Origin of the sequence: Streptomyces glomeratus (assembly GCF_021462825.1) — a bacterium.
Lineage (GTDB): Bacteria > Actinomycetota > Actinomycetes > Streptomycetales > Streptomycetaceae > Streptomyces > Streptomyces glomeratus.
This window is the reverse complement of record NZ_JAKEEB010000001.1, coordinates 227,917-284,413: the sequence shown is the minus strand read 5'-3', so window position 1 is coordinate 284,413 and position 56,497 is coordinate 227,917. Positions and strand designations below refer to the sequence as shown.

Annotated in this window: 51 protein-coding genes, 2 tRNA genes and 3 pseudogenes (2 of these 56 running past the window's edge); 21 read left to right on the top strand and 35 right to left on the bottom strand. The window is 70.3% G+C overall.

Translation table 11 applies throughout. From position 1 onward, the window contains the following. Positions 1–248: the 3' portion of a MerR family transcriptional regulator gene (locus LZ604_RS01295; protein ID WP_234511551.1), read on the top strand. It extends 406 nt beyond the left edge of the window; the window shows 248 of its 654 coding nt (coding positions 407–654); its start codon lies off the left edge, out of view; the stop codon is at positions 246–248. Positions 249–278: 30 nt separating this feature from the next. On the opposite strand, the gene LZ604_RS01290 is transcribed toward LZ604_RS01295, so the two are convergent. Then, positions 279–1,079, bottom strand: a complete 801-nt coding sequence (locus LZ604_RS01290) for an exodeoxyribonuclease III (protein ID WP_234511549.1) — start codon at positions 1,077–1,079, stop codon at positions 279–281. Between the two features lie 67 nt (positions 1,080–1,146). Here LZ604_RS01290 and LZ604_RS01285 point away from each other — a divergent pair, with 67 nt between their 5' ends. Further along, positions 1,147–1,623: a GNAT family N-acetyltransferase gene (locus tag LZ604_RS01285; protein ID WP_234511546.1), complete on the top strand. Its 477-nt coding sequence runs from the start codon at positions 1,147–1,149 to the stop codon at positions 1,621–1,623. Positions 1,624–1,845: 222 nt separating this feature from the next. On the opposite strand, the gene LZ604_RS01280 is transcribed toward LZ604_RS01285, so the two are convergent. The 7 genes from LZ604_RS01280 to galU form a co-directional block, all read right to left on the bottom strand. Continuing rightward, a tRNA-Ala gene (locus LZ604_RS01280) sits at positions 1,846–1,919 on the bottom strand. A gap of 95 nt (positions 1,920–2,014) precedes the next feature. Beyond that, positions 2,015–3,163, bottom strand: a complete 1,149-nt coding sequence (gene sepX / locus LZ604_RS01275; RefSeq protein ID WP_234511544.1) for a divisome protein SepX/GlpR — start codon at positions 3,161–3,163, stop codon at positions 2,015–2,017. A gap of 173 nt (positions 3,164–3,336) precedes the next feature. Then, entirely contained in the window at positions 3,337–3,948 is a 612-nt protein-coding gene (locus tag LZ604_RS01270; RefSeq protein ID WP_234511542.1) for a GNAT family N-acetyltransferase, read from the bottom strand. 17 nt (positions 3,949–3,965) lie between these two features. After that, positions 3,966–4,577 (bottom strand): MogA/MoaB family molybdenum cofactor biosynthesis protein, encoded by a 612-nt coding sequence (locus tag LZ604_RS01265; protein WP_234511539.1) that lies wholly within the window; start codon positions 4,575–4,577, stop codon positions 3,966–3,968. Then, positions 4,574–5,053 carry a cyclic pyranopterin monophosphate synthase MoaC gene (moaC, locus tag LZ604_RS01260; RefSeq protein WP_234511537.1) on the bottom strand — a complete coding sequence of 160 codons (480 nt, stop codon included), beginning with the start codon at positions 5,051–5,053 and terminating at the stop codon, positions 4,574–4,576. The genes LZ604_RS01265 and moaC overlap by 4 nt, the downstream gene beginning before the upstream one ends. Positions 5,054–5,245: 192 nt before the next feature. Next, positions 5,246–6,565, bottom strand: coding sequence for a molybdotransferase-like divisome protein Glp (gene glp / locus LZ604_RS01255; RefSeq protein WP_234511535.1), 1,320 nt, complete (start codon positions 6,563–6,565; stop codon positions 5,246–5,248). Between the two features lie 4 nt (positions 6,566–6,569). Then, the gene (galU, locus tag LZ604_RS01250) at positions 6,570–7,472 is read right to left on the bottom strand and encodes a UTP--glucose-1-phosphate uridylyltransferase GalU (protein ID WP_234511533.1); all 903 of its coding nucleotides are present in this window, start codon (positions 7,470–7,472) and stop codon (positions 6,570–6,572) included. A gap of 134 nt (positions 7,473–7,606) precedes the next feature. Between galU and LZ604_RS01245 the strand changes: the two genes are divergently transcribed. Continuing rightward, positions 7,607–8,182, top strand: coding sequence for a 5-formyltetrahydrofolate cyclo-ligase (locus LZ604_RS01245; protein ID WP_234511531.1), 576 nt, complete (start codon positions 7,607–7,609; stop codon positions 8,180–8,182). Positions 8,183–8,248: 66 nt separating this feature from the next. Here the strand turns inward: LZ604_RS01245 and LZ604_RS01240 are convergent, their stop codons facing one another. Then, positions 8,249–11,068, bottom strand: a complete 2,820-nt coding sequence (locus LZ604_RS01240; RefSeq protein WP_234511529.1) for a penicillin acylase family protein — start codon at positions 11,066–11,068, stop codon at positions 8,249–8,251. Between the two features lie 255 nt (positions 11,069–11,323). Here LZ604_RS01240 and LZ604_RS01235 point away from each other — a divergent pair, with 255 nt between their 5' ends. From LZ604_RS01235 to mscL, 6 genes are all read left to right on the top strand, one after another. After that, positions 11,324–12,850 (top strand): potassium/proton antiporter, encoded by a 1,527-nt coding sequence (locus LZ604_RS01235; RefSeq protein ID WP_234511525.1) that lies wholly within the window; start codon positions 11,324–11,326, stop codon positions 12,848–12,850. Positions 12,851–13,161: 311 nt separating this feature from the next. Beyond that, complete coding sequence (locus LZ604_RS01230) at positions 13,162–14,430, top strand: MFS transporter (RefSeq protein WP_234511523.1); 1,269 nt, start codon at positions 13,162–13,164, stop codon at positions 14,428–14,430. 68 nt (positions 14,431–14,498) lie between these two features. Continuing rightward, the gene (locus LZ604_RS01225) at positions 14,499–14,795 is read left to right on the top strand and encodes an FmdB family zinc ribbon protein (protein WP_234511521.1); all 297 of its coding nucleotides are present in this window, start codon (positions 14,499–14,501) and stop codon (positions 14,793–14,795) included. A 207-nt stretch (positions 14,796–15,002) separates the two neighbouring features. After that, positions 15,003–15,836 (top strand): S-methyl-5'-thioadenosine phosphorylase, encoded by an 834-nt coding sequence (locus LZ604_RS01220; RefSeq protein ID WP_234511519.1) that lies wholly within the window; start codon positions 15,003–15,005, stop codon positions 15,834–15,836. A 354-nt stretch (positions 15,837–16,190) separates the two neighbouring features. Continuing rightward, the gene (locus LZ604_RS01215; RefSeq protein ID WP_372482074.1) at positions 16,191–16,706 is read left to right on the top strand and encodes a hypothetical protein; all 516 of its coding nucleotides are present in this window, start codon (positions 16,191–16,193) and stop codon (positions 16,704–16,706) included. A gap of 135 nt (positions 16,707–16,841) precedes the next feature. Next, positions 16,842–17,312, top strand: a complete 471-nt coding sequence (mscL, locus tag LZ604_RS01210) for a large conductance mechanosensitive channel protein MscL (protein WP_234511517.1) — start codon at positions 16,842–16,844, stop codon at positions 17,310–17,312. Between the two features lie 142 nt (positions 17,313–17,454). On the opposite strand, the gene LZ604_RS01205 is transcribed toward mscL, so the two are convergent. Further along, positions 17,455–17,649, bottom strand: coding sequence for a hypothetical protein (locus LZ604_RS01205; protein WP_234511515.1), 195 nt, complete (start codon positions 17,647–17,649; stop codon positions 17,455–17,457). A gap of 174 nt (positions 17,650–17,823) precedes the next feature. On the opposite strand from LZ604_RS01205, the gene LZ604_RS01200 reads away from it, so the two are divergent. From LZ604_RS01200 to LZ604_RS01190, 3 genes are all read left to right on the top strand, one after another. Further along, the gene (locus LZ604_RS01200; protein ID WP_234511513.1) at positions 17,824–18,852 is read left to right on the top strand and encodes a P1 family peptidase; all 1,029 of its coding nucleotides are present in this window, start codon (positions 17,824–17,826) and stop codon (positions 18,850–18,852) included. Between the two features lie 187 nt (positions 18,853–19,039). Further along, complete coding sequence (locus tag LZ604_RS01195; RefSeq protein ID WP_234511511.1) at positions 19,040–20,257, top strand: L,D-transpeptidase; 1,218 nt, start codon at positions 19,040–19,042, stop codon at positions 20,255–20,257. A 157-nt stretch (positions 20,258–20,414) separates the two neighbouring features. Continuing rightward, entirely contained in the window at positions 20,415–21,173 is a 759-nt protein-coding gene (locus LZ604_RS01190; RefSeq protein ID WP_234511508.1) for a DUF6227 family protein, read from the top strand. Positions 21,174–21,209: 36 nt separating this feature from the next. Here the strand turns inward: LZ604_RS01190 and LZ604_RS01185 are convergent, their stop codons facing one another. The 5 genes from LZ604_RS01185 to LZ604_RS01165 all read right to left on the bottom strand — a co-directional run bounded on the left by LZ604_RS01185 (position 21,210) and on the right by LZ604_RS01165 (position 27,469). Continuing rightward, complete coding sequence (locus tag LZ604_RS01185; RefSeq protein ID WP_234511506.1) at positions 21,210–21,497, bottom strand: hypothetical protein; 288 nt, start codon at positions 21,495–21,497, stop codon at positions 21,210–21,212. 241 nt (positions 21,498–21,738) lie between these two features. Beyond that, positions 21,739–23,820 (bottom strand): PTS fructose transporter subunit IIABC, encoded by a 2,082-nt coding sequence (locus LZ604_RS01180; RefSeq protein WP_234511504.1) that lies wholly within the window; start codon positions 23,818–23,820, stop codon positions 21,739–21,741. Between the two features lie 196 nt (positions 23,821–24,016). Next, a complete protein-coding gene (gene pfkB, locus LZ604_RS01175) occupies positions 24,017–24,970 on the bottom strand; it encodes a 1-phosphofructokinase (protein ID WP_234511497.1) in 954 nt (317 codons plus the stop codon). Continuing rightward, positions 24,967–25,728: a DeoR/GlpR family DNA-binding transcription regulator gene (locus tag LZ604_RS01170; RefSeq protein ID WP_234511495.1), complete on the bottom strand. Its 762-nt coding sequence runs from the start codon at positions 25,726–25,728 to the stop codon at positions 24,967–24,969. Before LZ604_RS01170 ends, pfkB begins: the two co-directional genes overlap by 4 nt. Positions 25,729–25,939: 211 nt before the next feature. Further along, positions 25,940–27,469 carry an MFS transporter gene (locus tag LZ604_RS01165; protein WP_234511492.1) on the bottom strand — a complete coding sequence of 510 codons (1,530 nt, stop codon included), beginning with the start codon at positions 27,467–27,469 and terminating at the stop codon, positions 25,940–25,942. A 61-nt stretch (positions 27,470–27,530) separates the two neighbouring features. Here LZ604_RS01165 and LZ604_RS01160 point away from each other — a divergent pair, with 61 nt between their 5' ends. Beyond that, complete coding sequence (locus LZ604_RS01160; RefSeq protein WP_234511488.1) at positions 27,531–28,505, top strand: helix-turn-helix transcriptional regulator; 975 nt, start codon at positions 27,531–27,533, stop codon at positions 28,503–28,505. Positions 28,506–28,579: 74 nt separating this feature from the next. Here the strand turns inward: LZ604_RS01160 and LZ604_RS01155 are convergent, their stop codons facing one another. Continuing rightward, a complete protein-coding gene (locus tag LZ604_RS01155) occupies positions 28,580–29,170 on the bottom strand; it encodes a TetR family transcriptional regulator (RefSeq protein ID WP_234511898.1) in 591 nt (196 codons plus the stop codon). 468 nt (positions 29,171–29,638) lie between these two features. Then, positions 29,639–30,637 carry a sigma-70 family RNA polymerase sigma factor gene (locus tag LZ604_RS01150; protein WP_234511486.1) on the bottom strand — a complete coding sequence of 333 codons (999 nt, stop codon included), beginning with the start codon at positions 30,635–30,637 and terminating at the stop codon, positions 29,639–29,641. A gap of 170 nt (positions 30,638–30,807) precedes the next feature. Here LZ604_RS01150 and LZ604_RS01145 point away from each other — a divergent pair, with 170 nt between their 5' ends. Continuing rightward, positions 30,808–31,326, top strand: coding sequence for a GNAT family N-acetyltransferase (locus tag LZ604_RS01145; RefSeq protein ID WP_234511484.1), 519 nt, complete (start codon positions 30,808–30,810; stop codon positions 31,324–31,326). Positions 31,327–31,352: 26 nt separating this feature from the next. Here the strand turns inward: LZ604_RS01145 and LZ604_RS01140 are convergent, their stop codons facing one another. Then, the gene (locus LZ604_RS01140; protein ID WP_234511895.1) at positions 31,353–32,120 is read right to left on the bottom strand and encodes a dioxygenase family protein; all 768 of its coding nucleotides are present in this window, start codon (positions 32,118–32,120) and stop codon (positions 31,353–31,355) included. A gap of 141 nt (positions 32,121–32,261) precedes the next feature. Here LZ604_RS01140 and LZ604_RS01135 point away from each other — a divergent pair, with 141 nt between their 5' ends. Further along, a complete protein-coding gene (locus LZ604_RS01135) occupies positions 32,262–32,765 on the top strand; it encodes a MarR family winged helix-turn-helix transcriptional regulator (protein WP_234511482.1) in 504 nt (167 codons plus the stop codon). A 156-nt stretch (positions 32,766–32,921) separates the two neighbouring features. Here LZ604_RS01135 and LZ604_RS01130 read toward each other — a convergent pair whose 3' ends face one another. Next, positions 32,922–34,463, bottom strand: coding sequence for an MFS transporter (locus LZ604_RS01130; protein WP_234511480.1), 1,542 nt, complete (start codon positions 34,461–34,463; stop codon positions 32,922–32,924). 374 nt (positions 34,464–34,837) lie between these two features. Then, a complete protein-coding gene (locus tag LZ604_RS01125) occupies positions 34,838–35,482 on the bottom strand; it encodes a TetR/AcrR family transcriptional regulator (protein WP_234511477.1) in 645 nt (214 codons plus the stop codon). Between the two features lie 486 nt (positions 35,483–35,968). Here LZ604_RS01125 and LZ604_RS01120 point away from each other — a divergent pair, with 486 nt between their 5' ends. Further along, the gene (locus tag LZ604_RS01120) at positions 35,969–37,243 is read left to right on the top strand and encodes a M6 family metalloprotease domain-containing protein (protein ID WP_234511475.1); all 1,275 of its coding nucleotides are present in this window, start codon (positions 35,969–35,971) and stop codon (positions 37,241–37,243) included. Between the two features lie 11 nt (positions 37,244–37,254). Here the strand turns inward: LZ604_RS01120 and LZ604_RS01115 are convergent, their stop codons facing one another. The 3 genes from LZ604_RS01115 to LZ604_RS01105 all read right to left on the bottom strand — a co-directional run bounded on the left by LZ604_RS01115 (position 37,255) and on the right by LZ604_RS01105 (position 40,362). Further along, positions 37,255–37,887, bottom strand: a complete 633-nt coding sequence (locus tag LZ604_RS01115) for a ScbR family autoregulator-binding transcription factor (protein WP_234511470.1) — start codon at positions 37,885–37,887, stop codon at positions 37,255–37,257. 161 nt (positions 37,888–38,048) lie between these two features. Beyond that, positions 38,049–39,281 carry a cytochrome P450 family protein gene (locus tag LZ604_RS01110; RefSeq protein WP_234511467.1) on the bottom strand — a complete coding sequence of 411 codons (1,233 nt, stop codon included), beginning with the start codon at positions 39,279–39,281 and terminating at the stop codon, positions 38,049–38,051. A gap of 394 nt (positions 39,282–39,675) precedes the next feature. Further along, positions 39,676–40,362 carry a ScbR family autoregulator-binding transcription factor gene (locus LZ604_RS01105; RefSeq protein WP_234511465.1) on the bottom strand — a complete coding sequence of 229 codons (687 nt, stop codon included), beginning with the start codon at positions 40,360–40,362 and terminating at the stop codon, positions 39,676–39,678. A 430-nt stretch (positions 40,363–40,792) separates the two neighbouring features. On the opposite strand from LZ604_RS01105, the gene LZ604_RS01100 reads away from it, so the two are divergent. The 3 genes from LZ604_RS01100 (at position 40,793) to LZ604_RS01090 (ending at position 43,668) form a co-directional block, all read left to right on the top strand. Beyond that, a complete protein-coding gene (locus tag LZ604_RS01100) occupies positions 40,793–42,604 on the top strand; it encodes an acyl-CoA dehydrogenase family protein (protein WP_234511893.1) in 1,812 nt (603 codons plus the stop codon). A gap of 207 nt (positions 42,605–42,811) precedes the next feature. After that, complete coding sequence (locus LZ604_RS01095; RefSeq protein ID WP_234511462.1) at positions 42,812–43,399, top strand: TetR/AcrR family transcriptional regulator; 588 nt, start codon at positions 42,812–42,814, stop codon at positions 43,397–43,399. Positions 43,400–43,592: 193 nt separating this feature from the next. Then, positions 43,593–43,668: transfer RNA gene (locus tag LZ604_RS01090), tRNA-Arg, on the top strand. Between the two features lie 66 nt (positions 43,669–43,734). Here the strand turns inward: LZ604_RS01090 and LZ604_RS01085 are convergent. The 7 genes and pseudogenes from LZ604_RS01085 to LZ604_RS01055 form a co-directional block, all read right to left on the bottom strand. Then, positions 43,735–44,052, bottom strand: a pseudogene (locus LZ604_RS01085) (tyrosine-type recombinase/integrase); the annotation flags it as partial. A gap of 510 nt (positions 44,053–44,562) precedes the next feature. Beyond that, a complete protein-coding gene (locus LZ604_RS01080; RefSeq protein WP_234511460.1) occupies positions 44,563–45,135 on the bottom strand; it encodes a GNAT family N-acetyltransferase in 573 nt (190 codons plus the stop codon). 394 nt (positions 45,136–45,529) lie between these two features. Continuing rightward, positions 45,530–46,225: a DUF4190 domain-containing protein gene (locus LZ604_RS01075; RefSeq protein WP_234511458.1), complete on the bottom strand. Its 696-nt coding sequence runs from the start codon at positions 46,223–46,225 to the stop codon at positions 45,530–45,532. A gap of 134 nt (positions 46,226–46,359) precedes the next feature. Continuing rightward, positions 46,360–46,596 carry a hypothetical protein gene (locus LZ604_RS01070; protein ID WP_234511456.1) on the bottom strand — a complete coding sequence of 79 codons (237 nt, stop codon included), beginning with the start codon at positions 46,594–46,596 and terminating at the stop codon, positions 46,360–46,362. 380 nt (positions 46,597–46,976) lie between these two features. After that, entirely contained in the window at positions 46,977–47,477 is a 501-nt protein-coding gene (locus LZ604_RS01065) for a hypothetical protein (RefSeq protein WP_234511454.1), read from the bottom strand. A gap of 364 nt (positions 47,478–47,841) precedes the next feature. After that, positions 47,842–48,285 (bottom strand): hypothetical protein, encoded by a 444-nt coding sequence (locus LZ604_RS01060; RefSeq protein WP_234511452.1) that lies wholly within the window; start codon positions 48,283–48,285, stop codon positions 47,842–47,844. A gap of 583 nt (positions 48,286–48,868) precedes the next feature. Beyond that, positions 48,869–49,636, bottom strand: a complete 768-nt coding sequence (locus tag LZ604_RS01055; protein ID WP_234511450.1) for a class I SAM-dependent methyltransferase — start codon at positions 49,634–49,636, stop codon at positions 48,869–48,871. Between the two features lie 110 nt (positions 49,637–49,746). Between LZ604_RS01055 and LZ604_RS01050 the strand changes: the two are divergent. Then, positions 49,747–50,256: pseudogene (locus LZ604_RS01050) on the top strand (DUF1152 domain-containing protein); the annotation flags it as partial. Positions 50,257–50,690: 434 nt separating this feature from the next. Here LZ604_RS01050 and LZ604_RS01045 read toward each other — a convergent pair. Continuing rightward, entirely contained in the window at positions 50,691–51,035 is a 345-nt protein-coding gene (locus LZ604_RS01045; RefSeq protein WP_234511448.1) for a helix-turn-helix transcriptional regulator, read from the bottom strand. Positions 51,036–51,176: 141 nt separating this feature from the next. Between LZ604_RS01045 and LZ604_RS01040 the strand changes: the two genes are divergently transcribed. Next, positions 51,177–51,545, top strand: coding sequence for an STAS domain-containing protein (locus LZ604_RS01040; protein WP_234511446.1), 369 nt, complete (start codon positions 51,177–51,179; stop codon positions 51,543–51,545). Positions 51,546–51,770: 225 nt separating this feature from the next. Here the strand turns inward: LZ604_RS01040 and LZ604_RS01035 are convergent. From LZ604_RS01035 to LZ604_RS01020, 4 genes and pseudogenes are all read right to left on the bottom strand, one after another. After that, a pseudogene (locus LZ604_RS01035) lies at positions 51,771–51,911 on the bottom strand (site-specific integrase); the annotation flags it as partial. Between the two features lie 68 nt (positions 51,912–51,979). Continuing rightward, positions 51,980–55,048 (bottom strand): FG-GAP repeat domain-containing protein, encoded by a 3,069-nt coding sequence (locus LZ604_RS35970; RefSeq protein ID WP_234511443.1) that lies wholly within the window; start codon positions 55,046–55,048, stop codon positions 51,980–51,982. Between the two features lie 553 nt (positions 55,049–55,601). Continuing rightward, complete coding sequence (locus LZ604_RS01025; RefSeq protein ID WP_234511441.1) at positions 55,602–55,955, bottom strand: hypothetical protein; 354 nt, start codon at positions 55,953–55,955, stop codon at positions 55,602–55,604. A 215-nt stretch (positions 55,956–56,170) separates the two neighbouring features. Continuing rightward, positions 56,171–56,497, bottom strand: the end of a protein-coding gene (locus tag LZ604_RS01020) for a helix-turn-helix domain-containing protein (protein ID WP_267970787.1). Its footprint extends 1,194 nt past the window's final position; 327 of the gene's 1,521 nt are visible here — the last part of the coding sequence; its start codon lies off the right edge, out of view; it ends in the stop codon at positions 56,171–56,173.

Genomic DNA, 56,497 nt, shown 5'->3' with positions numbered 1-56,497 from the left:
TCCACATAAGCCGCCGGCTCCTCGACGTCTCGGCGGCGCTGGTCCGCGAGGGGATCCCGCTCGCGGACGTCCTGGCCGCCGCCCGCCGCGTCCGCGACCACGCGGAGGCCCTGGCGGATGTCTTCGCGGACCTGATGAGCACACACCACCGCTCCCCCGAGGACGCCGAGCGCCTGCGGCCGCTGGCCAAGAGCGTGGTGGACGCGGAACTCTCACTGGCCCTGGACCGCCGTCTGCGCGAGGTGTAGGGCCGCCCGGCCGTCACCCCGTCACCCGGGTCACTCGAAGACCACCGTCACGGGAGCGTGATCGGACCACCGCTCGCCATGGCCGGCCGCCCGCTCGACCACGGCCTTGACGGCCCGGCCCGCGAGCCCGGGGGTCGCCACGGCCAGGTCGATCCGCCATCCCGAGTCGTTGTCGAAGGCACGCCCCCGGTAGGACCACCAGGTGTACGGCCCCTCCGCGTCGGGGTGCAGCGCCCGCACCACGTCGACGTACCCACCGTCCTCGGGATCGAAGACCCGGCTCAGCCAGTCCCGCTCCTGGGGCAGGAAGCCGGAGTTCTTCCGATTGCCGCGCCAGTTCTTGAGGTCGGCCTCGCGGTGGGCGATGTTCCAGTCGCCGCATACGAGGACCTCGCGTCCGTCGGCGGCCGCCCGGCCCCGCAGTTCCTTCAGATAGCCGAGGAACTCGGCCATGAAACGGACCTTCTCGTCCTGCCGTTCGGTCCCGACCTCGCCGGAGGGCAGATAGAGGCTGGCGACGGTGACACCGGGCAGGTCCGCCTCGATGTACCGTCCGCTGCCGTCGAACTCGGCCGACCCGAACCCCACGCGGACGCGGTCCGGCTCGCGGCGCGTGTAGAGCGACACCCCGGCGCGCCCCTTCGCGGCGGCCGACGCGTGCACGGCATGCCACCCCTCGGGCGTCCGAACGTCCACGGGGATCTGCCCGGGCTCGGCCCGGACCTCCTGAAGGCACAGCACATCGGCCGAGGTCCCGGCCAGCCACTCCACGAAGCCTTTCTTCGCGGCGGCCCGGATCCCGTTCACGTTCACGGAGGTCACAGTCAGCACGCCGGAACACTACCGGCACACTGGGAGGGACCCGTCCGCGATGTTGAATAATTGTACGATAGGCAGCATGAATATTCGCCGTGTCCCCTTCGATCACCCCGACGCCGTCAAGCTCAGCGACGAGGTGCAGGCCGAGTACCACCTGCGCTACGGCGACGGCGGCGACGCCACCCTTCTGGACCCGGCGATGTTCCAGCCTCCGGCCGGCCTGTATCTGATCGCCTACGACGAGTGGGAGCGCCCCGTCGCCACGGGCGGCTGGCGCGGCCAGGAGCAGAACGACGAGGGCTATCTCGACGGGGACGCCGAGGTCAAACGGATGTTCGTCATAGCGGAGATGCGGGGCCGCGGTCTGGCGCGCCGCATCCTGGCCGCCCTGGAGGAGGACGCCCGTGCGGCGGGCCGCACCCGCATGGTGCTGGAGACGGGCACCAAGCAGCCGGAGGCCGTGGCCCTCTACACCTCCAGCGGCTACGAGCCGTGCGCCAAGTTCGGCTACTACCGCTTCCACGACCTGAGCCTCTGCTTCGCGAAGCCGCTGTAGGCCACCCGGGATCCGCCCACTGCGGCCTGCGGGATCCCGCACGCGGCCGGCACCCGCGGGCTTCCACCTCGACCGGCGCCTGTGCGCCCCCTCACACCGCTCGCGCGCCGCGCGCCGAACTGCGCGGCGCTCGGGCCGCGTTCGGCACAAGAAAAATCCCGCCCGATCTTTCGATCGGACGGGATCTTCCCAACTGCCCTGGGCTTCAGGGAGTTGTTGCGGTGGACCTGAGGGGATTTGAACCCCTGGCCCCCTCGATGCGAACGAGGTGCGCTACCGGACTGCGCCACAGGCCCTTGCAACGAGTGAAACTCTAGCATCCCCATCGGCCGGTCTGGAAATCCGTTCCGCCCAGGTCAACCGCGGGGGTACGACCAGGCACCGGCGGCCCCTACTCGTTGGCGGCCCGGGGCCGTTCTCCGTCCTCGTACTGATCGAACAGCGGAGTGCGCCCGCGCTCCCGGGACCGTCGCGCCGAGGCCGCCCTGCGGGCGTCGCTCCGGGCGCCGTCACCGGCCCCCGGCCGTTCCTGGGCCCCGGCGGGTTCCTCCGGGTCCGGTTCGTCGCGATCGGCCGCGGACACCCCGGGCACGGGCGCCGCCGCCTCCGCCGCGCTCGACCGGGCGGAGCTCCAGGCGTCCGGCGTGCCGAGGTCCACGCTCGGCGTCGCCCGGGGGGCGACCGGCGCGGTCACATACGTCGGCAGCGGCACCGGCACGGGATCCCAGCTGTCCCCGTGGCCCGGTCTGCGCTGCCGCTCGCGCTGCTGGTCCACCCACTCCGCGTGATCGGTCTGCTCGACCAGGGCCCGCCGGTCCGCGGCGAGCGCCGACAGCCCGGGGTCGCCCTCGGGCTCGGACCCGTCCTCCGGCTGCTCCTCCGCCTCGGACGGGGCCGGGGGCCGCCGCCGGGGCTGCCGTTCACGCAGCCGCTGCGCAGCCGCCTCGGCTCGGCGGCGGTCCATCGTGTAGATGAACCGCTTGCGCTCCTGGGACCGCAGATAGGCGATGTACGCGCTCAGCAGCACGGCGGGCACGCCGGGTGCCCACAGGAAGGCCAGCCCCCCGACCGCGGCGACGATCGCGCCGAGCGTGAAGGCGAGGAAGAGCACCACGGTGGTGCGCCGGCGCCGCGCCAGCACCTTCGAGCGCCGAGCGCGTGCCCTGGCCTCCGCCGAGGGCACCTTCCGGGCCCGGGGGGCGACCCGGCCCGCCGGCTCCCGGCGAGCCGGGCCCTCCGGCTCCACCCGCGTGCGCTCCTGCCGACCGCTCGGAGGCACGGCGAAGGCCCGGACGTCCACCGAGTCGGTGACGCCGTCCGGGTGATCACTGCGCTCCCCCTCCTCGGTGGAGCGCGCCCGCAGGCCCTTGGCGTATCGACGCTCCATGGCCGCCCGTCCGGACAGCAGCCGGATGGCGGTGCTGAAGCGTTCCGTCGGACGAGACTCGTTCAGCTCGTCCTGCCTACGGAGCCACATAGGCACCAAGTAGGCGGCCCAGGCCCCGACAATGACTGCGTAGATGAGGCCGCTGCTGCTCACGCCTCACACGGTAGAGGGGTTTGCATGAGGCCATCTGCCAATTGGGCCGGTGTGTCGCACGATCTGGCTGATATTTCGAACTTTTTTTGGGACCGATGCGATCAACAGGCCGACGGGACCGCTATTGCATTGGCCCAAGGTGATCGCCACCCGATCAATTTCGAACACATTTTTTATTTTCCGGGGTGGGCCTGCTGGGAGCGCGCCCGACGCCAGCGCGTGAGAAGTCCCTCGGGCACCTCTTCGGCGGTGAGCGCGAAGACGAGGTGGTCCCGCCAGGCCCCGTCGATGTGCAGATAACGCGGCCGGAGCCCCTCCTCGCGGAATCCGAGTTTCTCCACCACCCGGCGGCTCGGCCCGTTCTCGGGGCGAATGCAGACTTCGATGCGATGCAGCCCGACGGTCCGGAAGCAGTGGTCGACGACGAGCGCCACGGCCGTCGGCATCACCCCCCGGCCCGCGACCGCCTCGTCCACCCAGTAGCCGACGTGCCCCGAGCACATCGACCCCCAGGTGATCCCGGCCACCGTCAACTGACCCACGAGCCGCCCCTGGTATTCGATGACGAAGGGCAGCATCCGGCCCGCGGCCGCCTCCCTGCGCAGATGCCGGACCATCTGGCGGTAGGTGGGCCGGTGCGCGATCGGGCCGCTCGGCGTGGGCGGCGGAATGGTCGCCTCCCACGGCCGCAACCACTCCCGGTTGCGGCGGTTTACCTCGCGCCAGACCCGCTGGTCGCGCAGCCGTATCGGCCGGAGGACGACATCGCCGTCCGCCAGCTCCACGGGCCAGGATGGGCTGTTCAGCTCGCACCCCCACTCGGTCTGGGGCGGTCCTCGCCGGCCGCCGGTGCGCCCGGGCCGGGCCCCGGCGCCGCCGGTCCGCCCGCGTCGGCTCTCGGGTGGTCGCCGCCGCGGATCTGGTCGACGGCGTGCACCAACAAAGGCTCCAGGACGGTCAGTCCGTCCCTGACCCCGCCGGTGGACCCCGGCAGGTTGACGATCAGCGTTCCCTCGGCGACCCCGGCGGTTCCCCGGGAGAGGGCCGCAGTCGGCACCTTCTCCCTTCCGAACGCCCTGATGGCCTCGGGAATGCCCGGAATCTCGTAGTCGATCACCGCGCGGGTCGCCTCGGGGGTGCGGTCCGTGGGCGAGATCCCGGTGCCACCGGTCGTCACGATCACGTCGTAACCCGCCCGGACGCCGGTCCTCAGCGCCTGCTTCACCGGGTGGCCGTCCGCGACGACCCACGGCCCGTCGGCGGCGAACCCGAACCGGGTGAGCGCCTCCACGATCAAGGGACCGCCCTTGTCCTCGTACACGCCCGCGGCCGCGCGGTTCGACGCGGTCACCACCAGGGCCGCGTACGGCGCGGTCAGGGCGCCGCCGGCCGGCTGCCCGGCCGGCGCCGTCATGCCCGGCTCCAGTCGCCCGACTTCCCGCCCGTCTTCTCCTCCACGCGCACGTCCGTGATCACCGCTCCCTTGTCGACCGCCTTGACCATGTCGATCACCGTCAGCGCCGCGACGCTGACCGCGGTCAGCGCCTCCATCTCGACGCCCGTGCGGTCGGTGGTCTTCACGGTCGCCGTGATCTCGACGGCGTCGTCCGTGACCGACAGATCCAGCTTCACACCCGACACCGACAACGGGTGGCACAGCGGGATGAGGTCCGGGGTGCGCTTGGCGCCCATGATGCCCGCGATGCGCGCGGTGGCGAGCGCGTCGCCCTTGGGGACGCCCTCGCCGCGCAGCAGCTCCACCACGCGTGCGGAGACCAGCACGCGTCCGCTTGCGCGGGCGGTTCGCTCGGTGACGTCCTTCCCGGAGACGTCGACCATGCGGGCCGCCCCGGCGTCGTCGATGTGGCTCAGTCGGTCCTGCGTACTCATCTGCTGCGGTGCTCCCCATCCGGGCCCTGCGGTGCAGCGCACGGGCTTGTTGTGCGCGACACGGTACCGCCAAGTCGGCGGGCCCGGCCGGTCAAGGTCCATGGTCAGGACGCACCGGCGGACATCCCCCACCCGGTGCCCGGGCGAAGCCCCCCGCCCCGGGCACGCCCGGAGGTGCCTCGGGCCGCGGGATCACCCGAGGAGGACCACCTCGACCTCGGTGCCCGGCTCGACGGACGTGTCGTCCTCGGGAACGACGATCAGCGCGTCGGCCTGCGCGAGGGCCGCGATCAGGTGGGAGCCCGCGCCGCCGACCGGGGTCACCGTGCCGTCGGTGTACCTGCCCCGCAGGAACTGCCGTCGGCCCGCGGCCTTGGTCAGCGCCTTGTCCGCCTGCAGGACGGCCCTGGTCCTGGGGCGGTGCACGTCCTTCAGGCCCATCAGGGTGCGGATCACGGGGCGTACGAACAGCTCGAAGGAGACGTACGACGACACCGGATTGCCGGGCAGCGCGAGCAGCGGTGTGTGGTCGGGGCCGATGGAGCCGAAGCCCTGGGGCTTGCCGGGCTGCATGGCGAGCTTGCGGAACTCGACGCCGCCGCCCTCCTCGGTGTCGCCGACGGCGGAGAGGGCCTCCTTGACGACGTCGTACGCCCCCACGCTCACCCCTCCCGTGGTGACCATGAGGTCGGCGCGGACGAGCTGGTCCTCGATGGTGGCGCGGAGCGTGTCCGCGTCGTCGGCCACCGCGCCCACCCGGTAGCCGATCGCCCCGGCGTCCCGGGCCGCGGCGGTGAGGGCGAAGCTGTTGGAGTCGTAGATCTGGCCGTCCGCCAGTTGCTCGTCGGGCTGGACGAGTTCGCTGCCGGTGGACAGGACGACCACGCGCGGGCGCGGACGCACCCGGACCGTGCCGCGGCCGATCGCGGCGAGCAGCGCGATCTGCGGCGGCCCGAGGACCGTACCCGCCGTGAGGGCGAGATCGCCGGCCTGCACATCGCTGCCCTTGGCGCGTACATGTGCGCGTGCCTCGGCCGGGCGGTGCACCCGCACCTGCCCGAAGGCGCCCTCGGGCGAGAGGCTGCGGGCGCGCATCCCGGTGACGGGACCGCCGCCCAGCCCGCCGTCGGTCCACTCCACGGGAACCACGGTCTCGGCACCGGGCGGCAGGGGGGCGCCGGTCATGATGCGCGCGGCCTGGCCGGGCCCCACCCGGAGCAGGTCGGCCGCCCCCGCCGCGACGTCCCCGATGACCGTCAGGGCGGCCGGGAACTCCTCGCTCGCGCCCGCGATGTCCGCGACCCGCACCGCGTAACCGTCCATGGAGCTGTTGTCGAACGGCGGCAGGGAGACGGGCACCGTGACGTCGTCGACCAGGACACAGCCCTGGGCGTCGAGCAGTTGCAGCTCGATGGGTTCCAGCGGGCTGACCGTGGCGAGGATGTCCTCCAGGTGCTCGTCCACCGACCAGAGGCGGTCCTGGCCGGTGGCGGGGGTCGCGGCGGCGCTCAAATCGCTACATCTCCTCGGATACGTAACTGCGAAGCCAGGCCCGGAACTCCGGCCCCAGGTCTTCACGTTCGCACGCGAGTCTGACGATGGCACGCAGATAGTCACCGCGGTCGCCGGTGTCGTAACGGCGGCCCTTGAAGACGACTCCGTGCACGGGGCCGCCGATCTTCTCGTCCTCGGCGAGCTGCTGGAGGGCGTCGGTGAGCTGGATCTCGCCGCCGCGGCCCGGCTCGGTCTTGCGCAGTATGTCGAAGATGTGCGGGTCGAGGACATAGCGCCCGATGACCGCGAAGTTCGACGGGGCGTCCGCCGGATCCGGCTTCTCGACCAGCCCGGTCACCTGGACCACATCGCCGTCCTCGGTGGCCTCGACGGCCGCGCACCCGTAGAGGTGGATCTGCTCCGGCGCGACCTCCATGAGCGCGATGACGCTGCCGCCGCGCTGCTCCTGGACCTCGACCATGCGGGCCAGCAGGGGGTCGCGCGGGTCGATGAGGTCGTCGCCGAGGAGGACGGCGAAGGGCTCGTGGCCGACGTGCGGGGCTGCGCACAGCACGGCGTGGCCGAGGCCCTTGGGGTCGCCCTGGCGGACGTAGTGCATGGTGGCGAGGTCGCTGGACTCCTGGACCTTCGAGAGCCGCTCGGCGTCGCCCTTCTTCTCCAGGGCCGACTCGAGCTCGTAGTTGCGGTCGAAGTGGTCCTCGAGAGGGCGCTTGTTGCGGCCGGTGACCATGAGGACATCGTCGAGCCCCGCGGAGACGGCCTCCTCGACCACGTACTGGATCGCGGGCTTGTCCACGACCGGCAGCATTTCCTTGGGAGTGGCCTTGGTGGCCGGCAGGAACCGGGTGCCGAGGCCTGCCGCGGGGATGACAGCCTTGGTGATCCGGGGGTTCGACTCAGTCATGCCCGCCACCTTATCGGGTGGCTATGTGGCGGTATCTGTGGCTCCGATTAAATCGCTCTCATATGAGCAGGTTAAGGAAGACAGGGCGGTGACCAGTGGTTCCCAGGGAACACGAGGCAGAGCCTGACAAGCAAATGTTGCGGCGAGGGCTCCTCTCGGTGAGGAGCAGGTTGACGGCGGGTGACGTCGACGAGGCGGCGGCCGTGCTCGCCGAGCGGGCCCTGGAGCTGCCCGAACTGGAACATGCGCGCACGGTCGCGGCATATGTCTCCGTGGGACCGGAACCCGGCACGCTCGCGCTCTTGGACGCGCTGCGCGCGCGGGGCGTGCGCGTTCTGCTGCCGGCGCTCCTGCCGGACAACGACCTGGACTGGGGCGCGTACACCGGGCCGGACTGCCTGGTCCGCGTCCGGCACGGCTCCAGGATGGCCCTGCTGGAGCCCGCGGGCGAACGCCTGGGGCCGGAGGCCGTCCAGCAGGCCGACGCGGTGCTGCTGCCCGGCCTGGCCGTGGACGCGCGCGGCATGCGTCTCGGCCGCGGCGGGGGCTCGTACGACCGTGTGCTGGCCCGCCTGGAGCGAGCGGGAGCCGACCCGGCGCTGGTGGTGCTCCTGTACGACGCCGAGGTCGTCGAACGCGTCCCCGAAGAGGCGCATGACCGTCCGGTGCACGCGGTGGTGACGCCCTCCGGCGTGCGCCGCTTCCGCTGAGGCCCTGGTGCGCGGGAACGGCCCTCCACGCGCGCGTGGAGGGCCGTTCTCAGCCGGGGCCGGAGGTCAGGGCTTGAGCTCCAGCGTGTCGGACGTGCTCTCGTCGACCGCGCCCTTCGAGAAGCGCCACGGCAGCAGTTCGCCCTCGGCCCACTTGTCCGTCTGGTCGGTGTAGTGGGCGCTGTAGGCGTGCCCCGAGGCGCCGGACAGGTTGATCCACTTGGACTTGTCGAGGTCGTCGAGGTTGACCACCATGCGCATCGACGGCACCCAGACGGCGCCGTAGCCGCCCGCCGCGTTCCAGCCGGTGGCGTTCACGGTCGCCTCGCCGCCGTCCAGCTTCCAGGGCCCGCGGTTGAGCATGTACTGGAGTATGTCGGGGCCGTCGGTACCGAGGGTCTGGTTCTTCAGGAACAGACGGTGCAGCCGGCCCCAGCTCCAGGTGTCCAGGTCCTTGCCGAGCTTGGCGGTCAGCTCCCAGCGAGCGTCCTTCATGGCCCGCCCGAACAGCTCGTCACGGGTCGTGGCGGCCTTGTCGGTGCGCGTCTTGGGCGTGTGCCACCAGTCGTTCTTCTCGTCGTCGACGAGGGTGCGCACCACCTCGAACCAGCGGTCGCCGCCGTCGGGCTGCGCCTGATCCGCGTCGCGCTGGCCGCACTCGCGCACCTTCCGGTCCGCGTCCGCGGGGCCGGTGGTGTCGGCCGGCTCGACCCACAGGCACTGGCCCTGGACCCGCAGTTCCCTGGGCAGCTTGTTGCCGAAGGCGAGCTTGAGGATGTTGCGCCACACGGCGTTGAAGTACGCGGCCGCCGCCGAGTCGGCGTCCTGGGTGTAGTCCCAGCCCTCGAGCAGCTTCTGCGCCTCACGGACATGCTTGTCCGAGACGTCGATCTTGAGCAGCTTGGGCACCAGAAGCTTGGCGATCTCGCTGCTGTTGTCGAGCTGCATCTGCCGCATGTCGTCGGTCGAGATCTTGCCGCCGCCCTTGATCTTCGACTCGATCAGGTCGGTGATCCGCTGGCTGCGGGTGCCGTAGCCCCAGTCCGTGGTGAGCGTGTAGGGGTACTTGCCCTTGTCGATCACGGCCTGGTTGGCGGTGACGATGTAGCCGCGGTCGGGGTTGTACTCGTACGGCAGCGCATCCTTCGGGATGTAGCCGGTCCACCGGTACTTGGGGTCCCAGCCGGGCGCCGGGAGCGAGCCGTCGTCGCCCGACGCGCGCATGGGGATCCTGCCCGGCAGCTGGTAGCCGATGTTGCCCTTGGTGTCGGCGTAGATCAGGTTCTGCGAGGGCACGTCGAAGGACCGGGCCCCCGCGCGGAACTCGTTCCAGTTCGACGCCTTGTCGATCTCGAAGACGGCGTCCAGGGAGGTGCCCGGGTCCAGGGCGGTCCAGCGCAGCGCGATGGCGTAGCCGTCGCCACGGTCGGGGGCCGCGGCGACGACGCCGGCCTTCTTGCCGACCTTGACGAGCTCGTCGTCGCGGTCGGACAGCAGCGGGCCGTTGTTCGTCTCGCGGACCACGATCTCCTTGGAGTCCCCTCCGGCGACCTTGATCGTCTCGGTGCGGGTGGTGAACGGCTTCACCTTGCCGTCGTAGAGGTATCCGTTGCCGGACAGCTTCTCCAGGTAGAGGTCGGTGACGTCGACACCGGAGTTGGTCATGCCCCAGGCGATGTTCTGGTTGTGGCCGATGACCACCCCGGGCATGCCGGCGAAGGTGTACCCGGTCACGTCGTACTGGCAGGAGCGGGACAGGGTCGTGCAGTGCAGGCCCATCTGGTACCAGACCGACGGCAACGAGGCCGACAGGTGCGGGTCGTTGGCCAGCAGCGGCTTGCCGGTGATGGTGTGGCTGCCGGCGACGACCCAGGAGTTCGAGCCGATGCCGTTGCCGTTGACGCCCACGGCGGTGGGGACGTCGCCCAGGGCCTTGGAGAGACCGGCCAGCTGGCTCTGCAAGCCCGAGGTGCCGGACGTGCCGCTCGTGCCGTTGGCGCCCGTCGTGCCGTTGGCGCCCGTGGTGCCGGTCGTACCGGTCGTACCGGTGGTCGAGGAGCCGGAGGTCCCGGCCGTCGTCCGGGAGCCCGTCGCGCCGCCCGGCTCGAACGCCTTGGCAAGGGCGTTGTACCGGCCGTCCTGGACGATCGGCTTGTTACGGCCGTACGGGTACTCGGGGTACAGGTCGGCGATCTGCTTGGGGCCGAGCCGGCTGGTCATCAGCGAGCGGTCGATCTCCTCCTGCATGTTGCCGCGCAGGTCCCAGGCCATGGCCTTGAGCCAGGAGACCGAGTCCACCGGCGTCCACGCCGCGGGACTGTAGTCGTTGCCGAGGGCCAGCGCCGCGTACTCCAGGGAGATGTCCTTGCCGTCCTTGCCCTGAAGATAGGCATTGACTCCCTTGGCGTACGCCTGGAGGTACTTCTTCGCGGCGGCCGACAGCTTGGTGTCGTACTCCTCGCGCGCCACCCGGTCCCAGCCGAGGGTGCGCAGGAACTCGTCGTTCTTGACCTGGCTCTTGCCGAACATCTCGGACAGGCGTCCGGACGTCATATGACGGCGCACGTCCATCTCGTAGAACCGGTCCTGCGCCTGGACGTATCCCTGCGCCATGAACAGGTCTTCGTCGGAGGAGGCGTAGATCTGCGGGATCCCGTAACCGTCACGCTTGACCTGGACGGGACCCGACAGGCCGTCGAGCGTGATCGAACCCTTGGTCTGCGGCAAGGAGGCACGGACGGTGCTGACGGACCAGTACCCGCCATAGCCGAAACCTCCCACAAGGGCCACAACCAGGACGATTACGAGCAGACGGGCTCTGCGCCCCTTCTTCCTGCCGGACTTGCCGGGCTTCTGGCCGGAAGAGGCGGTGGTGTTGGGGGGCATCGCTGTCCTTGCTGTCCTAACACGAGCGGCAGGGCGGGCTGTGCTTTCTACTGAGCGCTGGAGCAACCATAGGCGCAGGGCCCCCACCGCCTTGACGCGGAGTCGGGAACGCGCCCGGACGGAAGTTCGATCATGCGCCCTGGAGCGTCAAGAAAGCGTCAAGAGTTAGGTAAGGTAACGAAGTACCTGTCCTGAAGATCCCGGCAGCACCGCATTCGCTGCCGGGCCCGGGGCGTCCGCACCGCGGCGCCCGGATTGGCGAGAAGGGAACGGCCGCTGACTGTCCACCACCTCAACCAGCTCCTGCTCGTCTGCTCACTCGTCCTGCTCGTCGCGGTGGCAGCGGTCCGCATCTCCTCACGCAGCGGGCTCCCCAGCCTGCTCGTATACCTGGGCATCGGTATCGCCATGGGGCAGGACGGGGTCGGCGGCGTCCACTTCAACAACGCCGTGCTGACCCAGGTGATCGGTTATGCGGCCCTGGTGGTGATCCTGGCCGAGGGCGGTCTCGGCACCAAGTGGAAGGAGATCAAGCCCGCGCTCCCCGCGGCCGCCTCCATGGCACTCCTCGGCGTCGCCGTGAGCGTCGGGGTCACGGCCGCCGGCGCGCACTACCTGAGCGGCCTGCCCTGGCGGCAGTCGCTCATCATCGGAGCGGTGGTGTCGTCGACCGACGCGGCGGCCGTCTTCTCCGTGCTGCGGAAGATCCCCCTCCCCGCGCGCGTGACGGGCGTTCTGGAGGCCGAGTCCGGCTTCAACGACGCCCCGGTGGTCATCCTGGTCGTGGCCTTCTCCGCCGCCGGCCCGGTGGAACACTGGTACACGCTGCTGCTGGAGATATGCGCGGAGCTGGCCGTCGGCGCCGCCATCGGCCTCGCGGTGGGCTGGCTCGGCTCCTGGGGCCTGCGGCATGTCGCGCTGCCCGCCTCCGGCCTCTACCCGATCGCCGTCATGGCCATCGCGGTCATGGCGTACGCGGGCGGCGCGCTCGCGCACGGCAGCGGCTTCCTGGCCGTGTACCTCGCGTCGATGATGCTCGGCAACGCCAAGCTGCCGCACTGGCCCGCGACCCGCGGTTTCGCGGAGGGGCTCGGCTGGATCGCCCAGATCGGCATGTTCGTCCTGCTCGGTCTGCTGGTCACCCCGCACGAACTGGGCGACGACGTGCTGTCCGCCCTCGTCATCGGGCTGGTGCTGACGATGGTGGCGCGCCCCTTGAGCGTGGTGCTGAGCCTGTTGCCGTTCCGGGTGCCGTGGCAGGAGCAGACGCTGATGTCATGGGCCGGGCTGCGCGGCGCGGTCCCCATCATCCTGGCGACGATCCCCATGGTGAACGGCGTCGCGGGCAGCCGCCGCATCTTCAACATCGTCTTCGTCCTGGTCGTCGTCTACACCCTGCTCCAGGGCCCGACCCTGCCGTGGCTGGCCCGCACCCTGCGCCTGGGCCAGGGCCCCGAGGCCGCCGACCTCGGCATCGAGTCCGCACCCCTGGAGCGGCTGCGCGGGCACCTGCTGTCCGTCGCGATCCCCGAGGGCTCCCGCATGCACGGTGTGGAGGTCGGCGAGCTGCGGCTGCCGCACGGTGCCGCGGTCACCCTCGTCGTCCGGGACGGCAGCTCGTTCGTGCCGCTGCCCACGACGGTGCTGCGGCGCGGGGACGAGCTCCTCGTGGTCGCCACCGACGAGGTCCGCGACGCGGCGGAGAAGCGGCTGAGAGCCGTCGGCCAGGGCGGCAAGCTGGCCGGATGGCTGGGGCTTGGGAACGGACGCCCGGGCTCCTGACCGGCGGAAGCAGGCGTTACGGGCGCGTTTCGTCCGGTTCACACCTCTGGCAATCCCAGGCGGGCGATCCAGTGGTGCCCTTTTTCACAGGCATGCCCACCTGTCACCTCTGTACAATCAAGGCAACCTTGATCGAACCAACTCTGCCTGACGCAGAGCTGGCGCGACCGTATGGCGGCCGGGCACCCCGAGCAGTGGGCACCGGTATCTACCGCAGTCCGCGCAAGAGGACAGCTCTCGGCGCGCCCTCGCACGGCCGATGGGCCCCCGGAAGGGGCCGCGCGCTACCAGGCGGCAGAAAGGCACGGGCCGTGGTGTCCACGGTCACCTCGAAGTCGTCCCGTCCGGGCTACGGACAGCTGCTGCGCACCCGCGGCGCCTGGACGTTCCTGCTCCCCGGCTTCGCCGCACGCCAGCCGTTCGCGATGCTCACCCTGTCCATCGTGCTGCTGGTCCAGCACACCACCGGCTCCTACGGGGCCGCGGGCGCCGTCGCGGCGGCCACCGGCGTCTCCATGGCGCTGTTCGCGCCCTACAGCGGGCGTCTCGCCGACCGTCACGGCCAGCGGACCGTGCTGCTCCCCGGCGTCCTGGCGCACGCCGTCGCGGCCTCCTCCCTCACCGCGCTCGCTCTGGCCCACGCGCCCCTGTGGGCCCTGTTCGCGGCGGCCGTCCCGACCGGCGCCTCGGTGCCCCAGATCGGCCCCATGGTGCGTGCCCGCTGGGGCGTGAAGCTCAAGGACTCGCCCCTGATGCCGACGGCGGCGGCCTTCGAGTCCGTCACCGACGAGCTGACCTTCGTGCTGGGACCGCTGCTGGCGACGGCCCTGTGCACCGCCGTGGCCCCGGCCGCGGGTCTGCTGACCGAGGCGGCCCTGACGCTGGTCGGCGGTGTGCTGTTCGCCGCCCAGAAGGGCACCCAGCCGCCCGCCGCCGAGCCGCACGCGCACCTGAAGCGGGACTCCGCGCTGAGCATCCCCGGAGTTCGGGTGCTGGTCGTGACCTTCCTCGGCATCGGTTCCGTCTTCGGCGGCATGCAGGTCTCGCTCGCCGCGTTCAGCGAGTCGATCGGCTCCCCCGGCCTGAACGGCGTCCTGTACGGCGTCTTCGCCGCCGGCAACATGCTCTCCGGGATCGTCTGCGGAGCCGTCGCCTGGAAGGCCGCCCCGCAGCGCCGTCTCGTCCTCGGCTACGCGGCCCTGGCGCTGGCCGCCTCCGCCCTGTGGACCGCGCACTCCGTGGCCGTCCTGGGCGGCCTCGGCCTCCTGGTGGGCATGTGCATCGCGCCCGCCCTGATCACCGGCTACACGCTCGTGGAGGGCCTGGTCCCGGCGACCGCCCGCACCGAGGCCTTCACCTGGCTGACCGGCGCGGTCGCGTTCGGCCAGGCGGCCGCGGTCACCGTCGCCGGGCAGCTGGAGGACCGCCTGTGGGACGGCGCCGGCTTCCTCGTCCCGATGGGTGGCACGGTGCTGGCCCTGGTGACCCTGGTGGCCCTGCGGTCACGGCTGGCGGCACGGCCCCGCGGGCGCACCGTGGCACGTGGTGTCGGTCACCGCTCCCCGGTCACGGTGGACTGATCCCGAGGAATACGTCACTATGGACCGTCGTTAGCACTCATCGAGTCAGAGTGCCAGGAGGAAGACAAGTGCCGACCTACCAGTACCAGTGCACCGAGTGCGGCGAGGGCCTCGAGGCGGTGCAGAAGTTCACCGACGACGCCCTGAGCGAGTGCCCCAACTGCGGTGGCCGCCTGAAGAAGGTGTTCTCCGCGGTCGGCATCGTCTTCAAGGGCTCCGGCTTCTACCGCAACGACAGCCGCGGCTCGTCGTCGAGCAGCAGCCCCGCGTCCACGAAGTCGTCGAGCTCCTCGTCCTCGTCCTCGTCCTCGTCGTCGTCCGACTCCGGGTCGTCGTCGAGCGCGGCGTCCAGCTCGGCCGCGTAAGGCTCCGCCTCGGCGTAAGGCTCCGCCTCGGCTGAGTTTCCGCCTCACTGCCTCGGACCCCGCCGTCACGCCGACGGTGGGGCCGTCAGGCTTCCCGCCCGTCCCCGGACGGCACTCGGGGGCGGCGGGGTCTGCCATTCCCCTGCTTTCCGCTCCGGCACGAAGGCAGGGGATTCGTGCTGTCCGGGGCCCGCTACTGTGCTCGCCATGGCGAACGCAGAGATCGGTGTCATCGGCGGCTCGGGCTTCTACTCCTTCCTCGACGATGTGACCGAGATACAGGTCGACACCCCGTACGGCGCACCCAGCGACTCCCTCTTCCTCGGCGAGATCGCCGGACGGAAGGTCGCTTTCCTCCCACGCCACGGCCGCGGCCACCACCTCCCGCCGCACCGGATCAACTACCGCGCCAATCTCTGGGCGCTGCGTTCCGTCGGCGTACGGCAGGTGCTCGGGCCGTGCGCCGTGGGCGGACTGCGCCCCGAGTACGGTCCCGGGACACTGCTCGTCCCCGACCAGATGGTGGACCGTACGAAGGCGCGGACGCAGACGTACTTCGACGGACTTCCACTGCCCGACGGCACCGTGCCGAACGTGGTGCACGTCTCACTCGCCGACCCCTACTGCCCCGTCGGCCGCAAGGCCGCACTGCAAGCGGCGTACGGGCGGGACTGGGAGCCGGTGGACGGCGGCACGCTGGTCGTGGTCGAGGGTCCTCGGTTCTCCACCCGTGCCGAGTCGTTGTGGCACCAGGCGCAGGGCTGGTCCGTGGTCGGCATGACCGGCCACCCCGAGGCCGCGCTCGCCCGCGAGCTGGAGCTGTGCTACACGTCGTTGACCCTTGTCACCGATCTGGACGCGGGGGCCGAGACCGGTGAGGGCGTCTCGCACGACGAGGTGCTGAAGGTGTTCGCGGCCAACGTGGACCGGCTGCGGGGCGTGCTGTTCGACGCGGTCGCGGGGCTGCCGGCGAACGAGGCGCGGGACTGCCTGTGCACGACCGCGCTGGGCGGGATGGATCCGGGTTTCGAGCTGCCGTGACGTCGCGCAGGTGGACGGAACGTCCCGTTCGGGTTGCCGGGTTGTCCACAACCAGCCGGTAGTCCACGGGCGTCGGCGGGGCACCCCGCGAAGCCTCATCGTGGAGGGCGTCCCGCTCTCACGACGCAGGTGGTGATCACCATGGCTCGGCTCTCTCCTTCTCACCTCGGCGCTTCCGCACACCCGCCGCACCTCCACGGCTCCGCCCCTCCGCCGCATTTGGGCGCCTCCGCCCCTCCGCCGTACCTCGGCGCCTCCGTGCGTTCGCCGGACGGAAGCGGCTCCCCGCACCCGCCGCACCTCGGCGCCTCCTACGGCTCGCCGGACCGGAGCGCCTTGGCGCACCCGTCGGACATCGGGGCCGGCGACCGCTCGGGCGCGCCTCCGACGTGCCCGGTTCCGCACTTCGCGCCTCTGCGCGTGCGCGGCGGGCGGCATCAGCTGCACCGTCTGCTGCGGCATCGGAGGCGGGCCGTGGCCGTGGGTCTGGCCGTCACCGCCGCCGCGCTGGTCGCGGCCGGCCCGGACGGCTCCGCGGGGGCGCGGGGGCATCCGGGAGCCGGGGGACCGCCCACGACGACGGCGAGACCCGCAGGGCGGCCGCGTCCGGCCGAGATGGTCACGGCCCCGGTACGGATCGCTGACGGGGCGGCCGCGCGGCTGTTGCGGCCGGGCGACCGGGTCGATGTGATCGCGGCCGACGGCGGCGGCAGCGCCAGGGTGGTGGCGCCCGGGGTGCGGGTGATCCGGGTGCCGGACGTCGAGCCGACCGAGAGCGGCGCGCTGGTCGTGCTCTCCGTTCCGCGCGCCACCGCGGCGCGCCTGGCCGGTGCCGGCGCGACCTCACGCCTGGCGGTGACGCTGTGCTGAGCACGCCGGGGACGCACGTCGACCGGGCCCCGAGCCGCGGCTGCCCGCCCCCGGGGTGGCCAGCCGTGGGAGGGCCTGACGTAGGTTGCGGAGCTGTTCGTTCCAGAGCTTGTGCAGTCGAGGAGGGGCCCACCGGTGAGCGAGAAGAAGGCGCCGAGCGTCTTGCAGGGGTTCAAGGCGTTCCTGTTGCGGGGGAACGTCGTCGATCTGGCGGTCGCGGTGGTCATCGGCGCCGCCTTCACCGGCATCGTGAACTCCGTGGTGAAGGGGGTCATCAACCCGGTCGTGGGTGCGCTCGGCACCCAGAGCCTGGACGGCTACAGCTCCTGCATCAAGGCGCCCTGCACGGGCACGGGGGCGAGCGCGACGGGGGTCCGGATCCTGTGGGGTTCGGTCCTCGGTGCCACGCTCAACTTCTTGATCACCGCCGCGGTCGTCTACTTCCTCATGGTGCTGCCGATGGCCAGATTCCTGGCCCGGCAGGAGGAGCGCCGCAAGGCGAGGGAGGGAACGCACGAGGTGATCGAGGTGACCGAGCTGGAGGTGCTCAAGGAGATCCGCGACGCCCTCGTCACCCAGCGCGACTCGGGTCGAACCGGGTCATAAAGCGACTGGCCCTGACGGAACGCCCCTTGGGAACCGGGCCCTGGGAGAACGGCTCCCGCGGAACGGGCCCCGGCGGAACAGGCCCGTGCGGGTCGAGAGCGGAGGGGCACCGACGGGCCTGCCGCCCCGCGCCCACACGCACTCACAGATGGTGGGGCGGCTTCTCGTCGAGGAACCGCGCCAGATCGGCCGCGCTGTCGCCGGTCGGGCCGGCCCCTTCGCCCCACCCCCGGTCCGTGTCGTCCGAGGAGGGCCGGCTCAGCGGGTCGTCGAAGACAAGGGCGTCCTTCGGGTCGGGCTTGGCATCGCGCGGCGCGCGGGCGGGGGGCGTGCTCATACCTCCAGCGTACGTCCGCGGCCCCTGGTGAGACGGGCCGGTCCGTGCCGCCGGGCGGCCATACGCCGGTGCCGGCGGCCGTGTGCCGGTACGCGTGGCCGCCCGAGGGCCCCGTCGGTGCCGTGATGGCCCGGAGGGGTACGGCACCGCGGTGCGGCGACGGATCATGGGGGAATGACAGTTGACGCTCTGACAGATGTCGCGGGTCTGCGAGTGGGACACGCCACACGGACCGGGGGCGGCTGGCTGACCGGCACCACGGTCGTCCTGGCCCCCGAGGGCGGGGCCGTCGCGGCCGTGGACGTGCGCGGCGGCGGGCCCGGCACCAAGGAGACCGACGCGCTGGACCCGCGCAATCTGGTGCAGAAGGTCGAGGCGGTCGTCCTCACGGGAGGCAGCGCTTACGGACTGGACGCGGCGTCGGGCGTGATGGCCTGGCTGGAGGAGCAGGGACGCGGGGTGCGCGTCGGTCCGGATCCGACGCACGTGGTGCCGGTCGTGCCCGCCGCCTGCGTGTTCGACCTGGGCCGTGGCGGGGACTTCAAGGCCCGTCCGGACGCGGCGACCGGCCGGGCCGCGGTCGAGGCGGCCGCGGCGAGCGAGCCGGGCGCGCCGGTGGCGGAGGGCTGTGTCGGTGCGGGCACGGGGGCGACGGTCGGCCCGCTCAAGGGCGGGATCGGCACGGCGAGCACCGTGCTCGGCTCGGGAATCACGGTAGGTGCCCTGGTCGTGTGCAACGCGGCCGGCTCGGTGGTGGAACCGACGACGGGCGCGCTGTACGGGGAGTTGGCCCAGGGCCGGGTCGGCCTGCCGGCGCGGGAGGTGCACGAGGCCGCGCGGCGGCGGCTCACCGAGGCCGCGGCGAAGTCCGGGCGCCCTCCGCTGAACACGACCCTGGCGGTGGTGGCGACCGACGCCGACCTCACCAAGGCGCAGGCGCAGAAGCTCGCGGGCACGGCGCACGACGGCTTCGCACGCGCCGTACGGCCCGTGCATCTGCTCAACGACGGGGACACGGTGTTCGCGCTGGCGACCGGCGCGCGCCCGCTCGCCCCCACGGACCCCCTCGCACTGAACGAGGTGCTCGCGGCGGGCGCGGACCTCGTGACACGCGCGATCGTGCGGGCCGTGCGCGCCGCCGGGTCGGTCGACGGGCCGGGCGGATCGTGGCCGTCGTACGGGGAGTTGTACGGGCAGCTGTAAGGGGGGTGCGGGAAGGGGGGCGGGGAGGGGGGTGCGGGGAGGGTGACAGGGATCGGGGCGGGAGATGTCCCGGTTCTGTCACATGGCGGTGTTCGTCGGGGAGCGACGGCAACCCTTTGCCGGGACGCGCGCTCTTTCTCCACGTACTCGAGCGGATCACGCACATCACAAAGACCTGGAGAAGCCCGTGACAACGCCGGACATGCGAGCGCGGCGCGTACTGGGGGCCTGTGCCGCCCTGGTGGTCGGCGCCCTGACCCTCACCGCCTGCGGCGGCAGCGCCAACGCCGACAACAAGAGCGGAAAGGACTCGAAGGAGTCCAAGACCTCCACCGCGACGATCGCCATCTCCGCCAAGGACGGTTCCACCGACGCGTCGATCAACGCGACCGGGGTGAAGGTCAGCGGCGGGAAGCTCACCGAGGTGAAGATGGCGGTGGCGGGGACGAACGCCGCCGTCGCGGGGGAGATCTCGGCGGACGGGACGTCCTGGAAGCCGAAGGAGCAGCTGGAGCGCGGAACGAAGTACGAGATCTCGGCGACCGCCAAGGACGCGAACAACCGGGTCGCAGCCGCCAACTCCATCTTCACGACGGTCTCTTCGGCGAACAGCTTCATCGGCACCTACACGCCCGACAACGGCACGACGGTCGGTGTCGGCATGCCGGTGTCCTTCACCTTCAACAAGGCGATCACCGACAAGAAGGCCGTGCAGTCGCACATCACGGTGACCTCCAGCAGTGGGCAGCAGGTCGCGGGGCACTGGTTCGGGGCGCAGCGGCTGGACTTCCGGCCCGAGGAATACTGGAAGGCCGGTTCCAAGGTCACGATGAAGATCGACCTGGACGGGGTCGAGGGCGCGCACGGTATATACGGTGTGCAGAAGAAGACCGTGACCTTCACCGTCGGCCGTTCCCAGGTCTCCACGGTGGACGCCCGGACGCAGACCATGACGGTGGTGCGCGACGGACAGGCCGTCAAGACGGTCCCGGTCTCGACCGGCAGCCCGCAGCACACCACGTACAACGGGCAGATGGTGATCTCCGAGAAGTTCACGCAGACCCGTATGAACAGCCAGACGGTCGGGCTGGGCGGCGAGTACGACATCGCGGACGTGCCGCACGCGATGCGGCTGACCACCTCCGGAACGTTCATCCACGGCAACTACTGGTACAACAAAGGCAATCCGCCCTTCGGCCGGGAGGGCACCAGCCACGGCTGCGTCGGAATGGCGGACAGCCAGGGCGCACAGGGGAGCACGACCGCGAAGTGGTTCTACGACAACTCGCTGATCGGGGACGTCGTGATCGTCAAGAACTCCCCGGACACGACGGTCGCTCCGGACAACGGCCTCAACGGCTGGAACATGCCGTGGAGCGCATGGACTGCGGGAAGTGCCGTCTGACCAGCAAGTTCTGACGGGAACTCGGGCCGCGCGGGAACCAACCGCGCGGCCCGCGCGTTTTCCCACCGCACGTTTTCTCGGTTCCCGGACATGATGTCCGACCGAGGGGCTACGGTATGCACCCACAAGGTGACATGCAGCAACGCCGGGAGAGCCCTTGAGCGTTCCGTACGAGACGGCAGCGTACGAGCCAGCCGAGTCGCCCGAGTCTCCGGAGGAGCACCTCGCGCGGCTTCTGGGTCGCGCCCTGAACTCCTTCGAGCTGCCCGACGAGACGATAGCGATGCTGGACTGCGCGCTGGCCGACGACAGTTCGCTGCACTCGGCGCACCACAGCGCGGGCCTGCACCGGGAGACGTACCGGCACACATGGCTGATGGCGGACGGCTCGGCGGTCACTCTGTGGGAGCTCGTCCACAACACGGGACCCGGCGGCCATCTGGAACACGAGGTGTACGTGGACGAGGAGGAACTGCGCGCCGCCACAGCCCGGCTTCCGCTCCCTGTGGACACCCCCGACTTCGAGCTGCCCGTGCCGGTGCAGCTGTCCCCCGTGCCCGAACCCCGCCACGCGTACCGGCCCGACGACTCGGCGGACCACGCCCGCCGACTGCTGCGCCGGGCGGAGAACGCGGACCGCCCGGGCGCGGATGTGGAGTCGTTACTGCTGGGCTCGGCATTCGCGCACGAGATCACTCAGACCTTCGGACGGCCGGGCCCGGCCACCCGGGCGCGACTGAGCTTCTCACTCTATGAGCACGCCTTCCTGCTGCGTGACGGCCGGGAGCTGTCTCTGTGGGAGGTCGAGCACACGGCAACGCCGGACGGACGGCACATGTGCGAGGTGTACGCGACGGAGGATGCGGCACGGGAGGCGATGGAGCGCCGGGCCACGGCGCCCGGCCGGCACCGCTGACGACTCCCGAGGCGGCGGGGCCCCGGACGACGGGGGCTAGGAGCGCCCCTGACGGAACTGCCGCATCAGCACGGCAAAGGCGTCCCGTTCGGCGGGCGTGAGTTCGACGCTTTCCAGGTCGGGGCCCGACTGCGACTGTTGAGGCAGGGCCCGGAGCACCTCACGGTGCCGCCGGGCGGCGCCCCCGGAACGGGTGTGCCGCCCGGCCGCCTCCTCGAAGCGGTGGCGGCGCAGAGCGCGGCCCACGCGGCCGATACAGACGGCGGTCACCAAGACGAGGGCGGGCACGCCCAACAACTGGAGCGTCGACACATGCGCAGGCATGAACCCCAGTAGACACCATGATCCGGGCCTTTAACGCCGGACCGTGACGCATCTCGCAGGTACGACTAGTACGACGAATACGGCAAACAATGCCGCACATACACCAAATACATCAAGTACGACGAACGGGCTCAGAGGCGAGCAGTGAGGCCGTCGCCCTCGAATCGGCGCTGCCGCGCGCGTGTCGGCCGCAACACCTCACCGGGGTTGCGGCCGACGCGCGTTGTGATGCGGTGTCCGATCAGGCGGCGACCGGCTGCTGGGACTCGGACGCGGCCGCTACGACGGCGCCGGCGTCCGTGGCCGCGCCCTTCGGGCTCTGCTTGCGCATGCCCTTCAGGACCACCACCAGGGCGGCGGTCACGCACACACCGGCGGCGATCGCCACCAGGTAGAGGAGCGGGTCGCCGATCAGCGGGACCACGAAGATGCCGCCGTGGGGGGCGCGCAGGGTGGCGCCGAAGGCCATGGACAGAGCGCCGGTGAGCGCGCCCCCGATCATCGAAGAGGGGATCACCCGCAGCGGGTCGGCCGCCGCGAACGGGATCGCTCCCTCGGAGATGAAGGAGGCGCCCAGCACCCAGGCGGCCTTGCCGTTCTCCCGCTCGGTGTGCGTGAAGAGCTTGCCGCGGACCGTCGTCGCCAGGGCCATCCCCAGCGGCGGCACCATGCCGGCGGCCATCACCGCGGCCATGATCTTCATCGCCGAGTCGCTCGGGGTGGAGACCGCGATACCGGCCGTGGCGAAGGTGTACGCGACCTTGTTGACGGGGCCGCCGAGGTCGAAGCACATCATCAGCCCGAGCAGCGCGCCGAGCAGGACGGCGTTGGTGCCCGTAAGGCCGTTCAGCCAGTCGGTCAGGCCCTTCTGCGCGGAGGCGATGGGCTTTCCGACCACGACGAACATCAGGAATCCGACGAACGCCGAGGAGATCAGCGGTATCACGACCACCGGCATGATGCCGCGCAGTGCCGCCGGGATGTGGACCTTCTGGATGGCCATGACCACACCGCCGGCCAGAAGACCGGCGACCAGACCGCCGAGGAAGCCCGCGTTGATGGTGAGGGCGATCGAGCCGCCGACGAAGCCGGGGACGAGACCGGGCCGGTCCGCCATGCCGTAGGCGATGTACCCGGCCAGGACCGGGACGAGGAAACCGAAGGACACCACGCCGATCTGGAAGAGCAGCGCGGCCCAGCTGTCCGCCTGGGTCCACACGAAGTGGTCCATGACCGACGGCGCCTTGTTGATCTTGTAGCCGCCGATCGCGAAGCCGAGGGCGATCAGCAGGCCGCCCGCGGCGACGAACGGAACCATGTAGCTCACACCGGACATCAGCCACTTGCGCAGCCTGGTGCCGTAGCCCTCACCGGAGTCGCCGGCGCGCTCGACCGGGGTCCCCGGAGCCGGGGCCGCGGTCACCTCACCGCGCGCGGCCTTGTCGCGCACCTCTGCGATCAGCTCGGCGGGCCGGTTGATGCCCGCCTTCACGCCGACGTCGACGGTCGGCTTGCCGGCGAAGCGGTCCTTGTCCCGTACGGGCACGTCATGGGCGAAGATCACGCCGTCCGCCGCCTCGATGACGGCCGGGTCGAGCCGAGTGAAGCCGGCCGAGCCCTGTGTCTCGACGACGATCTCGATGCCCGCCTCGCGGCCCGCGTTCTCCAGCGATTCGGCGGCCATATAGGTGTGCGCGATGCCGGTGGGGCATGAGGTGACGGCGACGATACGGAACGGCCGCCCGGCCGGGGCGGCAGAATCCTCGACGCGCGGGCCCGGTACCGGGGCCGTGCTGTCCGCGGCGACGCCGGCGGAAGCCGCAGAGCCGGCCGCCGCCGCGGGGTCCTGGGAACCTTCGAAACCCTCGCCCGTGGCCGGGGTTTCGTCCCCCCGGATGAGCGCGGCGGCCGTCGCCGCGTCGTCCACGGACCGCAGCGCGGAGGTGAACTCGGCGTTCATCAGCCGGCGGGCGAGAGACGAAAGGATCGTCAGGTGCGCGTCGTCCGCACCCGCCGGGGCGGCGATCAGGAAGATCAGGTCGGCCGGTCCGTCCGCGGCGCCGAAGTCGATGCCCCGTGCGCTGCGTCCGAAGGCGAGCGCCGGCTCGGTGACGTGCTCACTACGGCAGTGCGGGATGCCGATGCCGCCGTCGAGACCGGTGGGCATCTGCGCCTCGCGGGCCGCGACGTCGGCGAGGAAGCCCTCAAGGTCGGTCACCCGGCCCTGGGCCACCATCCGCTCGGCGAGGGCGTGTGCCGCCGCCTCCTTGGTGTCGGCGGACAGGTCGAGATCGACCAGGTCCGCGGTGATCATCTCGCTCATCGCGGGCTCCTTCGCACGCGTATCGCCCGGTGGGTGGGACGGGCGCTGGTGGGGACGGAAGTGCAGGGGGTGTACGGAAGGAAGGTGGGTGCTACGGGGAGGAGGGGGGAAGCGGGGCCGGGGGAACCCCGCCTCCCCCGGTCTGGGGCGGGAGCACAAGGGTGCCGCCGCGGTCGCGGGGAGGCACGGCGCGCGCTCATGACACCGGCTCCGTCAGCAGGCGGTCCACGGGCACCACCGACGTGACCGTGACGGCGGACGGGTCCAGGTCGCCCGGGGTCGGCATCACGCTGCCGGGCAGCTGGACCGCCGCGGCTCCGTGGGCGACGGCCGAGGCCAGGGCCTCGGATCCGGCACCGCCCGCGATCAGAAAGCCTGCGAGGGAGGAGTCGCCGGCGCCGACGTTGCTGCGCACGGCGTCGACGCGCGCGCTGCCGAACCACACTCCCGTGTCGGACACGAGCAGTTGCCCGTCCGCGCCGAGGCTCGCGAGCACGGCACCCGCACCCATCCCGCGCAGTTCCTCGGCCGCCTTGACCGCATCGCCGACGGTGACGAGGGGCCGCCCGACGGCCGCCGCGAGTTCCTCGGCGTTCGGCTTCACCACGTCCGGTCGCTCGCGCAGCGCCTCCAGGAGCGCGGGCCCCGAGGTGTCGAGCGCGATCCTGGCACCCGCGGCGTGGGCGCGGGCGACCAGGTCGGCGTACCAGGAGGGGGCAAGGCCGCGCGGAAGGCTGCCGCAGCAGGTGATCCAGGTGGGGTCGGCCGCGCGGTACTGCTCGCGGACCGTCTCCAGGAGCAGTTCCGCCTCGGCGGGGGAAAGTTCGGGACCGGGCGCGTTGATCTTGGTGAGGATGCCGTCGGGTTCGGCGACCGAGATGTTGGAGCGGGTGGCTCCGGCGATCGGTACCGGCGCCACGTCGATGCCCTGGCCGTGGAGCAACTCGGCGACGAGCGCCCCCGGCGCCCCGCCCAGCGGGAGCACGGCGACCGTGCGCTGTCCGGCGGCGGCGACCGCGCGCGAGACGTTCACGCCCTTGCCGCCCGGGTCCATGCGTTCGCCGGTGGCCCGGATGACCTCGCCGCGGTCGAGGCACGGGACCTCGTACGTGCGGTCGAGGGAGGGGTTCGGGGTGACGGTGAGAATCATGCGCGCACTACTTCCGTGCCGCCGCGTTCGATCGCCAGGGCGTCCTCGGGGCTCAGCCCCGTGTCGGTGATCAGCAGGTCCACGTCACCGAGGTCGCCGAAGCGGGCGAAGTGCTCCTGGCCGTGCTTGGAGGAGTCGGCGAGCAGCACCACCCTGCGTGCGGCACGGATCGCGGCGCGCTTGACGGCGGCCTCGGCGAGGTCGGGCGTGGTCAGTCCGTGGTCGGCGGAGAAGCCGTTGGCGGCGATGAACACGACATCGGCGCGGATCTCGCCGTACGCGCGCAGCGCCCAGGCGTCCACGGCGGCGCGCGTACGGTGCCGCACGCGCCCCCCGACCAGATGAAGCTGGATGCCGGGATGGTCCGCGAGCCGGGCCGCCGTGGGCAGGCTGTGGGTGACGACGGTGAGGGCGGCCTCCAGGGGGAGGTCCCCGGCCAGCCGGGCGACGGTCGAGCCGGCGTCGAGGATCACCGTGCCGCCGCCGGGCAGTTCGGCGACCGCAGCCTTGGCGATCCGGTCCTTCTCGTCGGCCGCGGTGGACTCCCGCTCGGCGAGATCCGGCTCGAAGTCCAGGCGGCCGGCGGGTATGGCACCGCCGTGCACCCGGCGCACCAGACCTGCCCGGTCCAGAGCCTTCAGATCGCGGCGGATCGTTTCCGCGGTGACCTGGAACTCCTCGGCCAGCGACACCACATCCACCCGGCCGCCCTCACGGGCGAGCCGAAGGATCTCCTGCTGCCGCTCCGGCGCGTACATGTCCGTTCGCCTCCGACCGATGCCCGAACGTGTGGTTTCACTGCGGAGGCTACGGCCGCTTTGCCGAAAAGTAAACAGGTTCGGGCACAGAGGCGGACGCAAACGGGCATGCGCGGGGTGGCGCGGACTCCATGCGCCGCGCCCCGTAGACGGCGGCGCCCGGCGGGTTCGCAAAGAACGCGACCCTCCGGGCGCCGGCGGCACAGCACACTCAGGAGACGAACACTCGCTCCTCCACGGCCTCCGGCTCCGTCTGTGCACCCTCGACGTGCTGCGCCGGCCGCTTCGGCAGCGCGAACATCAGCAGGAAGATCACCACCATCACCGCCACGACCCAGCCCAGCGCGTGCTGGAAGGCGCGCGCGAAGGCCGGACCCACCTCGGCGGGGGCGAGCCGGTCGTCGATCTCGCCGAAGAACACCACCGACACCAGCCCGAGGCCCAGCGCGTTGCCCATCTGCTGCACCGTGTTGATCAGCCCCGACGCCGAACCGGAATGCTCCCGCGGCACCTCCGAGAGGACGGCGTCCGTCAGCGGCGCGACGATCAGCCCCATGCCCGCGCCCATGACCACCAGCGGCAGCGCCATCTGCCAGGAGGCTATGGACAACCCGTAGCGATGGGCCTCGGCGATGTAGAGGAGCACACCCGCCGCCATCACCAGCGCGCCCGCCTGGAGCACCTTGCGGCCGAAGCGCGGGACCAGCTTCTGCACCGACATCCCGGCCGCCGTGGACACCGCGAGCGAGAACGGCACGCCCGTCAGCCCGGCCCGCAGGGCGCTCCAGCCCAGCCCCACCTGCATGTACAGCGTCCAGACCAGGAAGAAGACACCGAGGCCGATCCCGAACACCGTCTGCACCGCTATACCCGCGGCGAAGCTCTTCACCCGGAACAGCGACAGTTCGACGAGGGGGGAGCCGTCGCGGGCGGCCTTGCGCCGCTCGTACGCCACCAGCAGCCCGAACACGACCAGCGCACCCGCCATCGACGCATACCCCCACAGCGGCCAGCCCAGCTCCCGGCCGCGTGTGAGCGGGTAGAGCAGCATCAGCAGACCGAGCGTGACCAGGGCCACCCCGACGAGGTCGAGGCGCAGTGCCCGCGGGGCCTTCGACTCCGTGATGAACCGCCGGCCGAGCAGGTACGCCCCGACGCCGACCGGCAGGTTGATCAGGAAGATGGGGCGCCACTCAAGACCGAACAGGTTCCACTCCGTCAGCAGCGCGCCGAGCAGCGGCCCGGAGACGGCTCCCAGCCCGACGACGGCGCCGAAGAGCCCGAAGACCTTGCCCCGCTCGTGCGCCGGGAAGGTGGCGTGCACGATCGACAGCACCTGCGGCACCATCATCGCCGCCATCGCGCCCTGAAGGATCCGCGAGGCGACGAGCATCTCCGGGTCGGCCGCGAAGCCGCACAGGGCCGATGCGAGCGTGAAGCCGCCGACGCCGATCAGAAAGAGGCGCTTGCGGCCGTGGATGTCGCCGAGCCGGCCGCCGGTGATGAGCCCGGCTGCGAAGGCGAGCGCATATCCCGCGGTGATCCACTGGATCTGGCTGAAGGAGGCGCCCGCATCCCGCTGGATGGAGGGGATGGCGATGTTGACGATCGTGACGTCGACCAGGTCCATGAAGGCCGCGGTCATCACGATCGCGAGCGCGAACCAGCGGCGGCGGTCGCTCGTGCCGGCCGGTTGGGCGCCGGCCACGCCGGTACTGGGGGTGCTGTCGGTGGAGGTCATGCTCCGAAGGTAGGGCCCGAATAGGTCAGTCCATGTCCTAATGCTCGGGCATCCTCGTCTCATGACGACTGACACCCCGGCCCGGCTCCTCCAGCTGCTGTCCCTGCTGCAGACACCCCGGGAGTGGCCCGGCGGCGAGCTCGCCGAGCGGCTCGGGGTGTCGCGGCGCACGATCCGGCGCGACATCGACCGGCTTCGCGAGCTGGGCTACCCGGTTCAGGCCAGCAAGGGGGCCGACGGCGGGTACCGGCTGGTCGCCGGGAAGGCGATGCCACCGCTGGTGCTCGACGACGAGGAGGCCGTGGCGATCGCCGTCGGGCTGCGCGCGGGCGCCGGACACGCGGTCGAGGGCGTGGAGGAGGCGTCCGTACGGGCCCTGGCCAAGCTGGAGCAGGTGCTGCCGGGACGGCTGCGTCACCGCGTCGCCACGCTCCAGGCCGCCACCACCGCTCTGGCCAGCGGCGACGGCGCGAGTATCGCGCCGGAGACGCTGACCGTGATGGCCTCGACGATCGCGGGCCGGGAGCGGCTGCGGTTCGCGTACCGCGCCAAGGACGGCACGGAGTCACGGCGCCTGACCGAGCCGTACCGGCTGGTGTCGACGGGACGCCGCTGGTACCTCGTCGCCTACGACCTCGGACGCGACGACTGGCGTACGTTCCGGATCGACCGGGTCACCGCGCCCTTCGCGACGGGCGCGCGGTTCACCCCGCGCGAGCTGCCGGCACAGAGCGCGGCGGAGTATCTGCGGCAGTCGATGTACCGGCACCAGGAGACCTACGAGTTCGAGGCGACCTTCGCCGCGCCCGCGGACGTCGTGGCGGCGCGCCTGCCCCGCTGGTTCGACGCCCCCGAGCCCCTCGACGACCGCAGCTGCCGGCTGCGTGGCACGGCGAGCGACTCGGTGGACTGGCTGGCGGTGCGACTGGCCATGGTGGACTGCGCGTTCACCGTCCACCGGCCGCCCGAACTGGTCGCCCGCGCCCGGGAATTGGGGGCACGGCTGAGCCGAGCGGCGGACACCGGGCCGATGTGAGGCGACCGAGGCGCGACGGCCGGTCCCCGACAGCACGGAACGCCCGCGGGAACAAGCCGCGAGAAGGAGGGCGGTCAGCCGGTCCCCCACGCGAACTCCCCGAGGGCCTCGAGGTTGCGTACGGCGAGAGCGGCGGGCCCGTGGGGGCCGTCGGCCGGGCGGTCGCCCGCGGCCCAGGTCTCCACCGCCACACGGACGGCGGCGCCTGCGATGGCTGCCGCGAAACGGAGTGCGGGGGTGACGGCCGCCGACGCCTCGTCATCTTCCCGCGCCCGCACCGCCAGCACCTCTGCCAGCTCCCGCTCGGCGGCCTGGCAGATCTCGGCCCAGACCTTGGTGAGCGCGGGATTGGTGTCGATGAGGCGCAGCAGGGTGCGGACCCATTCCAGGGAGGTCGCTGACACGCCGACGCCCGGGGTCAGAGTGTGGACCGCCGCGTGGCGCAGGGCCTCGGCGACGGTCAGCCCGGCGGGGGCCTCACGGACCGCCCGCGCCCATCGGTGGGCGCCCTCGGAGAACAGCGGTGCGAGCGCCTCCTCCTTGGTCGCGAAGTAGCGGTAGAAGGTGCGCGGGGCGACGCCGGCGGCGCGGGCGATGTCCTCGGCCCGGGTGGCGCGCAGACCGTTCCGCATGAACAGGCCCGCGGCGGCCCGCGCTATCTCCATCCGGGTCGCCGCCTTGCGCCGCTCGATCAGCGACTCGCCCTTGTCGCGCCGGTCACGCTGGTCCTGCTCGGGTTGTTGCGTCGTACGGCGGGGGGAGGTCCCGCCCGTACGGTTGGTACCGGTCACGACGGCAGGTTATGCCGCTGTGGCACAATCTGCCATCCGGGCCGCCCCGGGGTTCAGGTCCGGGGCGACCCGGTCGGCCTGCCCCCTGTCCGAGCACAGGGCAGAGCCGGGCTCCGGCGCCAGGGGGGGGGAGTGGCGCCGGAACCCGGCTCGGGAAGAGTCCCGCCGCTGGGGGGAGTGCGTCGGGACTCGGCTCTGGAGGGCGCGCACGGTCCGGCCCATACGCGCGTGGGCCCGGAGGTCTTGTGCCCCGGACCCCAGGGGTTGAAGCGACGCAACAGCGCCAAGTCGCGCCGGCCGGCGCGGCGGGGCCGGCGGCGCGCCCCGGCCCCGCGGATGCCGTTACGCCGCCGCGTCGAACCCGGTGTCCCGGGCCAGCTTCTTCAGCTCCAGGAGCGCGTGCTTCTCGATCTGCCGGATCCGCTCGCGCGTCAGGCCGTGCTCCTTGCCGACCTCGGTCAGGGTGCGCTCCCGGCCGTCATCGATGCCGTAGCGCATCTTGATGATCGACGCCGTGCGCTGGTCGAGCCGGCCGATGAGGTCGTCCAGTTCCTCGCTGCGCAGCAGTGTGAGCACCGACTGCTCCGGCGACACCGCGGAGGTGTCCTCGAGCAGGTCGCCGAACTGGGTCTCGCCCTCGTCGTCCACCGACATGTTCAGCGACACCGGGTCGCGGGCCCAGTCGAGGACGTCGCTGATGCGCTCCGCCGTCGAGTCCAGCTCGGCGGCGATCTCGGCGGGCTCGGGGTCCCGGCCGTGCTCGCGGTTGAACTCGCGCTGCACCCGGCGGATGCGGCCCAGCTCCTCGACCAGGTGCACGGGCAGCCGGATGGTCCGGGACTGGTCGGCGATCGACCGGGTGATGGCCTGGCGGATCCACCACGTCGCGTAGGTCGAGAACTTGAAGCCCTTGCGGTAGTCGAACTTCTCGACCGCGCGCACCAGGCCAGCGTTGCCCTCCTGGATCAGGTCGAGCAGCGGAAGGCCACTGCGCGGGTAGCGTCGCGCGACGGCCACGACGAGCCGCAGGTTCGACCGTATGAAGATGTCCTTGGCCCGCTCGCCTTCGGCGACCAGAGCCTCCAACTCCTCACGGGTGGCATCCGCCTTGGCCTCCTCCTCACCGTCGAGGATCTGCCGCGCGAACACACCGGCCTCGATGATCTGGGACAGCTCGACCTCCCTGGCGGCGTCGAGCAGAGGTGTACGCGCGATCTCGTCGAGATACATGCCGACCAGGTCGCGATCGGCGATCTCGCCGCCATGGGCGCGAACACTGTTTGCCGCGTCTACGGTCTCGCCTTCGGCGGCCTGGCGACGGGCGACGGCACGGGTTGCCATGCGTGCTCCCTTGCGATGGTGGGCTGGCGGATGGTCCTGTGGCGCTTACGACACCCTTCCGGGTGCCCTGCATCCGAAGGAAACAACGACTGCAATCCGGACAGAATTCCCAACCTGCCCGTCGATTTTTCTGATCATGCAGTACCCTGTGCCGCCACCGGGGAGGCAGGATGACGTCCGAACGTACAGAGGTGCAGGTCAGGCCGGGCAGGGCGAGCGACCTCTCGGCCCTCACGGACATCTACAACCACTACGTACGCGAGACGCCCATCACCTTCGATACCGCGATCTTCACGCCGGAAGAGCGACGTCCTTGGCTGCTCTCCCACCCTGAAGACGGGCCCCATCGGCTGATGGTTGCCGTGGACCCGGACTCACAGGAGGTTCTGGGGTACGCCACATCCAGCGGTTTCCGCGCCAAGCCCGCCTATGCGACCTCGGTGGAGGTGACGGTCTACCTCGCCCCGCACGCCACGGCCCGGGGCGTGGGCACGCGTCTGTACAAGGCCCTGTTCGAGGCGCTCGCGGGCGAGGACCTCCACCGCGCCTACGCGGGCATCGCCCAGCCCAACGAAGCCTCCGTGCGCCTGCACGAACGCTTCGGTTTCCGGCACGTGGGCACTTACCGGCAGGTGGGCCGGAAGTTCGGCCGGTACTGGGACGTGGCCTGGTACGAGAAGGAGCTGTGACCGCCCGGGAATGACCGCGCGGCAGCTCAGCCGAACTGGACCGACCTCTTCGCCAGCCCCATCCAGAACCCGTCGATCACCGGCCTGTGCGTGTCCAGCTCCCCCATGGCGTCCGCCGCGCCCAGCGTCACGAAGAGCGGGGCGAAGTGTTCCGTGCGGGGATGGGCGAGCCGGCCCGCCGGGGATGTGCGGGTGAAGTCGAGCAGCGCGTCGATGTCACCGGCCTCCAGCGCCCGGTGGCCCCAGTCGTCGAACTCCGCCGACCACGCGGGCACCCCCCCGCCCGGGTGACGCAGGGCTGCCAGATTGTGGGTGAAGAAGCCGGAGCCGATGATCAGGACGCCCTCGTCGCGCAGCACGGCCAGCTTGCGTCCGATCTCCAGGAGCCTCACCGGGTCGAGGGTGGGCAGGGAGACCTGCAGGACGGGGATGCCGGCCTCGGGGAACATCTCGACCAGCGGCACATACGCGCCGTGGTCCAGGCCGCGGTCCGGGATGTCCTGGACCGGCATGCCGGGGGCGCGCAGCAGTTTCCGTACGGAATCGGCGAGCTGCGGGGCGCCCGGGGCGGCATAGGTCACCCGGTAGTAGTGCTCCGGGAAGCCCCAGAAGTCGTAGACCAGCGGAACCGTCTCCACCGCGCCGAGGGCGAGCGGGGCCTCTTCCCAGTGGGCGGAGACCATGAGGATCGCCCGGGGGCGGGGCAGACCGGCGGACCAGGCGGCGAGCTGCCCGGGCCAGACCGGGTCGTCGGCCAACGGGGGCGCACCATGGCTCAGATAGAGGGCGGGCATGCGTTCGGGCACGGGGCGCTCCTCGGTGACGGCGGACATGGCAGTGGCTCCCTCCGGCCCGTTTACTTGAAACATCAAGCTCTATCGAGAGCGTAGCGCCGACTTGTTTAAGTTTCAAGAAGAGGCCGTAGAGTGGAGCGCATGAGGACGGCACGCCCTGAGGACACACGCTGGCTCACCGACCAGGAGCAGCGCACTTGGCGTGCCTACATGCACGCCGTCACCCTTCTCGAGGACCACCTCGACCGTCAGCTTCAGCGCGACGCGGGCATGCCGCACATGTACTACGGACTGCTCGTCCAGCTCGCCGAGGCACCGCGCAGACGGCTGCGGATGACCGAGCTGGCGATAGGCGCCAAGATCACCCGTTCCCGGCTCTCGCATGCCGTCGCCCGTCTCGAGAAGAACGGCTGGGTGCGCCGCGAGAACTGCGCTGCCGACAAGCGCGGCCAGGTCGCGGTCCTCACGGACGAGGGCTACGAGGTGCTGGCCCGCACCGCGCCCGGTCATGTGGCGGCCGTGCGCCAGGCGATGTTCGACCGGCTCACCCCGGAGCAGCAGAAGTCCCTCGGCGAGATCATGTCGGTGATCGCGGAGGGACTCCAGCCCAAGGATGGCGGGGCGGACCTGCCCTGGCTCCGCTGAGCCCGGACGGACGACGGCCCCCACCGGGCCTCGCCCGCACGCACCCCGCCCGACATCGCCCGCACGCGCCCTCGCACACGGCCGCCCCGGCTCCGCCCTCGAGGGCGGAGCCGGGGCGGACCCGGTGTCCGGTGGGAGGCCCCACCGTCCGTGCGGTCAGTGGGCGACCACCGGGACGTGCACCTCGTCCTCGACTCCCTCGCCCGTGCCACCGGCGGAGACCTGCGCGACGTCCGGGCGTCCGGCGTTGACGAAGGTCAGGGCGACCACCGCGGCGAACGCGAGGATGCCCACGGCGAACCAGATGGCGTTCGCGTAGCCGTGCACCATGCCCTGGAGCTGGACCAGCTGCTGCTGGGGCTTGGAGGCAGCCGTCGCGATGTGGTCCTTGATGTAGGACGTGGTCGCCGAGGCCGCGATCGTGTTCAGCAGGGCCGTGCCGATCGCGCCGCCCACCTGCTGCGAGGTGTTCACCATCGCGGAGGCGACACCCGCGTCCCGCGGCTGCACGCCGAACGTGGCCAGGGACATGGCCGGCATGAACGCCGTACCCATGCCGAGGCCGAGCAGCACCAGGGCCGGCAGCACGAGGGCCGCATAGGAGGAACCGATCTCCAGCTGCGCCAGCAGCAACATACCGGCGGCGGCCACGAGGAATCCGGGGCCCATCAGCAGACGCGCGGGGACGCGGGTCATCAGACGGGTGCCGATCTGGGTCGAGCCGGTGATCATGCCGGCCACCATCGGCAGGAAGGCGAAGCCGGTCTTGACCGGCGAGTAGCCCTTCACGACCTGCAGGTAGTAGGTCAGGAAGAGGAACGTGCCGAACATCGCGATGACCGCGAGGCCGAGGGAGAGGTAGACACCGCCACGGTTGCGGTCGGTGACCACGCGCAGCGGCAGCAGCGGGGCCTTGACCCGGGACTCGGTGACCACGAAGGCCAGGAGCAGGACCGCCGCCGCGACGAACAGGCCGACCGTCAGGGAGTCGCCCCAGCCGTCGGACTCGGCGCGCGTGAAGCCGTAGACGAGGGAGACGAGGCCGAGGGTGGAGAGGATGACGCCCGGAATGTCGAGCGGCGAGCGGTTGCGGCCGCCCTCCGGCTCCCGGATGACGAAGTAGGCGCCGGCTGCCGCGACCACGGCGAACGGGATGTTGACGAAGAACGTCCAGCGCCAGTCCAGGTACTCGGTGAGGAAGCCACCGAGGATCAGACCCACGGCGCCGCCGCCACCGGCGATCGCGCCGTAGATGCCGAACGCCTTGGCACGCTCCTTGGCGTCCGTGAACATCACCGCGAGCAGGGACAGCGCGGCCGGGGCGAGGAGGGCACCGAAGACGCCCTGGAGGGCGCGGGCACCGAACATCATCGCGCCGGACTGCGCCGCGCCGCCGAGCGCGGAGGCGGCGGCGAAGCCGGTCAGGCCGATGACGAAGGCCCGCTTGCGGCCCCACAGGTCGGCGATCCGGCCGCCGAAGAGCAGCAGGCCGCCGAAGGCGAGGGCGTACGCGGTGACGACCCACTGGCGGTTTCCGTCGGATATCCCGAGGTCTCGCTGGGCGGACGGGAGAGCGATGTTCACGATGGTGGCGTCGAGGACGACCATCAGCTGGGCGAGCGCGATGAAGACGAGCGCCCGCCAGCGTCGGGCGTCGGGAGCGGAAGCGGCGGGGGCGCTTCGGGCGGTTGCAGACATGGAGGTACCCACTTCGGGACTTCGTGACGGAAAGATCGGGAAGGCCTGGCCGATCGGAAAGGTCAGACGGATCGGTCAGACGAATCGGTCAGACGAATCGGAAAGGCCGGACAGTGAGGCGGAAAGGGGCGTGGAAGGAGGCGCGGAACATCGCGGAAGGGCAGGACAGGGCAAGGCTGGGCAGGGCTACGGCTCGTCGGAGTGACGGCCGGGACGTCTGTCGTCGTCACGTCTGCGGGCGGTACGTGAGGTCCGTGCCCGCCGCAGAACGTCGTCCGTCGGTACAGACGGGTGAGGCTCGCGAAACTAATCGGTACGGGTCGCTGTCGGTCGCTGCTGATCGGCAGTGATCACTGCCAGTCGCCACAGGTCTCTCAGGATCGGCGCAGGTCCTCCATGGTCACGGCCGTACCCGGCAGCTCGGAGCGGGCCGGGGCCCGCAGTCCGTCCAGGAACAGCTGGAGATGACGGTGCATGAAGCGGTCGGCGCTGAAGCACGCCGTACCGGCCGGCGGCCTGCTGAGCTGGGCGACGGCGATCGTCAGATCACCGACGCCCACGTCGGGACGGAGCTGCCCGGCGGCCTTGGCGCGGTCCATGATCTTCTCGATGAGCCGTTCGATCCGTTCGCCTGCGGCTTGCAGATCGGGGTGGCTCTCGTCGAACGTGCTGGAGACCATCGGGCACAGCGCGCTGATCCGCTCGTCGGCGGCGGCGTGCGCGAAGCGCTCCAGCGCCTCGAAGGCGTCGGCGCACTCGGCGAGCGCCCGCTCGGCTTCCTCGGCCGTGCGGTCGAGGACCCAGCAGACGACCTCGGTGACGAGCGTGTCGCGGTCGGGGAAGTTGCGGTACACCGTGGCATTGCCGACGCCCGCCCGGCGGGCGATCTCGTCGAACGGCACGTCGGGGCCGAACTCGACGAACATCTCCCGGGCGGCGGTGACGATCCGCTCCCGGTTGCGCAGGGCGTCGGCGCGCGGCCTGGACGCTCGGCGCTGTGCGGGGGTTGCGGTCTGCACGGCGTACTCCTAGGCGAGTGGGACACGATCCGGGGACTTGTTCCCCGTTTCGCTCGGACACCGGTCTAAACGGGGAATCGGTCCCCGGTTATTTCCCCGCATCGCAATCAATTCCTGTGACCTGCGTCACTCACCGGGCTCGGTCGGTCGGCATCCCTCCCCTGCACCCGATACCTGCCCCGAACCATGCGCGCCCGGCCCCGCCCCGAGCCACGCACACCCGACACCAAGCTCCGGACCGTACGCACCCGGCACCCAGCTCCGGACCGTACGCACCCGATCCCCGCCCCGAGCCGCACGCACCCAACCCCCGCCCCGAGCCGCACGCACCCGTTTCACGCCTCCCCTCGCCCGCCTTCACCCCCTCCGCGCCCGAGAACCCCTCGTTCGGCCTCCTCCAGCGCGCGCCCACGGTGCGCGCGCCACAGGGTGATCGCAAGGGTGCAGTCGGAGACCGGCGGCTGCCGTGGAGCGGAGGGCCACCGCATGCAGCTGTCCCGTCGCCGGGTACACCCTCGCCGCGCCGCCTCCCTCGCCTCGGTCACCGCTCTGACTCTGGCGATCTCCACCTCGGCCGGCACCGGGCAGCTGACGGCCGACTCCGCGGCGCCCGGCTCGGTCGCCCCGGTCCGGTCCTCGGCACTGCGCCCTTGCATGATCCACGGCCATCCGAACATCCAGATGCCCGAAGGCATCCCGACCCCCTCCGGCTACGCCCGCTCCACCGGCACCGTGCACGCCCTGACCGTGATGGTCGACTTCTCCGACGCCCCCGGCCAGGGCAGCGCGCTGAGCCGGTTCGCGGAGTTCTTCCCGCAGACCCGGCAGTGGTTCGCCACCGGCTCGTACGGCCGCCTCGACTACCGCCCGGAGGCGCCCATACGCCACTGGCTGCGGATGCCCAAACCGTTCAAGGCGTACGGGATAGAGCGCGGCGCCCCTTTCGACCCCGGCTACCGCCAACTCGTCCAGGACATCGTCGCCGCCATCGATCCCAAGGTGGACTTCCGCCGCTACGACCTGCTGAACGTGCTGGCCACCCCGAACGCCGGCCCCTCCGCCCTGGACACCGTCCTGTCCGTGACCTTCGCGGGCAACACCGACGCGCCCCTCGCCGACGGCGTCCCCGTCGCCAACGCGTCCTTCATCTACAGCCGCCAGGACGACGGCTCGGGCTCCTACGCCGTGACCGGCTACCGGGTCATGCCCCATGAGAACAGCCACACCTTCGGCCTGCCCGACCTCTACACCCAGGAGGGCGGCACCGCAGTCGGGCACTGGGACATCATGAGCGAGGACTGGGGCGCCGACAACGACCTGCTCGGCTGGCACAAGTGGAAGCTCGGCTGGCTCGGCGACGCCCAGGTCGCCTGCGTCACCGGGCACGGCACGGCCGCGTACACGCTGACCCCGCTGGCCCGGACCGGCGGACGCAAGCTGGTCTTCGTACCGCTCAGCTCCCGGGCCGGATACGCCGTCGAACTGCGCACCCGCGAGGGCAACGACGCGGCGGTGTGCCGGCCCGGCATCCTCGTCTACCGCGTCGACGCGGACGTCGACACCGGCGACGGGCCCATCACGGTCTACGACTCACAGCCCGGCAGCGGGGGCTGCACCCGCAGCCCCAATGTGCAGGCCGAGCTGTCCGACGCGACGTTCCTCCCCGGGCAGTCCTTCAAGGACACGAAAGCGGGGATCGTCATCAGCGTGGTGGGAAAGGACCGGTCGGGCAACTTCCGGGTGCACGTCACACGACGGTGAGGCACGGAGGATCAGCTCGCCTCCGCCCGCCTTCCCGCAGCCACCACTCCCCGAAGCGCCGGCGCCGAGGCTATGCGAGGAAGGAGCAGCGACCAGAAGCGGGTGAGGGTGGTGTGCGACAGCCAGCGCACGTCGTACTCCCCGAGTGCCGCGAAGCCGACCGTCGCACCGACCACCGTCGCCACCAGATCCCGCGGCGCCACGTCGGAGAGCAGCCCCTCGTGCGCGGCGCGCACCACGGCGTCCTCCACCCAGGCGTGCCACCGCTCGTGCAGATCTCCGCCCCGGCCCGCGTCCCGCGCCCCGTCGCCGAGGTCGAAACCGGCGCGCAGCACGACGTCGTGGCGCAGACCCTGCAACAGGGCGTGGCTCGTGTCGACGAGCGACTGGAGTGAGCCGCCGTACTGCGGCGGCGGCCGCTCGGCGGAGGTGATCCGCCCGAACCGCCGGGCCGCCGCATCCCGTACCGCCGCGGAGAGTGCGGCCTTGCTGGGGAAGTGGAAGTGCAGCGCGCCGTTGCTGACTCCCGCGCGGGAGCTGATCATCGACAGCGAGACCGCCTCGAAGCCGTCCTTGGTGAAGAGTTCGGCGGCGGACTGGATCAAGGCGTTGCGCGTTCGTACCGCACGTTCCTGCTTGGCCATCACACGCTCCGTTGGGCTGGATCAGGAGCATAACAAACCGCATGCGCGGTTTTCAATTGCATGAGCAACTGTCCCATAGGTATTGCCGCGAGACACCCGGAAGGGCGGAATCCCGCCGCCCGAAAGCGGCGGATCTCGCCCGAACCGGCTCCGAAAACAGATCAGTTCGGTCGCAGTACGACCGGAAGCGACCCATACCCGTTGACGATGAAGGACTCCACCGGCTCCACCTCCTCCATCGGAATTACAGACTCCAGATCTGGGAAGCGGCCGAAGAGCGCCGACAGCGCGGTGGTCGCCTCGAGCCGGGCCAACGGGGCGCCCACACAACGGTGTACGCCGTACCCGAAGCCCAGGTCGTCCCGCCGGCCGGTCCTGAGCACATCGAAGACTCCGACATCGTCCCCGTACGCCTCGGGATCCGAGGCCGCACCGGCGAAGGAGACCAGGATCGCGTCGCCCTTCGCGATCCGTACGCCGTCCAGGTCGATGTCCTCCACGGCGAACCGCATCGGCGAGTACGCGGCGGGGCTGTGCGTGCGCAGCGTCTCACCGACCACGTCGGCCCAGCCGGCGCGGCCCTCCCGCACATGCGCGCGCTGTTCGGGCTGCGCGCACAGCGCGCCGACCGCATTGGTGATGAGGGTGCAGGTGGTCTCCTGACCGGCGGCGATCATCAGATAGAGGGTGCCGAGGAGTTCCTCCTCGGTCAGCCGGCCGTCGGCGCCGTCCCGGGCCTCGATGAGAGCGGTCGTCAGATCGTCTCCGGGCGCGGCCCGCTTCTCGGCGACCAGTGCGGCCAGCATCCCGAAGACCCTCACCTGCGCCGCGGCCATCTCGTTGCCGGGCACGGCCGTACCGAACACCAAGTCCAGGTCGGTGCAGAGGGGTTCACGGTCCTCCTCGGCGACACCGAACAACTCGCAGATCACCCGCATGGGCAGCGGCTTGGCGAAACGCGCCCGCAGATCGACCGGTTCACCCGCCGGAAGCGCGGCCAGTTCGTCCAGGAGCGCCTCGGTGATCTCCTGGACGCGGGGCCGCAGGGCCTCCGTGCGACGCGCGGTGAAGGCGGCGGCGACCAGCCGGCGCAGCCGCGCATGCCGGTCCCCGTAGGCGAACAGCATGTTCTCGTTCGCCACCCACGGGTAGAGAGGCCAGTCCTCGCGGATGCGGCCGGCGACGAAGGCGGGCCAGTGCCTCCGGGCGTCCTTGGACACCCGCGGGTCCATGAGGAGTTGCTTGACGTACGTCTGCCGTACGACGGCCCAGGCGCGCACCCCGCCGGGCAGTTCCACCTCGACTGCGGGCCCCCGCGCCCGCAACATGGCGGTCTCGCCAGCCAGGTCACGCCCTGTCACATCCAGGGCGTACGGGCATGCGGTCGTGTTCATCGTGCTCTCCGCTCGGTCGGTCGGTCCGTTCGGGATTCGGCGTGGCACGCCGCCCTGCGCACCACGGTGGTACTCACGCACCATGAACGGGGAGACACGCCCGCCCTCCCCGCACGAGAGCCGGCGGCTTTCGCCCGGCTCCCCCCGTCACCTCCCCCGGCGCCCGGCGCCCTACCCCCGGCTCCGGCTCCGTCTCCCCCTGCGCGCCGTTCGTCGGCCGGCGGGCTCACCGGCGCCCCCGGCCGGGCACTCGTCACCACACGCCACCCGTCTCGCGAACCGTGGCCACAACACACCCCCCGCGCCCGTGAACCCGTGGTTGCGACCCACCCGCCACGCCCGCGAACCCGCGGCCGCGGCACACCCGTCGCCTCGAGCCGCGCTCGCCGTCACGTCACCCCTCCGCGCCCACCGCCTCCGAGTGACGCTGTCTCATGGCGGCTTCGTACACCTTCGGCCCCCGGTCGGGGGAGAAGTCCAGGCGGACCAGCACCCCCGGCACGGCGACCGAGGGCATCAGATGCCGGTAGAGGTCGGCGACCCGCTCGGCCAGATCCACCCGTTCGGTCATGATCCGCGAAAGGACCTGGACGCCCGTGAAGGCGCCGACGAACAGCTTGGCGAGTGCTTCGACATCGGCGTGCGGGAGTATCTCGCCCCGCTGCTTGGCCTCTTCGAAGAGGGACCGCGTGTGCTCGGTCCACGCCTGCATCGGCACCCGCCGGTTGAGGTGGTCCTTGGGCGACCCCTGGTCCACGGTCAGCCGCACACTGCCCTGGACGATCGGGTCACCGGTGTCCTTCCGGAGCAGATAGGCCAGCAGCAATGCCTCGTCCAACGACTCCTGAAGCTTCAGATCCTGCTCCGGGACGCGCGGGAGGGAGGAGACCTGCGCGGCCAGGACCGCCTGGGCCAGCTCCTCCTTCGAGGTGAAGTGGAAGTAGAGGGCACCCTTGGTCACACCGGACCTGTGCAGCACGTCGGAGATCGTCGCCGCTTCGTACCCGACCTCGTCGAACACCTCGGCCGCGGCGAGCAGGATCGCCTGCCGCGTCCGGATGGCCCGCTCCTGCCGTGCCACAAGCACCCTCCGCACCAGCCCGCGCCGCGGGGAAGAGACCAGACGGCCTCTGTCGACGCCTCTGGACAATAAAACCAGCCATACGGTTTTTCAACCCTGAAGCGTCGGACCGCCAATTGCCCCTATCCCGCCCCAAAGCCCTGCGGAAGTGCCGTAGGTCGGCCGGTGCCGTGCGAGAAGGCCCTTGAAATAAAAACCGGATGGTACGTATCTTCGCTCACTGTGCTTCACACCTGACCGAACCCACCCAGGGGGAAGCTCGATGACCATCACGTCGTCCGAGGCCTTAACTACGGGGACAGCCGTACACCCGGCGCCGGCCGAAGAACCGGCGACACACGAACACCCGGTGATACCTCAGCGCCCGGCCATGCTCGACCGCCCAACGCCATTCCATCACCCGGTGACCGCTGAAGCCCCGGCCGGGTCCATGGCCTCGGCCCCCTTCGAGCACCCGGTCGCCGACGATCTCGCGCGCCTCCTGTTCGAGGGCCCGCACCGCGAGCGGCGGCACGGCGTCTGGCGCAGGACGGTCTCCGGCCGCGCGTTCTCGTATCGGCCCGGACTGCCCCCGGCCGAGCGGGCCGCCCTCTCATACGACCGTCTGCGCCTCCTCAACGACGTCCTCGCGGATCCCGAGCGGTTCGTGGCCGACCCGCACCGGCTGGCTGCCCTGCACGAGTGGATCGGACTGGTGGACGGAGGGCTGACCACCCTCGCGAGCATCCACTACAACCTGTTCCTCGGCAGCCTCGTCGACCACGACCACGGGGGCCGCGACCTGTCCGCCTTCACCGCACTGGACCGCACAGGAACGTTTCTGTGCACCGAGCTGGAGCACGGCAACGACGTGGCCTCGATGGAGACCGTCGCGGTCCTCGACCGCCGAAGCGGCGGCTTCCGCCTCCACACCCCGACGCCGGGCGCACAGAAGTTCATGCCCAACACCAGCCTCACCGGAGGCCCCAAGACCGCGGTCGTCGCCGCCCGGCTCCTCGTCGACGACGAGGACCAGGGCGTCTTTCTGTTCCTCACCCCGCTCAGCGACGAGACCGGATATCTGCCCGGAGTCACGGTCCGCCGGCTGCCGGACCGCACCGGCACCCCCGTCGACCACTGCCTCACCTCCTTCGACCATCTGTGGCTGCCCCGCGAGGCACTCCTGGAGGCAGACCACGGCCGCCTGAACCACGACGGCACGCTCACCAGCAACCTCGGCAACAAGCGCAAGCGGCTCCTGCGCTCCATCAACCGCGTCACCATGGGCAAGCTCTGCATGAGCGCCGGCACCCTCGGCATGGCCCGTGCCGCGCTCACCATCGCGGTCCGCTACTCCCACAGCCGTCTCATCGCCGGGCCCCGTGCCGGTGAGCGCATCCCGCTCGCCGCCCACCGCAGCCACCACAGCCGGCTGCTCGACGGGCTGGCGACGGCGTACGCGATGACGTTCCTGCACCGCACGGTGGTCGGCCGGTTCGCCGCGCGGACCGAGGAGGACCGCGAGGAGGTCGAGCGGCTCGCGGCCATCGCCAAGGGCTGGATCACCTGGGAGGCACGGGGAATCGCCACCGAGTGCCGCGAACGCTGTGGCGCGCAGGGCCTGTTTCCCGCCAACGGCATCTCGGACCTCCCCGCGAACATCGAGGGCGGCATCACCGCCGAGGGCGACAACCTGGTGATCTGGGTGAAGGCCGCCTCCGAGATGGTGTTCGGGCACGAGTCCGCGAAGCCGGAGACGTCGCCGTCCGGAGACCTGACGGACCTGCCCTTCCTACGGGGACTGCTCGCCCGGGTCGAGGCCATCTGGCAGGCCCGGGCCCGCACCGCCCTGCGCGAGGGCCCGTCCGGCGATCCGGTCGGCCGCTGGAACGGCACCTCCGGTGCCGCCCTGGAAATGGTCTCCGCACACGCCTGCCTCCAGGCCGCGGACGCCTTCGCCGCGGCGGCCGACCGGGCGGCGGACCCGAGGTCGGCCGCACTGCTGCGCTCCCTGTGCCGCCTGTTCGTGCTCCGCCGGCTACGCGAGCACACCGGTGATCTGCTCGCCGAGGGCCATCTCACCCCGGACCAGGTCCGCGCCCTCCCGAAGACCCTGGACACGGTCGTCGCCGACCTCGCGCCGCACATGATGACCTTGGTCGACGCGTTCGACTTCCCGGCGGAACTGCTGTCCGCGATCCCGATCGCGAGCGGGGGAACGATCGTACGAACCATTCCGGACCAGCTGCCGGCACCGCACTGAGACCGACAGCCGACGACCCATCCCCTTGAAAGAGACCCGTCCCACCGTGGGACGCCCACGGACGGACGACGGACCACGGACGGACGTCCCACGAACGGGCTCTTCCCCTCACCCCGAGAAGCAGAAGTGGTGAGAGAATGCCACCATCTCCCATTTGGTACTAAATCCCTCTTTTACAACAACCGGCTCTTGAGAAAAGTGCACGACATGACGACCCGCCCCGGGCTCCGGGAGAGGAAAAAGGCCAAGACCCGCCGTCTGCTGCGACAGGAGGCACTCCGCCTCTTCGCCGAACAGGGGTACGACCACACGACCGTCGAGCAGATCTGCGACGCGGCCGAGGTCTCGCCGAGCACGTTCTTCCGCTACTTCCCCACCAAGGAGGACGTGGTCCTCGGCGACGACCACGACCCGCCCCCACCGCCGCCGGCCACAAGGCGGGACCCTTGGGAACCGCCCACCGACGTCGTGCGCGCAACACTCTTCGATCTGCTCGAACAGCGCATCGGCCAGGACCGGGACACCATGCTGGCCCGCCTCAGGCTGGTCTCGCGGGTGCAGCCCCTGCGGGCGCGTATGTGGCAACAGCAGGAGGCCGGGGTCGCCCGCACGGCGACCCTGCTCGCCGAACGCGCCGGCAGGGACGCGAACGCCTACGACGTCCGCGTCACCGCGGCCGCCCTGACCGCGGTGACCACAGAGACGCTCATGTACTGGGCTGACCACAACGGCGAGCCGGACCTCACGGACCTGTTCACCCGCGCCCTGACCCACCTGGGCGGACTCACCCTGTGACGCATCCCCCACCGGCGCCCGCCCCCCCGGAGGCCCCGCGAAACAATTGATCAACACAAGACCCCGGCCTCGGCCCCACCGCCCCGCCCCGATCCGCTAACCTGTTGGAACCGCCTCCAGAGGCGGCCACAACCTTGCAGAAGCGAGGACGAGTGCTCACGCAGAGCATTCACCACGCCTTCCGCCGGGCCCCGCCTTCGTAGCTCAGGGGATAGAGCACCGCTCTCCTAAAGCGGGTGTCGCAGGTTCGAATCCTGCCGGGGGCACCAGCCAAAAGGCCCCGGACCGATCTTGGTCCGGGGCCTTTGACGGCACCAATTGACGGCAGTCGTCTCTCAGGCGTCTGGCAGACGGCGCTTGAGCAGCCGGTCCATATGGCTGATCGCTTCCCGCTGGGTGTCGTGCACGACGTGCGTGTACACGTCCATCGTGATGCTGATCTGGGAGTGCCCGAGGATCTCCATGATGACCCGCGGCGCAACGCCGGCGGCCGTCAGCAGCGTGGCGCAGCCGTGCCGCGCGTCGTGCAGCCGGACCACCCTCAGACCAGCATCCGCCGCGACCCTCGTGAAGGACCGGTAGACGTTCCGCGGCTCGATCGGCCGACCGTTCCGCGTGGCGAAGACATAGCCGGTCTCGGACCAGGCGACGCCTGTGCCCGGTAGGTCGGATCAAGACCCGAGGGCCACGCCAAGCGCGGCGGCGCTGGCCGGTCGCCGCCGCGCCGCCTCATCTGTCTTCGCCACCGGCCGCACGTCGCCGCCCGTCCGTCGCCGCACGCAGCGGCCACATTCCAACACGGGCACGGGGACGAACGGTGATCCCCAACGGTGCAGGTCAAAGAGGCTTTGTGTTACCGCAGGAGGCCGGATCGTGGTGGCGGTAGCATGCGGGCCGACGCTGCCAGATGCGCGGGCGTTCGTACGGCCCGCTGATCCACGCACCAGCCCGCCGGCCGGACGGCGGGCGCGGCCATGAGAGGGGAGAACCCCGCTGTGGCTGGGGCGGTCGGCTCCGCGACTTTAGCCAGCCACTTTGGCGCGAGCCTCGAAGATCATGGCCCCAACGTCGTGCTTTACCGGGCAGGTCCACAGACTGCCCGACGCGCCGGAAGCTTACGGGGCCATGATCACTCGCGCCAAAGCAGCTCCCGGCCAAAGTCGCTACGCCGACCTCACGGACGCGTCAGGCGCCTGGGTGCCAGTCATTTCAACCGTTAGGGCCCAGCGTTCGTGCCCGCGCCAGGCGCCATCCAGGAACTGGAAGTGGGGAGAGTAGCCCTCACGCTGGAACCCCAGTCGTCTGACTAGGCGGATGGACGACTCATTGGCGGGCTGGATGTTGGCTTCCAGCCGGTGCAGCCCGAGCTCGGTGAAGGCGAACTCTACGACCAGCCGCAACCCCTGGGTCATGTAGCCACGCCCCGCGGTGGACGCGTAGGCGACATAGCCGAGGGCCCCGCTTTGGATGGTGCCGCGGACGATGTTGTTGATGTTGATTCCACCGACGATCGCGCCCGTTTCCCGCGAACAGACCACGAAGCCTTCATGGGTAGGTTGATCGAACCTTGCGACATACTCCCGGAAGGCTTCCGGGGGCATCTCCCGGGTTGGGACCCACGGGTGGTGGAGTTCGGCGCTCTCGCGAGTGAGATCGGTGATCTCTTCGTAGTCACGCAAGGCGATGCGCCGGACAGCCACCTGTGGTCCGTGGGCAAGGAAGATCTCTTCGGCCATCGCGTGATCTTAGTCAGGACTGCTGGCGCGCGTGCCCGCTGCGTGCCCGTTCGGAGGGGACGCAGCAGGGACTCACGGGGAACAGCGGCGCCGATCGCGCTCCGGCCCAGCTCAGTGCCTCACCAGGTCAGCCGTCATCCGCGTACGGCGTCTTCCAAACTGGTGCTCCGGGACCCGAGTAGCGGCACTTGACTGGGTCATTGAAACTCGCTCCGCTCCCCGCGCGCGGCCCGGCCCCCGGCCGGGCCTACGCTCATGTCTCCGCCCCGCTCCAGCCCGGCCGGCGCCCGTGCCGCGCTGCGACTCCATGGTCTCCATGATGCAGCGAGCCCCGCCGCTGCGGGGTGCGCGGCGAGGCCTGGGGGTGGTGGACAGCGTCGCGCGACCTCAGCGATCAGAAGTCAGTTCGGGACGCTTTGATGGTCTTGCACTCGAGCCTCTTGGCGTCCTTGATCTCGTCCGCGTTCACCAGCGCACCAGCGTCCTTGTCGGTGAACTTCTGGCCCGGGGCGAGGTTCTCGGCGGTTGACATGAAGTCGTTGACCTTCTTGCCGTCGGCCAGGACCTCGCCCTCAACGACGTACGAGTATCGGCGGTCGCCGTGGTTGGCGTAGTCGACGTGGATGGCCATCTCCTTGATGCCGAGGTCGCCGGTGACCACGTCGCACTTAGTGACCTTGAAGTCCTTCATGACCTCGGACTCCTTGGCGCCGCCGGTCTTGGACTTACCGTCGCCGACGGTGGTGGAGTCGTACGACTTGTCCAGCTCCTCACCGGCCTTGTCGACGGCGGAGAAGAACAGGGCGTTCATGGCGAAGAACATCACGATCGCTACAGCCGACGTGACGAGGCCGGTGATGCCGGCGCCCTTGCCCTTGCGGACCTTGCCCGCCTTGGAGAGGCCGATGGCGCCGAAGATGATGCCAAGGATCGCGAGCGGCCAGACGACAACGTTGAGGACAGGGATGAAGCTGACTACGACGGCGATGATGCCGAGGACGAGTGCGGTGGTGGCCAGGCCGTTGCTGCCGGGCTGCTGGGGCTCGCCGTAGCCGGGCTGCTGGGGCTGGGGCGGGTACTGCTGGCTCATGATCCCCCCTGGGACTTGGGTTGTGACTTGCGAGCGTGTGACTTGTGGAGCTGCTGTGTGGTTGCCTCGACCTGGTGTTATTCACCTGATCGTTATGAACTGCCGGGTGCTGCGAGGCCGGGCCCCGCTGCCTGTCAGTGAGTGAGCTTGCGGTGGGCGTCAGATAAAGAGCGATCAAGTGAGGCAGCGAGGCCGCTTCTAGAGGTGCCCGGCTCCTCTCCGTACTCCGCCAAAAACGCTTTCAGCCGGCCGCCGTGCTCGTAGACGGCGTAGTTGCGCCTCTTGAGGCGGTGCAGGACCTCGGTGGTGCGCACCCGCTTCTCGTCGCATACAACGGCCGCGAGGTCGGCGAGGTGGTCGACGGGCTGCACAACCGCATCGGATGTCTGTCTTCGCCCCGGCTGGCCGCGTCCGGCGGCGCGCTGCGTGCATGCGGGCTGAGGTAGAGAACCCCTCTGTGGCTGGGGCGGCCGGCTCCACGGCTTTAGGCAGCCAAATTGGCGCGAGCCCAAAGCCGTTCCGCCGACCTCGTGGACCTCCGCCGCTGCACCAACGAGAAAACCATATGCCGTGCGATTCCAGGTCACCGAAGGAAGCCCACGGCATCCGAGCTGGTCACAGCCGTGGGCTTCGTCAGGACCACTGGTCAGCCAGAAGGCTGATCAGTAGACCGGCTTGTGAGCACGCTCCCGGGCCTTCCTCGGCGCGCGGAAGGGTGTTCAGTGATGATCAACGTCGACGCACGCAGCGATTACGGAGTGGTGTTCTTCTTTAGTGTCTGCGTCACGCTCGTCAGGCACGCCTGCATGAACTCGCCCCGGTCGATCGCGATCGAGGTGTACTGGTTGCTCAGCGACGTGTAGAAGTCGGAGCACGTCGAGTCGTTCGGGGTGAACACCTGGTTGCCCGCGCTGTCGTACGTGCCCTGCTGGATCGCACCCGACGCGAAAATCCCCATCAGCGTGGACTTCCCGAACGTCGGCACCTTCTTGGTCACCGTCTTCGTGACCGTCTTCGGCGGCTGGTTCTTCAGCGCCTTCGCCTCGGCCTGCGCCTTGTGTTCTCCCTCGCGCGCGGCGTCGACCTGGCTCTGTCCGTACATCCCCACGGTCACCGCAGCAGCGATGGCCAGGACAGCGACCCCGGCCGCACCCGCCGCGAGGAACTTCAGCTTGCCCCCGCCTCGCTTCTCCTCGATCTCCGGCACCTCCGCCACCAGTCCCTCGACCGGCAGCTCGTCCGTCTCGCTCACTTGCTCAATCCTCCCCAGTGCGACAGCTTCTCGGTGCCTCCCCTAGGCCACGCCGCCGCGGGTGAATTTTCACGGTTCAACTACCTCTCGTCAAGTGATCGTCCCGCCCGTAGTTCGCATCGCGGGGCGCACCGCGACACCCCCGCTCGGGCCGTCTCTGGGCCGTCCGAGGGCGGCCGACGATGGCGGATGACGACAGTCGACGACGGCTCTTCCCCTGCTCAGAGACGGTGCTTCGGGTACCGGCGCAGGTGCCGATCAGTGAAGCAGAGTTGAGGAACGGGAAGGCTCTTCGGGAGGGGCTGAACCGCGGTACGCGCGGTCACCCCCTTTGAAGAGCCGAACCTCTAGTGCTGGAAGTTACCTAGGGCAGGAAGACCCAGGTGTAGACGGAGCCTGCGAGGGCGCCCCCTGCGCTCACGTACATCAGCCACTTGGCACCGTTGGGGCGAGGTCGAGTTGTTTGATTTGTAAGTTCGCGTCGACGCAGGCGCAGCACTTCCGTTGCTAGCACGTTGGCCAGACGGTCCTGCAGTTCGGCGATGGCTTCGGAAGCAAGTTCCGCTGACCGGCGCAGCCGTGTGCCTTCCCGCTCAACTGCAATCAAAATGGGTGCGATCAATAAGCATTGGAAGCCGGCTAAGCCGTACAGCTTCGCCTGAATGGCGGCACCATACGCCGCTCCCATAATCGCCATGAAGAGCATGAGTGTCTGAAGCAGAGTCAATGCGCGGCTTCGTCGATTCTCGTACCAACGCCATGCATGGTCAAGTGCGATAGCGAGCGTCTCGCGTTCTCCCTCGGTCATGGCCACACGGTCCCATGCCGTGAAGGAGCGGTCTACGGACTTGGGAGGGGGGTGACCACCGTCGTTGCATCGGCAAGAACGGCTGTGGAGCCGGAACCTGCCTGGAAGCTCCGAGGTTGACCACCAGCGACAGACAACGACTACCAACGACCGCTCAGCCACGAGCCAGTTGAGGTGAGCACCCCGCTGATCAGTCCTGAAAAACGGGCGGTCGAAACCCAGGACATCGAGGTCGCTGGTCTGACTGCAGTCTTTGACGGCAACACTGGTGCACCCTGCCGTACAAGGGAAGTCGAGGCCGGACACGGTGCAGGACGCCAGCGAGCCGAGTACCCAGCCCTTGGACCGCCGGAAGGAACTCCTCAAGCGGGTGTCGCAGGTTCGAATCCTGCCGGGGGCACCAGCCAAAAGGCCCCGGACCGATCATGGTCTGGGGCCTTTGACATCTACTTCTGACATCTACTTCTGACATCTACTTCTGACATCTACTTCTGACATCAACGCGGGTGATCGCGGGTGATCGCTGGTGGCCAGGACGCCTCCTGAGCGGCGTGGCAAACGGCCCGCAAGGCGGTGAGATCACCTACTTGCCGGCGCGCGCCACAAGCAGCGGCTGGAAGAAACCTGTCTCGTGCGGCATCCGCCACTCGGGGTCCACAAACCCCGCAGCGGTCACGAGGTCGGCCAGCCGGTCCTGGCCGAGCGCCCAGTAGACGGTCCGACGGACCTTGACGCGCCAATCTCCGCCGGTCGGCAGCAGTTGGAAGTGCTCGACGTCGTAGTGCTCGCCGTCCTCGTGCCAGTGCCAGAGCTGGAAGGTGACGGTCCGTTCTCCTCCGTCAGCGGGCTTGTGGACCTGTGGAGGCGCCGAAGCGGGTCGGTTGCGCAGCAGCTCGTCGTAGGGGCGCGTGCTGAGCAGCAGCAGACCGGCGGGACGCAGTACGCGGCGCATCTCTGCCAGGGCGGCGTGGACGTCCTGTTCCGTCAGCAGATGGGGCAGGGCGTTGTCGGCGCAAACGACGGTGTCGAACCGGCTTTCGGGAAATGGCAGGCGTCGCATGTCGGCAGCGGCCGTGCACAGCGTCACATTGCGGTGGGCGGCTTCCCGGGCAGCGCGGGCGGCGGCGCGGACGCTGAGGTCCGTGCCGGTGACGCGGTGCCCGCGCAGCGCCAGGCCAATGGCCTGCGTGCCGATGCCGCAGGAGCAGTCGAGCACCGACGCGTTGCCCTGGCCTATCAGGCCGTCCAGGGCGTCTCCCTGCCGACGAATGCTTGCGTCCCAGTCTGCGTAGATCAGGTGGTAGTCATCGGCCAGCTCATCATAGAAATGTGCCACCGAGGTCTCGGGCATGGCCCGAGGCTACTCTGCGTAAGACCCAGTGCAAGGGCCACGGACGAATCACGGTCCGCGTCGTTTCGCTGTGTTGCGCGGTGGGCGGGCTCGTCTGAGCGCGTCGCCTGATCAGCACGGTTCTGGAGTGGCACCCGTCGGAGGCGACCGGCGTGCTCGCAGCGGCGGCCCGAGGCGTCCGAGGGACCTGCGAGATCCGAGACGCAGGGCTCCCCGTACCGCTTACGGACGAGAGTCCGACCGTGCATGAGGTCGACCTGGACGAGGCAGTCAGCCGGAACCAGCTGGCCCAGGCCATCATGGCGACCGAGACCCTGGAGGAAGTCGAGGCGCACAGCCGCGAGATCTGCGGCTACTCGGAGATCGACTACGAGCGCAACAAAGCCCTGTGGCTCAAGGACCAGCCGCCGACGAAGCCGGACCCGGAGGCGACACTGGCCCAACTCGACCAGTTCGAGGCCGAAGCCCGAGCCCGGGGAGCCACACACACGACGTTCCGCCGTATCACCGAGGCCCTGAACCTCAACGGCGCACAACGCGACGACCTACGCCGGCTCCTCATCAACAGCCGACCGGAGCGATACGACGCGCCCCTTTGGCGAGTCTCCGCAGAGTCCTGAGTAACAACTTTCTTCACGGGTTCAAGCCCCGGCTGCGCTCCGCTCCGCCGGGCGCGCTTCCCGGCTCCGCTCCGGGCGACGCTCCTGCCTTCGGCCCGCTCCGCCCGCGCTGCGCCGACGCGCGCCCACTGGTGGATAGGCCGGTGGCCATGAGTCGATCACTGCATACGCGACGGTCAGAACAGTGCCTCCGGCGGGGGATCGGCCGGCACCGGGATGGAGGGGGCGCCGTCGCCGACCGCGGGTCCGTCGTGGCGGATGCCGGGGGCTCCCATCCCGCACACCATCGCCCCAGGCAGAACCGAGCAGACGCGGCCCCTGGCGTCCAGGTCGTTCGTACAGTGGCGCGCTCCACCTGGACGCCAGGAACCACGCCCGCTCCACGGTGTGTGGGTCGACGGCGTACGGGATGGGAGCTGGGGTCAGTGGTGCGTTTAGAGGGTATGTGCCATGGTCGGCCCCAGCGCTTTGCCCCGATCGGTCTCATCCTGTACGAGCAGGGACAGCAGGGAGGCTACGGAGAGGCCGGCTTCTGCCGGATGGCGCAGCACCTTGTCGGGCTCGATGCGGTAGGTGTTCGTGCGCCCGTCCCGAGTGTGGGAGAGGTAACCGTCCTGCTCAAGATCGGAGATGATGCGCTGGACGGCGCGCTCCGTGAGCCGGCAGTGGGCGGCGATGTCGCGGATCCGGACGTTCGGGTTGTCGGCGATGGCCGCCAGTACGCGCGCGTGGCTGGTGATGAACGTCCATCCGCTGTGAGGTTCGGGCACTCCAACCATGCCCAGCATCTTAGAGGGCCCTTATTGACGAAACCAAATACATGACATACTTTTCCGGTAACTGCTGGCGTGCTCCGCGCTGAGGCGCAGCGATAAGGAGCTTCGAAGGTGTCCTGGAATGAGGCCGTCATGCCAAAGCTCATGAGTAGCGCTGGTGCCAAGCACTGGTCGGCCCACGTCAGCGGGCCTGACCTGGCGACTGCGGTGCATCAGTACGAGTGCTGTGGCGCCTGGGTGGTCGCCCCTCACGGCTCCTACGACATGCACTCGATCCCGCCTCTGGCGGCCGTACTGGACGCCGCCGTCAGGAAGCACCCGAAAGTGATCCTGGACGCCTCCAGCGTCGACTTCGCGGACTCGTCGTTCCTCAACCTGTTGATCCTTGCCCACCAAACGGGCACCCTGCGCGTGGCCGCGCCGCCGGAGCAGCTTCAGCGCCTGTTTGAGATCACCGGAACCGACACCGTGCTGGAGATTCGAGAAACCGTGAACGACGCCGCCGTCTCCTGAGCCCTCTCCACCCAAAGAGGCGCACCCAAGCCCCGCCAACTGACACCAACACCTGACACCAACAGGTGCGGACATCAGCGGCCAGGGACGATCTTCCGCACATGCCTTCCTGAGGAATAGTGGGCGGTTGACCTATGTCGGGGCGCACCGCGACCGACCTGATAAGGATGAGGCCAGACCTCAAAGCCTGCATCAGACCCGTAGAGAGTCGGTGTCTCGGTGCTAGGCGTCGTGCAGCTGGCCGTTCCGCACTCCCGCGTCTTCCAGCAGCCGCTTCCACTCGTGATAGTCCGTGTTCGGGCTCAGCGGCCCACCCAACGGCTTGGTGAACACGTAGTCCGACTCTTCCCACAGATCGCCGGCCGCCAGGGGGTGCCCTAGACACGGGGGCACCCCTCTGGCAGTGCAGGGCTGGAGGTTGCTGTTGCGGACCGTCAGTACAGCGCCTTGTAGACGCCCCAGCCGCTGCCGATCTTCACGCGTGCGCCGAAGCCGCCCTTGCCGTTGCCCGGCCAGCGGTACAGGTTGCCTGCGGTGTCGCGGGTGACGAGGTCGTTGCGTCCGTCCTGAGTCAGGTCGCCGACGCCGACCAGGGCGTTGTAGGCGTTGAAGCCCGAGGCGATCTTCACGCGCCCCCCGAAGCCGCCCTTTCCGTTGCCGTACCAGCGATAGAGGTTCCCGGCCCTGTCCCGGCCGAGAAGGTCTCCGGTTCCGTCGCCATTGAGGTCGCCCACGCCCGCCAGCGCCGTGTAACCGGACAGCCCGGTGCCGATGCGCACCCGGGCCTTGAACGTGCCCTTGCCGGTGCCGGCGTAGAACCACAGGACTCCGGACCGGTCACGGGTCAGCAGGTCGGACCGGCCGTCACGGTTGAGGTCTCCGGACGACGTCAGCAGGTTGTACTTGTCCCAGCCCGTGCCGATGACAGTGGACTTGTTGGTTCCCCGGGCGAAGTACACCTGCCCGAAGCCCCAGTACGCACGCAGTTCGCCCGTGGAGTTGCAGACCAGCATGTCCGCGAACCCGTCGCCGTTGAGGTCGCCGACCGGCACCAGGGTGGAGGAGGTCGGCCAGTCCGCGGTGTAGCTGCGGTTGTAGAAGTACCCCTTGGGATGCCCCTCCCATGAGTCGGTCCGGCCGTCCTTCCGGACCGCCACCATGTCCGGAAACCCGTCGCAGTCGTAGACATGGGTCGGCAGGGCGCCGCACATCACGTCCAGGCCGCCGCTTCCCACGCGCACCGGCGTGGTTCCGCCGTTGAACTTTGCGGTCAGCTGCCAGGTGTAGAGACCGCTCGGGGCGGGTGCACCGTTCGGCTCCCGGCCGTTCCACGAGGCCGAGATGCCGTTGAGACCGCGCTCCGCGCCACCGCGCACCACGGCAACCCGCCGCCCGGTCGTCTTCTGGACGATGCCCAGTTCCCAGGAGTCCACTGGGCGGCTCAGCAGCAACGAGGCCGTCCAGGTCGAGTAGGTGGACGAAACGGTCCTCGGCGCGACGCTCCCGGAGGTGTACGCCTCCCCTATCACCGGAGCGGAGTCCGGTACCCCGTCCGCGCTCACATGCACGCGACGATCGGCGTCCACGTAGGCGATGTGGCCGCTGTACTTGTCCACGGTCCACGTGACCCTGCGGTCGTCCGCGAGGGTCCCGGCCGGGAGGGCGGCTATGGAGCGCTCCGCGAGCGGGCTGCCGGTGTGGAAGTCCGTCAGCTTGAGCTCGCCCGCGTCCCGGTCGTGCCGGACCACGTAGCCGTCACCGAGCATGGCGGGGCCCGACGGCACGGCGAAGCCGCGGTCGTTCGTCAGGTCGTACACCCCGGCCTGCTTGTCGGGACCGCAGGACCAGTAGAGCCAACGCGCCGTCGCCTGCAGTTCGGTGGGCACGCAGGCGGCACCGGTCCGCACGGTGCGGACGGGTTTGCCGGGAGTGGCCGCGTCCGATGTCAGCCGTTCCGCGGTCAGCGTGCCGGGGCTGCCGGGGGTCGCGCTCCACAGGGTGGAGTACCAGAGCGCCGCGGCCTGCACCGGGCGGCTGCGTACCACCTTGTGGTAGCCCGGGTAGATCAGGTACTGGGTTTTCGGGGACCCGCCGTCCACCACCACGTACGAGGAGGACGCATCCCTTACCTCGCCGCCGCTGCCGGGCAACGGCATCTGCACGTGCGACGTGTAGGCGTCCACGCGGGTCTCCAGGTACGTCTGCCCTGCTGTCTCGGACAGGAAGGACAGGCCGTACCAGTTGCCCTCCACGATCCGCACGCAGTCCTCACCCGTCGCACAGCGCACGGCGGACGTGGGCATGCCCGCGGGCAGGGGCTTGGCCGCTCCCGCGACGGGGACCGGCCCGGTACCGACGTCCTGCTGGTAGAGGGAGAGCTTGCCCTCCATGCTGTCCGCTCGATTGAGGGTGCCCCGGTACAGGTTCAGTCCCAGGACCTTGGCGATCACCGGGGGCAGCGGCTGGACCACCTCGTGCGCCGGCGACCCGTCGGAGCTGGCGGCGAAGCGGTGCACCGCCCAGTCGCCGGTGCCGGAGCCGCCGACGAGCAGGGCGCTCCCGTCCGCCGTCTGCGGTGGGTAGTCCGACACGAGCGCGATGTGGTCGAGTGCGGTGCTCGGCTCCCCGCCGTCGAGTGGCCGGGACGTCAGCCGCCGGCCGAGCGTGGTGCCCGAGCTGGTGTCCGGGCCCGAGGTCAGGAGGGTGCCGCCGAGGAGGGCCACGGGAGCCGCGTCGTCGGGGAGCGGGAACTCCTGCGCCCCGGAGGAGACGTCACCGCGGGGCAGCCAGCGCAGCCCGGTGAAGCCGTGCTTCCACCAGGCGACGCGGTCGGCGCTCAGCAGGATGCGCAGGCCCTCGCCGCTCATCGTCTCGGGGAGAGGGGTGATCTCGGCGGTCCCGGGGTCCAGCAGGCCGTAGCGGTACGCGCCGTCCTGCCGGAAGGAGATCACCGCGCCGCGGTCGTCCGTGGCACCTTGCTGCAGTGAGAGGCTGCTCAGCTGCGCACCCGCAGGCAAGCCGGTGATGCGCAGCGGTTGCGCGGGATCGGTGCCGGTGTCGAGGAGCACACCGGCGGAGCTGGTGGTGCTGGTCGCGGACTCCAGGGCCAGCACCTTGCCCGCGACGGTCCCCCGGAACGTGTAGCCGGCCGGGAGCTGCGCCTCCCGGCGCTCACCGGTGTGCGGATCGAGCAGGGTGTACCAGGCGTTGCCCCGGGCCGGGCTCGGTGAGACGGCGAGCAGGTCTCCGTCGGCGCCGACGGGGCGTACGAGCGCGCCGGCCGGCAGGGTCTGCAGGCCGGGCACCTGCGTCGAGGTGCCGCTCGCGAAGTCGGTCCAGGTGTAGCCGTCCCGACCCTCCTGCTGGTGCAGGAAACCGGTGCTGCCCACCGCCAGCGGGGTGTCCGCACGGGGTGTGGCCCGTTCGGCGGGCGGGATCACGACCCCCTGGGACGAGTCCGCCGCGGTCGCCGCCTGAGCGGCCCACACGGGCGGCGCGTCCACGGCGAGCGGGATGGCCGTACCAGCGGCCGCCAGAATCGTGGCGGCCGCACCGACTGCGAGGCCCGCGCCGCCTCTGCGGCGGCGACCTCCGTGCAGTGGTTCAGTCGACGTCCGGGTCAATGCCCTCACGTCTCCCCCTCGTTGATGTGACGATCTGCCGCCGCGCGACGCCCCGATGAGGCCGGACGCGCTCCCGCGTCACCCCCTGTGGCCGTGGTGGATCTTGCCGGCCGCTTGTGCGGTAGACGTTAGCCGATCAACGAAGTCCCAGTCCGCCCTGACGGGATTACGATCAGACAACCCGACGACGCCCGGCGGGGCGGCCAGGGAGCGACCTCACTGTCCGGGTCTGTGTCCGGTGATCGAACGCCCCCGGACGGCCGCGCGGACAGTTGGAAAGCGTGCACCTTTCCAGCATGCAGTGAAGATACGGCGCGGGCGACGGTCACGCACCGTGTCCACTGGCCACGACCCCAGCGGTATCTGCGTCTCGTCTGCCGATCCATCATCTGTCATCTGCCTGTGGCAGGTTGGTGGCTTCTTTGAACTTTAGCTAGGCGCGGGTGACGCTGACGCCGCCAACCAGGCCCCAGGCGTCGATCCGGACCGTCGGGCCACCCGGCTCACTCGGGCCATCGTCCTTCACTCCGCCCAGGCGCAGCCCGTGGACCTCCACCCGGACATCGCGGCGGACCTTGAGGCTGACGCCGCCGATCAGGCTCACCTTGGTGATGCGCAGCTCGGTGCCGTCCGGGATGTCGATGTCCGTCAGATCGACGTCGGCACCACCGATGAGGGAAGTGGTGACGGTCCTCTCGTGGAGGGTGGCTCCTGCCAGGCGATGACCGCCGATCAGGCTCACCTTGATGTCGGTCTTCTGCGGGTTCTCCCCGTTGCTCTTCGTCATGGGAAGTACCGTACGGACGTCGACCCGCGAGCCCCAGTGCTCTGCATCCGGTATTGCATATGACAGGTGTCATGCCTGAGCCGACATCGAACCTGAGTGGAACGCGGCGGGCGTTCCTGGCCGAAGCGGCAGCAACCGGCCCCTCCAGCAGCATGGGCCTGGGTGACGGGGAACGGTCACATCGCGAAAACGGCCCGAGCGGCTTCCACGTTCCCTCAAGAGTCGGTGGGTACCCACTGACGCACACCGTGGTCGTTCGTGCCGTACCAGTAGTGGGGCAGGCCCTTGATGCTGCTGGTGCGGAACGGGTGGCCGTGGTCGTCGATGCGGACCGTGCCGGTGCGGCCCTGGGATGACCAGTCCAGTTCCAGGTACCAGTTGCAGTCGTAGGCCTCGGTCGTCGCGGTGACCTGCAGCACCTCCGGGTCCTCGGCGGAGACGCGGTAGGGGAACTGAACCGCGGGGACGGGCTTTCCGCTGTCGTTGCCGGGGCGCGCGTGGGCGATCGGGCGGTCGACGTCCAGGTTCACGGAGAAGTTGCG

What these genes read in the sequence shown, in the direction of transcription:
- LZ604_RS01150 (WP_234511486.1), bottom strand. Translation starts at nt 30,637, where the DNA reads ATGGCAACCCGTGCCGTCGCCCGTCGCCAGGCCGCCGAAGGCGAGACC.
- LZ604_RS01185 (WP_234511506.1), bottom strand. Translation starts at nt 21,497, where the DNA reads ATGCCTGCGCATGTGTCGACGCTCCAGTTGTTGGGCGTGCCCGCCCTC.
- LZ604_RS01055 (WP_234511450.1), bottom strand. Translation starts at nt 49,636, where the DNA reads ATGCCCGAGACCTCGGTGGCACATTTCTATGATGAGCTGGCCGATGAC.
- LZ604_RS01180 (WP_234511504.1), bottom strand. Translation starts at nt 23,820, where the DNA reads ATGAGCGAGATGATCACCGCGGACCTGGTCGATCTCGACCTGTCCGCC.
- LZ604_RS01200 (WP_234511513.1), top strand. Translation starts at nt 17,824, where the DNA reads ATGACAGTTGACGCTCTGACAGATGTCGCGGGTCTGCGAGTGGGACAC.
- LZ604_RS01220 (WP_234511519.1), top strand. Translation starts at nt 15,003, where the DNA reads ATGGCGAACGCAGAGATCGGTGTCATCGGCGGCTCGGGCTTCTACTCC.
- LZ604_RS01140 (WP_234511895.1), bottom strand. Translation starts at nt 32,120, where the DNA reads ATGCCCGCCCTCTATCTGAGCCATGGTGCGCCCCCGTTGGCCGACGAC.
- LZ604_RS01110 (WP_234511467.1), bottom strand. Translation starts at nt 39,281, where the DNA reads ATGAACACGACCGCATGCCCGTACGCCCTGGATGTGACAGGGCGTGAC.
- LZ604_RS01155 (WP_234511898.1), bottom strand. Translation starts at nt 29,170, where the DNA reads ATGGAGATAGCGCGGGCCGCCGCGGGCCTGTTCATGCGGAACGGTCTG.
- LZ604_RS01130 (WP_234511480.1), bottom strand. Translation starts at nt 34,463, where the DNA reads ATGTCTGCAACCGCCCGAAGCGCCCCCGCCGCTTCCGCTCCCGACGCC.
- LZ604_RS01040 (WP_234511446.1), top strand. Translation starts at nt 51,177, where the DNA reads ATGAGTAGCGCTGGTGCCAAGCACTGGTCGGCCCACGTCAGCGGGCCT.
- LZ604_RS01075 (WP_234511458.1), bottom strand. Translation starts at nt 46,225, where the DNA reads ATGAGCCAGCAGTACCCGCCCCAGCCCCAGCAGCCCGGCTACGGCGAG.
- LZ604_RS01165 (WP_234511492.1), bottom strand. Translation starts at nt 27,469, where the DNA reads ATGACCTCCACCGACAGCACCCCCAGTACCGGCGTGGCCGGCGCCCAA.
- LZ604_RS01080 (WP_234511460.1), bottom strand. Translation starts at nt 45,135, where the DNA reads ATGGCCGAAGAGATCTTCCTTGCCCACGGACCACAGGTGGCTGTCCGG.
- LZ604_RS01060 (WP_234511452.1), bottom strand. Translation starts at nt 48,285, where the DNA reads ATGACCGAGGGAGAACGCGAGACGCTCGCTATCGCACTTGACCATGCA.
- LZ604_RS01285 (WP_234511546.1), top strand. Translation starts at nt 1,147, where the DNA reads ATGAATATTCGCCGTGTCCCCTTCGATCACCCCGACGCCGTCAAGCTC.
- LZ604_RS01025 (WP_234511441.1), bottom strand. Translation starts at nt 55,955, where the DNA reads ATGACGAAGAGCAACGGGGAGAACCCGCAGAAGACCGACATCAAGGTG.
- LZ604_RS01135 (WP_234511482.1), top strand. Translation starts at nt 32,262, where the DNA reads ATGAGGACGGCACGCCCTGAGGACACACGCTGGCTCACCGACCAGGAG.
- LZ604_RS01265 (WP_234511539.1), bottom strand. Translation starts at nt 4,577, where the DNA reads ATGACGGCGCCGGCCGGGCAGCCGGCCGGCGGCGCCCTGACCGCGCCG.
- LZ604_RS01205 (WP_234511515.1), bottom strand. Translation starts at nt 17,649, where the DNA reads ATGAGCACGCCCCCCGCCCGCGCGCCGCGCGATGCCAAGCCCGACCCG.
- galU (WP_234511533.1), bottom strand. Translation starts at nt 7,472, where the DNA reads ATGACTGAGTCGAACCCCCGGATCACCAAGGCTGTCATCCCCGCGGCA.
- LZ604_RS01170 (WP_234511495.1), bottom strand. Translation starts at nt 25,728, where the DNA reads ATGTACGCGCCGGAGCGGCAGCAGGAGATCCTTCGGCTCGCCCGTGAG.
- LZ604_RS01115 (WP_234511470.1), bottom strand. Translation starts at nt 37,887, where the DNA reads ATGGCCAAGCAGGAACGTGCGGTACGAACGCGCAACGCCTTGATCCAG.
- LZ604_RS01100 (WP_234511893.1), top strand. Translation starts at nt 40,793, where the DNA reads ATGGCCTCGGCCCCCTTCGAGCACCCGGTCGCCGACGATCTCGCGCGC.
- LZ604_RS01160 (WP_234511488.1), top strand. Translation starts at nt 27,531, where the DNA reads ATGACGACTGACACCCCGGCCCGGCTCCTCCAGCTGCTGTCCCTGCTG.
- LZ604_RS01240 (WP_234511529.1), bottom strand. Translation starts at nt 11,068, where the DNA reads ATGCCCCCCAACACCACCGCCTCTTCCGGCCAGAAGCCCGGCAAGTCC.
- moaC (WP_234511537.1), bottom strand. Translation starts at nt 5,053, where the DNA reads ATGAGTACGCAGGACCGACTGAGCCACATCGACGACGCCGGGGCGGCC.
- LZ604_RS01245 (WP_234511531.1), top strand. Translation starts at nt 7,607, where the DNA reads ATGTTGCGGCGAGGGCTCCTCTCGGTGAGGAGCAGGTTGACGGCGGGT.
- LZ604_RS01045 (WP_234511448.1), bottom strand. Translation starts at nt 51,035, where the DNA reads ATGGTTGGAGTGCCCGAACCTCACAGCGGATGGACGTTCATCACCAGC.
- LZ604_RS01145 (WP_234511484.1), top strand. Translation starts at nt 30,808, where the DNA reads ATGACGTCCGAACGTACAGAGGTGCAGGTCAGGCCGGGCAGGGCGAGC.
- LZ604_RS01120 (WP_234511475.1), top strand. Translation starts at nt 35,969, where the DNA reads ATGCAGCTGTCCCGTCGCCGGGTACACCCTCGCCGCGCCGCCTCCCTC.
- LZ604_RS01095 (WP_234511462.1), top strand. Translation starts at nt 42,812, where the DNA reads ATGACGACCCGCCCCGGGCTCCGGGAGAGGAAAAAGGCCAAGACCCGC.
- pfkB (WP_234511497.1), bottom strand. Translation starts at nt 24,970, where the DNA reads ATGATTCTCACCGTCACCCCGAACCCCTCCCTCGACCGCACGTACGAG.